The 57,671-nt window shown below is 35.9% G+C and carries 59 protein-coding genes, 2 pseudogenes, 1 riboswitch and 1 other annotated feature (1 of these 63 only partly in view); of the genes and pseudogenes, 17 read left to right on the top strand and 44 right to left on the bottom strand.

Translation table 11 applies throughout. From position 1 onward, the window contains the following. From MKX31_RS14340 to MKX31_RS14350, 3 genes are all read right to left on the bottom strand, one after another. Positions 1–223, bottom strand: the start of a protein-coding gene (locus tag MKX31_RS14340) for an MFS transporter (protein WP_088047132.1). 971 nt of this gene lie to the left of the window's left edge; 223 of the gene's 1,194 nt are visible here — the first part of the coding sequence; its start codon is at positions 221–223; the stop codon falls past the left edge of the window. Between the two features lie 69 nt (positions 224–292). Next, a complete protein-coding gene (locus MKX31_RS14345) occupies positions 293–856 on the bottom strand; it encodes a maltose O-acetyltransferase (RefSeq protein WP_048560029.1) in 564 nt (187 codons plus the stop codon). Between the two features lie 148 nt (positions 857–1,004). Further along, positions 1,005–2,003, bottom strand: a complete 999-nt coding sequence (locus MKX31_RS14350; RefSeq protein ID WP_340981027.1) for a tryptophan--tRNA ligase — start codon at positions 2,001–2,003, stop codon at positions 1,005–1,007. A gap of 43 nt (positions 2,004–2,046) precedes the next feature. Then, positions 2,047–2,255, bottom strand: a binding site (T-box leader). A gap of 138 nt (positions 2,256–2,393) precedes the next feature. Between MKX31_RS14350 and MKX31_RS14355 the strand changes: the two genes are divergently transcribed. Further along, positions 2,394–3,551 (top strand): 1-deoxy-D-xylulose-5-phosphate reductoisomerase, encoded by a 1,158-nt coding sequence (locus MKX31_RS14355; RefSeq protein WP_064475868.1) that lies wholly within the window; start codon positions 2,394–2,396, stop codon positions 3,549–3,551. Between the two features lie 27 nt (positions 3,552–3,578). Here the strand turns inward: MKX31_RS14355 and MKX31_RS14360 are convergent, their stop codons facing one another. Both MKX31_RS14360 and MKX31_RS14365 read right to left on the bottom strand, forming a co-directional pair. Further along, positions 3,579–4,700, bottom strand: a complete 1,122-nt coding sequence (locus MKX31_RS14360) for an AI-2E family transporter (RefSeq protein ID WP_000416918.1) — start codon at positions 4,698–4,700, stop codon at positions 3,579–3,581. 63 nt (positions 4,701–4,763) lie between these two features. Next, positions 4,764–5,012 (bottom strand): GlsB/YeaQ/YmgE family stress response membrane protein, encoded by a 249-nt coding sequence (locus MKX31_RS14365; protein ID WP_000539720.1) that lies wholly within the window; start codon positions 5,010–5,012, stop codon positions 4,764–4,766. A 136-nt stretch (positions 5,013–5,148) separates the two neighbouring features. Here MKX31_RS14365 and MKX31_RS14370 point away from each other — a divergent pair, with 136 nt between their 5' ends. Both MKX31_RS14370 and MKX31_RS14375 read left to right on the top strand, forming a co-directional pair. Beyond that, positions 5,149–5,610 (top strand): GNAT family N-acetyltransferase, encoded by a 462-nt coding sequence (locus MKX31_RS14370; protein ID WP_064475869.1) that lies wholly within the window; start codon positions 5,149–5,151, stop codon positions 5,608–5,610. Positions 5,611–5,648: 38 nt separating this feature from the next. Further along, positions 5,649–5,791: riboswitch (cyclic di-AMP (ydaO/yuaA leader) on the top strand. A 96-nt stretch (positions 5,792–5,887) separates the two neighbouring features. Further along, positions 5,888–6,031, top strand: a complete 144-nt coding sequence (locus MKX31_RS14375; protein ID WP_000945246.1) for a hypothetical protein — start codon at positions 5,888–5,890, stop codon at positions 6,029–6,031. Positions 6,032–6,085: 54 nt separating this feature from the next. Here the strand turns inward: MKX31_RS14375 and MKX31_RS14380 are convergent, their stop codons facing one another. From MKX31_RS14380 to MKX31_RS14395, 4 genes are all read right to left on the bottom strand, one after another. Then, a complete protein-coding gene (locus MKX31_RS14380) occupies positions 6,086–8,599 on the bottom strand; it encodes a BC_3345 family exosporium-associated protein (protein WP_340981028.1) in 2,514 nt (837 codons plus the stop codon). Positions 8,600–8,622: 23 nt separating this feature from the next. Next, on the bottom strand, positions 8,623–11,130 hold the full coding sequence (locus tag MKX31_RS14385; protein WP_340981029.1) for a collagen-like protein: 2,508 nt from the start codon (positions 11,128–11,130) through the stop codon (positions 8,623–8,625). Between the two features lie 147 nt (positions 11,131–11,277). Then, positions 11,278–12,033 carry a class I SAM-dependent methyltransferase gene (locus MKX31_RS14390; RefSeq protein ID WP_064475872.1) on the bottom strand — a complete coding sequence of 252 codons (756 nt, stop codon included), beginning with the start codon at positions 12,031–12,033 and terminating at the stop codon, positions 11,278–11,280. Between the two features lie 41 nt (positions 12,034–12,074). Continuing rightward, on the bottom strand, positions 12,075–12,617 hold the full coding sequence (locus MKX31_RS14395) for a CGNR zinc finger domain-containing protein (protein ID WP_064475873.1): 543 nt from the start codon (positions 12,615–12,617) through the stop codon (positions 12,075–12,077). A gap of 112 nt (positions 12,618–12,729) precedes the next feature. On the opposite strand from MKX31_RS14395, the gene MKX31_RS14400 reads away from it, so the two are divergent. Beyond that, entirely contained in the window at positions 12,730–13,926 is a 1,197-nt protein-coding gene (locus tag MKX31_RS14400; protein ID WP_340981030.1) for an MDR family MFS transporter, read from the top strand. Positions 13,927–14,008: 82 nt separating this feature from the next. Here MKX31_RS14400 and MKX31_RS14405 read toward each other — a convergent pair whose 3' ends face one another. Next, positions 14,009–14,923 carry a tetratricopeptide repeat protein gene (locus MKX31_RS14405; protein ID WP_064475875.1) on the bottom strand — a complete coding sequence of 305 codons (915 nt, stop codon included), beginning with the start codon at positions 14,921–14,923 and terminating at the stop codon, positions 14,009–14,011. Between the two features lie 350 nt (positions 14,924–15,273). On the opposite strand from MKX31_RS14405, the gene MKX31_RS14410 reads away from it, so the two are divergent. After that, positions 15,274–15,654 (top strand): hypothetical protein, encoded by a 381-nt coding sequence (locus tag MKX31_RS14410; RefSeq protein WP_340981031.1) that lies wholly within the window; start codon positions 15,274–15,276, stop codon positions 15,652–15,654. A 121-nt stretch (positions 15,655–15,775) separates the two neighbouring features. Beyond that, the gene (locus MKX31_RS14415; RefSeq protein WP_258126862.1) at positions 15,776–15,970 is read left to right on the top strand and encodes a DUF3923 family protein; all 195 of its coding nucleotides are present in this window, start codon (positions 15,776–15,778) and stop codon (positions 15,968–15,970) included. A 118-nt stretch (positions 15,971–16,088) separates the two neighbouring features. Here MKX31_RS14415 and MKX31_RS14420 read toward each other — a convergent pair whose 3' ends face one another. From MKX31_RS14420 to MKX31_RS14435, 4 genes are all read right to left on the bottom strand, one after another. Then, positions 16,089–16,637, bottom strand: coding sequence for a DUF2179 domain-containing protein (locus MKX31_RS14420; RefSeq protein WP_000938437.1), 549 nt, complete (start codon positions 16,635–16,637; stop codon positions 16,089–16,091). A gap of 200 nt (positions 16,638–16,837) precedes the next feature. Next, positions 16,838–17,251 carry an ATP synthase subunit I gene (locus MKX31_RS14425; protein ID WP_340981032.1) on the bottom strand — a complete coding sequence of 138 codons (414 nt, stop codon included), beginning with the start codon at positions 17,249–17,251 and terminating at the stop codon, positions 16,838–16,840. A gap of 52 nt (positions 17,252–17,303) precedes the next feature. Continuing rightward, positions 17,304–18,632 carry a hemolysin family protein gene (locus tag MKX31_RS14430; protein WP_046957914.1) on the bottom strand — a complete coding sequence of 443 codons (1,329 nt, stop codon included), beginning with the start codon at positions 18,630–18,632 and terminating at the stop codon, positions 17,304–17,306. Positions 18,633–18,753: 121 nt separating this feature from the next. Next, the gene (locus tag MKX31_RS14435; RefSeq protein ID WP_000285637.1) at positions 18,754–19,161 is read right to left on the bottom strand and encodes a MerR family transcriptional regulator; all 408 of its coding nucleotides are present in this window, start codon (positions 19,159–19,161) and stop codon (positions 18,754–18,756) included. A gap of 275 nt (positions 19,162–19,436) precedes the next feature. On the opposite strand from MKX31_RS14435, the gene rfbF reads away from it, so the two are divergent. The 4 genes from rfbF to MKX31_RS14455 are packed head-to-tail and all read left to right on the top strand — an operon-like array spanning position 19,437 to position 23,417. Further along, complete coding sequence (gene rfbF / locus MKX31_RS14440; RefSeq protein WP_340981033.1) at positions 19,437–20,204, top strand: glucose-1-phosphate cytidylyltransferase; 768 nt, start codon at positions 19,437–19,439, stop codon at positions 20,202–20,204. Between the two features lies 1 nt (position 20,205). Then, positions 20,206–21,261 carry a CDP-glucose 4,6-dehydratase gene (gene rfbG, locus MKX31_RS14445; protein ID WP_064475878.1) on the top strand — a complete coding sequence of 352 codons (1,056 nt, stop codon included), beginning with the start codon at positions 20,206–20,208 and terminating at the stop codon, positions 21,259–21,261. 12 nt (positions 21,262–21,273) lie between these two features. Then, entirely contained in the window at positions 21,274–22,497 is a 1,224-nt protein-coding gene (locus MKX31_RS14450) for a class I SAM-dependent methyltransferase (protein WP_340981034.1), read from the top strand. Next, positions 22,494–23,417: an NAD-dependent epimerase/dehydratase family protein gene (locus MKX31_RS14455; protein ID WP_064475880.1), complete on the top strand. Its 924-nt coding sequence runs from the start codon at positions 22,494–22,496 to the stop codon at positions 23,415–23,417. Before MKX31_RS14450 ends, MKX31_RS14455 begins: the two co-directional genes overlap by 4 nt. Here MKX31_RS14455 and MKX31_RS14460 read toward each other — a convergent pair. After that, positions 23,386–24,171, bottom strand: a complete 786-nt coding sequence (locus tag MKX31_RS14460) for a glycosyltransferase family 2 protein (protein ID WP_340981562.1) — start codon at positions 24,169–24,171, stop codon at positions 23,386–23,388. The two genes, MKX31_RS14455 and MKX31_RS14460, sit on opposite strands and share 32 nt — an antisense overlap. Before the next feature lie 333 nt (positions 24,172–24,504). Between MKX31_RS14460 and MKX31_RS14465 the strand changes: the two genes are divergently transcribed. Beyond that, positions 24,505–25,383, top strand: coding sequence for a DMT family transporter (locus MKX31_RS14465; protein ID WP_340981035.1), 879 nt, complete (start codon positions 24,505–24,507; stop codon positions 25,381–25,383). A gap of 43 nt (positions 25,384–25,426) precedes the next feature. On the opposite strand, the gene MKX31_RS14470 is transcribed toward MKX31_RS14465, so the two are convergent. Then, complete coding sequence (locus MKX31_RS14470) at positions 25,427–26,248, bottom strand: pentapeptide repeat-containing protein (protein ID WP_064475883.1); 822 nt, start codon at positions 26,246–26,248, stop codon at positions 25,427–25,429. 195 nt (positions 26,249–26,443) lie between these two features. Between MKX31_RS14470 and MKX31_RS14475 the strand changes: the two genes are divergently transcribed. Further along, positions 26,444–26,617, top strand: a complete 174-nt coding sequence (locus MKX31_RS14475; RefSeq protein WP_001162795.1) for a DUF1272 domain-containing protein — start codon at positions 26,444–26,446, stop codon at positions 26,615–26,617. A 71-nt stretch (positions 26,618–26,688) separates the two neighbouring features. On the opposite strand, the gene MKX31_RS14480 is transcribed toward MKX31_RS14475, so the two are convergent. The 17 genes and pseudogenes from MKX31_RS14480 to MKX31_RS14555 all read right to left on the bottom strand — a co-directional run bounded on the left by MKX31_RS14480 (position 26,689) and on the right by MKX31_RS14555 (position 42,016). Next, entirely contained in the window at positions 26,689–27,756 is a 1,068-nt protein-coding gene (locus tag MKX31_RS14480) for a lactonase family protein (RefSeq protein WP_445661304.1), read from the bottom strand. A 128-nt stretch (positions 27,757–27,884) separates the two neighbouring features. Next, positions 27,885–29,426 (bottom strand): gluconokinase, encoded by a 1,542-nt coding sequence (gntK, locus tag MKX31_RS14485; protein WP_064475885.1) that lies wholly within the window; start codon positions 29,424–29,426, stop codon positions 27,885–27,887. A gap of 268 nt (positions 29,427–29,694) precedes the next feature. Beyond that, positions 29,695–30,363: a fructose-6-phosphate aldolase gene (fsa, locus tag MKX31_RS14490; RefSeq protein ID WP_000667683.1), complete on the bottom strand. Its 669-nt coding sequence runs from the start codon at positions 30,361–30,363 to the stop codon at positions 29,695–29,697. 51 nt (positions 30,364–30,414) lie between these two features. Further along, positions 30,415–31,308, bottom strand: a complete 894-nt coding sequence (gnd, locus tag MKX31_RS14495; protein ID WP_064475886.1) for a phosphogluconate dehydrogenase (NAD(+)-dependent, decarboxylating) — start codon at positions 31,306–31,308, stop codon at positions 30,415–30,417. A gap of 95 nt (positions 31,309–31,403) precedes the next feature. Beyond that, a complete protein-coding gene (gene zwf / locus MKX31_RS14500) occupies positions 31,404–32,888 on the bottom strand; it encodes a glucose-6-phosphate dehydrogenase (RefSeq protein ID WP_340981037.1) in 1,485 nt (494 codons plus the stop codon). 396 nt (positions 32,889–33,284) lie between these two features. Then, entirely contained in the window at positions 33,285–33,794 is a 510-nt protein-coding gene (locus tag MKX31_RS14505; protein ID WP_179876818.1) for a heme-degrading domain-containing protein, read from the bottom strand. 217 nt (positions 33,795–34,011) lie between these two features. After that, on the bottom strand, positions 34,012–34,419 hold the full coding sequence (locus tag MKX31_RS14510) for an STAS/SEC14 domain-containing protein (protein ID WP_242290285.1): 408 nt from the start codon (positions 34,417–34,419) through the stop codon (positions 34,012–34,014). A gap of 122 nt (positions 34,420–34,541) precedes the next feature. After that, the gene (locus tag MKX31_RS14515; protein ID WP_064475890.1) at positions 34,542–35,861 is read right to left on the bottom strand and encodes an aromatic amino acid transport family protein; all 1,320 of its coding nucleotides are present in this window, start codon (positions 35,859–35,861) and stop codon (positions 34,542–34,544) included. Between the two features lie 1,001 nt (positions 35,862–36,862). Beyond that, positions 36,863–36,952: pseudogene (locus MKX31_RS29305) on the bottom strand (DUF3888 domain-containing protein); the annotation flags it as partial. A gap of 40 nt (positions 36,953–36,992) precedes the next feature. Next, entirely contained in the window at positions 36,993–37,328 is a 336-nt protein-coding gene (locus MKX31_RS14520) for an IDEAL domain-containing protein (RefSeq protein WP_064475891.1), read from the bottom strand. 125 nt (positions 37,329–37,453) lie between these two features. Then, entirely contained in the window at positions 37,454–37,867 is a 414-nt protein-coding gene (gene saiR, locus MKX31_RS14525) for an Rrf2-family transcriptional regulator SaiR (RefSeq protein ID WP_001083471.1), read from the bottom strand. A gap of 194 nt (positions 37,868–38,061) precedes the next feature. Beyond that, positions 38,062–38,196, bottom strand: coding sequence for a BA3454 family stress response protein (locus MKX31_RS14530; RefSeq protein ID WP_000573513.1), 135 nt, complete (start codon positions 38,194–38,196; stop codon positions 38,062–38,064). A 30-nt stretch (positions 38,197–38,226) separates the two neighbouring features. Continuing rightward, positions 38,227–38,622, bottom strand: a complete 396-nt coding sequence (gene spxA, locus MKX31_RS14535) for a transcriptional regulator SpxA (RefSeq protein ID WP_000236196.1) — start codon at positions 38,620–38,622, stop codon at positions 38,227–38,229. Between the two features lie 533 nt (positions 38,623–39,155). Then, positions 39,156–39,722: an SGNH/GDSL hydrolase family protein gene (locus tag MKX31_RS14540; RefSeq protein WP_064475893.1), complete on the bottom strand. Its 567-nt coding sequence runs from the start codon at positions 39,720–39,722 to the stop codon at positions 39,156–39,158. 16 nt (positions 39,723–39,738) lie between these two features. Then, entirely contained in the window at positions 39,739–40,563 is an 825-nt protein-coding gene (locus MKX31_RS14545; RefSeq protein ID WP_064475894.1) for an MBL fold metallo-hydrolase, read from the bottom strand. Between the two features lie 28 nt (positions 40,564–40,591). Beyond that, entirely contained in the window at positions 40,592–41,149 is a 558-nt protein-coding gene (locus MKX31_RS14550; protein WP_098111748.1) for a DUF7010 family protein, read from the bottom strand. 27 nt (positions 41,150–41,176) lie between these two features. Next, positions 41,177–42,016, bottom strand: coding sequence for a phosphotransferase family protein (locus MKX31_RS14555; RefSeq protein WP_098102714.1), 840 nt, complete (start codon positions 42,014–42,016; stop codon positions 41,177–41,179). 176 nt (positions 42,017–42,192) lie between these two features. Here MKX31_RS14555 and MKX31_RS14560 point away from each other — a divergent pair, with 176 nt between their 5' ends. Then, the gene (locus tag MKX31_RS14560; protein WP_000801653.1) at positions 42,193–42,402 is read left to right on the top strand and encodes a hypothetical protein; all 210 of its coding nucleotides are present in this window, start codon (positions 42,193–42,195) and stop codon (positions 42,400–42,402) included. A 35-nt stretch (positions 42,403–42,437) separates the two neighbouring features. On the opposite strand, the gene MKX31_RS14565 is transcribed toward MKX31_RS14560, so the two are convergent. The 6 genes from MKX31_RS14565 to MKX31_RS14590 form a co-directional block, all read right to left on the bottom strand. Next, positions 42,438–43,337 carry a PhzF family phenazine biosynthesis isomerase gene (locus MKX31_RS14565; RefSeq protein WP_340981038.1) on the bottom strand — a complete coding sequence of 300 codons (900 nt, stop codon included), beginning with the start codon at positions 43,335–43,337 and terminating at the stop codon, positions 42,438–42,440. Between the two features lie 11 nt (positions 43,338–43,348). Then, on the bottom strand, positions 43,349–44,122 hold the full coding sequence (locus MKX31_RS14570; protein WP_340981039.1) for a GNAT family N-acetyltransferase: 774 nt from the start codon (positions 44,120–44,122) through the stop codon (positions 43,349–43,351). Next, positions 44,119–44,823, bottom strand: coding sequence for an SDR family NAD(P)-dependent oxidoreductase (locus MKX31_RS14575; RefSeq protein WP_098111746.1), 705 nt, complete (start codon positions 44,821–44,823; stop codon positions 44,119–44,121). The genes MKX31_RS14570 and MKX31_RS14575 overlap by 4 nt, the downstream gene beginning before the upstream one ends. After that, positions 44,820–45,383 carry a GNAT family N-acetyltransferase gene (locus MKX31_RS14580; protein ID WP_340981040.1) on the bottom strand — a complete coding sequence of 188 codons (564 nt, stop codon included), beginning with the start codon at positions 45,381–45,383 and terminating at the stop codon, positions 44,820–44,822. Before MKX31_RS14580 ends, MKX31_RS14575 begins: the two co-directional genes overlap by 4 nt. A 144-nt stretch (positions 45,384–45,527) precedes the next feature. Then, positions 45,528–47,030, bottom strand: a complete 1,503-nt coding sequence (locus MKX31_RS14585; RefSeq protein ID WP_064475901.1) for a class I adenylate-forming enzyme family protein — start codon at positions 47,028–47,030, stop codon at positions 45,528–45,530. A 133-nt stretch (positions 47,031–47,163) separates the two neighbouring features. After that, complete coding sequence (locus tag MKX31_RS14590; RefSeq protein WP_064475984.1) at positions 47,164–47,697, bottom strand: NAD(P)H-dependent oxidoreductase; 534 nt, start codon at positions 47,695–47,697, stop codon at positions 47,164–47,166. A 124-nt stretch (positions 47,698–47,821) separates the two neighbouring features. On the opposite strand from MKX31_RS14590, the gene MKX31_RS14595 reads away from it, so the two are divergent. Both MKX31_RS14595 and MKX31_RS14600 read left to right on the top strand, forming a co-directional pair. Beyond that, positions 47,822–48,145 carry a winged helix-turn-helix transcriptional regulator gene (locus MKX31_RS14595; RefSeq protein WP_064475902.1) on the top strand — a complete coding sequence of 108 codons (324 nt, stop codon included), beginning with the start codon at positions 47,822–47,824 and terminating at the stop codon, positions 48,143–48,145. Between the two features lie 1,560 nt (positions 48,146–49,705). Next, a pseudogene (locus MKX31_RS14600) lies at positions 49,706–51,159 on the top strand (FAD-dependent oxidoreductase). Between the two features lie 230 nt (positions 51,160–51,389). Here the strand turns inward: MKX31_RS14600 and MKX31_RS14605 are convergent. The 4 genes from MKX31_RS14605 to sigI form a co-directional block, all read right to left on the bottom strand. Next, positions 51,390–51,770 (bottom strand): hypothetical protein, encoded by a 381-nt coding sequence (locus tag MKX31_RS14605; protein ID WP_088047110.1) that lies wholly within the window; start codon positions 51,768–51,770, stop codon positions 51,390–51,392. A 384-nt stretch (positions 51,771–52,154) separates the two neighbouring features. Next, on the bottom strand, positions 52,155–52,421 hold the full coding sequence (locus MKX31_RS14610; protein ID WP_048560064.1) for an ArsR/SmtB family transcription factor: 267 nt from the start codon (positions 52,419–52,421) through the stop codon (positions 52,155–52,157). Positions 52,422–52,604: 183 nt separating this feature from the next. Next, positions 52,605–53,999: an anti-sigma-I factor RsgI family protein gene (locus MKX31_RS14615; RefSeq protein WP_340981041.1), complete on the bottom strand. Its 1,395-nt coding sequence runs from the start codon at positions 53,997–53,999 to the stop codon at positions 52,605–52,607. After that, the gene (sigI, locus tag MKX31_RS14620) at positions 53,992–54,714 is read right to left on the bottom strand and encodes an RNA polymerase sigma factor SigI (protein WP_048543735.1); all 723 of its coding nucleotides are present in this window, start codon (positions 54,712–54,714) and stop codon (positions 53,992–53,994) included. Before sigI ends, MKX31_RS14615 begins: the two co-directional genes overlap by 8 nt. Before the next feature lie 509 nt (positions 54,715–55,223). Between sigI and MKX31_RS14625 the strand changes: the two genes are divergently transcribed. Next, the gene (locus MKX31_RS14625; RefSeq protein WP_081257307.1) at positions 55,224–55,466 is read left to right on the top strand and encodes a hypothetical protein; all 243 of its coding nucleotides are present in this window, start codon (positions 55,224–55,226) and stop codon (positions 55,464–55,466) included. Between the two features lie 32 nt (positions 55,467–55,498). Here the strand turns inward: MKX31_RS14625 and MKX31_RS14630 are convergent, their stop codons facing one another. Continuing rightward, a complete protein-coding gene (locus MKX31_RS14630) occupies positions 55,499–55,777 on the bottom strand; it encodes a hypothetical protein (protein WP_229135873.1) in 279 nt (92 codons plus the stop codon). A 558-nt stretch (positions 55,778–56,335) separates the two neighbouring features. On the opposite strand from MKX31_RS14630, the gene MKX31_RS14635 reads away from it, so the two are divergent. Then, positions 56,336–56,632 carry a hypothetical protein gene (locus tag MKX31_RS14635; RefSeq protein WP_002142559.1) on the top strand — a complete coding sequence of 99 codons (297 nt, stop codon included), beginning with the start codon at positions 56,336–56,338 and terminating at the stop codon, positions 56,630–56,632. Positions 56,633–57,671 lie beyond the last annotated feature (1,039 nt).

Genomic DNA, 57,671 nt, shown 5'->3' on the forward strand with positions numbered 1-57,671 from the left:
CAATGAAGCGGCTTGCACTCAGTAAACCAATTATTGAACCGACAGATAGTCCGAACAAAATCCAGCCCATTTCTGCATTTGACACTGCTAACATATCTCGAGTAGCTGCTGTTCTTGAAATCCATGTAGCAAACGCGACACCTGGCAAAGCAAATAAGAGAAAAAGAGCGTTTCGAGAGGCAAGTAATGTCTTTGTATGATTATCCGCACTATATTTCTCCATATGAAACACCTTTCACATTGTCTATACGATAAGACACCAGTTTATTCATATACCCGTAAAAAACGATTTCTATAAGTCTATCGTTTTAATAACTTTAGCTGGATTGCCACCAACTACTACATTATGAGGTACATCTTTTGTCACAACTGCCCCTGAGGCAATTACAGCGTTGTCTCCAATTGAAATACCAGGGTTAATTATAGCTCCCCCGCCAACCCAAACGTTGTTACCAATCTTTACAGGCTTTCCATATTCTTTACCAGAATTCCGTTCCACCGGATGTAAAGGATGAGTGGCCGTATAAATATGGACACCTGGTGCAAACATACAATTATCACCGATTCGTACTTCACAAACGTCCAAAATCACACAATTAAAATTTGCGAAAAAGCTCTTTCCAACATGGATATTGTAGCCGTAATCACAACGAAAATCAGGATTAATTTGGGCTTTCCCATCAGCTGAAGAACCTAAAAGCTGATTTAATAATGTAAAACGTTTTTCATCTCCTGTCTCCATCGCCTCGTTATAAAGGCGTGTTAAACGTTTTGCCTCCACCCTATCAGCCACTAATTCTTCATCCTCCGCAACATACATTTCTCCCGCTAACATCTTTTCTTTCTCTGTTTTCATACAATCCTCTCCCTCGTTATAGAATGAATCACACTTATTAAACTCGTTTAATAAGTAACCCTATATTAGCATACTTTTTAATATGTGCAACTAATAAGTTTTGAAAGGAAATGTGAATTCTTACTTCACCTAACGAAATAGGGAACGCTCAGCGTCCCCTCTCAAATCCAATCCGTTTTTTTATTTCGGCTAAATTTACCCTCGCGATTTTTCTTGCCCGCTCAGCACCTTTTTCTAACGCTTCATATAATAAATTTGGCTCATTCATATACATAGCGTATTTCTCCCGAGGTCCAGCTAATTCGCGGTCTACAACGCGAAACAACTCTTTTTTTACATCGCCCCATCCGATTCCAGTTTCATACTTTTCGCGCATCAACTGTATTTCATCTTCCGTCGCAAATTCTTTATATATCATAAATAACGTTTCTAGTTCTTTCGGTTCATTCGGAAGTGAGGAGTCTGTTTTGATTTTAAATATTAACTTTCGTAGTTTTTCTTGTTCTGCAAATAATGGGATCACATTTCCGTAACTTTTACTCATCTTCCTTCCATCAAGACCAGGTAAAATGGCACCTTCTTCTTGTATGACATAATCCGGAAGCGTAAATGTTATGCCGAATGTATGATTAAAATACGACGCAATATCACGGGCAATTTCAATATGTTGAATTTGGTCTTTCCCGACTGGTACATGAGTAGCTTGAAATAATAATATGTCAGCTGCCATTAAAATCGGGTACGTATATAATCCCATATTCACTCCAGCATCTACCTCTAACCCTGCTTCTTTATTTTGCTCTACTTTCGCTTTATACGCATGAGCACGGTTCATAAGACCTTTCGGAGTTAGACAAGCTAATATCCAAGCTAGTTCTAAAATCTCTGGCACTTCTGTTTGTCGGTAAAAAATAACATCTTCTCCAAGTCCGAGTGATAACCAAGTAGCTGCTACCTCTTTCGTATAACTACTGAACTTTTCTGAATCATGCACAGCATTTAACGCATGATAATCCGCTATAAAATACAATGCGTTTCCTTCATTATTCTTTGACATTTGCAGCGCAGGTTTAATCGCACCAATATAATTTCCTAAATGCGGATAACCAGTTGGCTTAATTCCTGTTAACATTATTTTTTCACTCACACTAACCCCTCCTTTCTCAAAATAAAAAAGCCCCCTCATCCTAAAAAAGGACGAGAGACTCCCGCGGTACCACCTTCATTAGCTATCATTAATAGCTCACTTCAACTTCTTAACGTGAAGTAACCGTCTTTACCTACTCATTTCAGTTAGAAGCTCCAGAGCCCATTCCATATTCATCCCTTACTGATTTCCACCACATATCAGCTCTCTGAAAAGTTTTGAATATGTACTCTTCTCTTTCATTGCTTTTTCGTTATTTTTTACAGTTTATCACATTCCCTTTCCAATTAAACCCTAATTTTCTGTTTTATATAGCAGGAATTTTCACCTTGATTGTCTAATAATATATAGGTTTGCAGAAATACTCGAAACAACTTTGGAGGTTTTTTCATGGTAAAATATATATCCATTTTAGGTTCAACGGGATCCATTGGCACATCTGCATTAGATGTCGTTTCCGCTCATCCTGAACATTTTAAAATCGTCGGTTTAACCGCAAATTATAATATCGATCTTCTCGAAAAGCAAATCGAATCGTTTCAGCCTCGTATTGTAAGCGTAGCGACAAGAGAATTAGCGGACACATTGCGTTCTCGTATTTCAACAAATACAAAAATTACATATGGAACTGATGGTTTAATTGAAGTATCTACCCATCCTGATACAAATCTTGTATTAAGTTCAGTTGTCGGTGTTTCAGGTTTACTCCCAACAATTGAAGCATTAAAGGCGAAGAAAGATATCGCCATCGCTAACAAAGAAACTTTAGTTGCAGCTGGACATATCGTAACCGAACTAGCGAAACAAAACGGATGCCGCCTAATTCCAGTCGATAGTGAACATTCAGCTATTTTCCAGTGTTTAAATGGGGAAAATAATAAGGAAATCGAAAAATTAATTGTTACAGCTTCTGGCGGCGCTTTTCGTGATAAAACACGTGAAGAAATGAAAACATTACAAGCGAAGGATGCTTTAAAACACCCAAACTGGTTAATGGGGGCAAAACTAACGATAGATTCTGCCACGTTAATGAATAAAGGGTTTGAAGTGATGGAAGCTAAGTGGCTATTCGATATTCCTTATGAAAAAATTAATGTTATGATTCATAAAGAAAGTATCATTCACTCTTTAGTAGAGTTTATTGATGGATCAGTCATGGCACAGCTCGGTGCCCCTGATATGAGAATGCCGATTCAATATGCATTTCACTACCCTACTCGACTACCTTCATCCTATGAAAAATTAAATTTATTAGAAATTGGTAGTTTGCATTTTGAAAAACCAAATTTAGAGAAGTTCCCCTGTCTACAATACGCATTTGAATGTGGCAAAATTGGCGGTACAACTCCAGCTGTATTAAATGCAGCGAACGAAATTGCAAATGCACTATTTCTTAAAAATGAAATTGCATTTTTCGATATCGAAAAAACAATTTACAATACAATTGAAGCTCATCATAATGTAAAAGATCCTTCACTCGATGCTATATTAGAAGCTGATCAATGGGCACGCCAATACGCAAATCAATTATTAATAAAAAAGAGCTAAAACAGTTTTATCTGTTTTAGCTTTTTTTTACGTATTCAACTTAACAAATCTATAACTATGCGTTACTAACACTTTTAATATCGCATATCCTGGAATTGCTAAAATAATCCCCATAATTCCAAATAAATTTCCGGCAGTTAAAATAATAAAAATGATAGTAATCGGGTGAATGTCTAGCTTTTTCCCCATAACTTGCGGAGAAATAAATTTACCTTCTGCTAATTGTACGACCATCATTACAATAATTACTTTTAACACCATTGATGGCGAGTCAATAAATGCGATAATTAATGCTGGTGTAATTGCAATGATTGGTCCTACGTACGGAACGATATTTACAATCATCGCTAAAATTGCAAGTAATACCGCATATTTGATACCAATAATAAGGTAACCGATTAATAGCATAATACCGATAAACAAGCTAACGATAATTTGCCCTCTAATATACGAGCTAATGGCATAATGCATATCATCTAGTATTCTCATCGCTGCTGGGTGTCTTTGTTCTGAAATAAACTTTAAAAAGTGATTCGGTAATTGTTCACCATCTTTTAAAAGATAGAACAATATAAATGGAACCATTACAAACGTTAAAACGACCTCTGTAACAGTACTTAAAAATCCAGTTACATTTCCAGTTACTGATGATAACGACTTCGTAAAATCAACTGTGTAGTCTTTTACCATACTCGCTACATCAATATTTAAATTCTCTTGAATTTTGCCTAGTAAATTACTTTCCCCGAATCTACGTGCCGCTCGCTCAATTTCATGACCGAAATACGGTAAGTTATCTATTAATGCATCAATTTGATCTTTAATAATCGGGATTACTGTTACAACTAAAAATACAAATAATCCTAGTACTATTATATATATAGAAGCTATTGATACGATTCTTGAAACACCTTTCTTTTCTAAAAGCGAAACGAATGGATGCAATATATAAAATAGCACACCCGCTAATAGTACGGGGAAGAAAATTGTTTTTAAAAAGACGATAAACGGAGTAAACACAAAAGAAATTTTCGTTAGCAATAATATGTTGATAAACAATAATGCAAATCCAAGTAGCACCGCTAAATAATTTTGTTCTCTAAAAAACTTTTTCAGCTTATCTCTTTTTCTTATATTTACTTTCTCCAACGAAACCACCTCTTCGAATGATGAAAAGCCCTTATTCAGGGCTTTTCGTCATGATCTATATCTTTATTTTTTTGCAGCTTTCACTACAAATGATACAATAAGAATTAATACGATTGCACCTAATAATGCTGGCACGACATGAATCCCACCAAAAGATGGCCCAAAAGATCCAAATAATCTACCACCTAACGAAGCACCTAATAAACCTGCGATAATATTTCCAAACATACCACCCGGAAAATTTTTACCCGTTATAGAACCTGCAATTGCACCTATAATAGCACCAACTATTAATGTGATAATCCATCCCATTTTTAGTCCTCCATTTCTATTATAGTGTATTTCTTTTTGATACTAAATTATTATGTAACTATTATAATTATTATATCCAATAAAGAAAAATCTTGTCAAATCTATGAAAATAAAGCTTACAAGGAGGTTTTACCGAGTGATTCAAAAATTAATAACAACTTCTCACAAAACCGCTACTTCTATTTTAAGCATTCAAATACCAGCTTATGAAATCGAGGCACAATATATAAATAGTACAGCTATCCCTCGCCTTTATGATACTGTAGCCGATATTCAATCATGTGATGAAATTTTCTACGGCTATTTTTATGAAGATACACTTGCCGGGTTTATTTCTTTTAAAATGGATGAAGAGGAAGTTGATATTCATCGTTTAGTAGTATCCCCCGATCATTTTCATAAAGGAATCGCTACAAAACTACTACTTTATGTATTTGACATGTTCTCCCCTTCACAAACATATATTGTACAAACAGGGAAAGAAAATACACCTGCTCTGTCTTTATATAAAAAATATGGATTTATTAAAATAAATGATATTATATTATCCGATGGAGTGGTTTTAACCTCACTAAAAAAATCAGAAAACAACAAATAGTTTGACTCATCAATTTATTTATGTTATCTTTTACTTTATAAAACCTTTTGCTGAGTCCAAAATTTGGAGCGGGGGAACCATTTTTGTAGCCATGCTACTTGGGGCGAATCTTTTTTAAGTAGGGAAACTCTCACTTCCCGAGTCCGACAGCTAACCTCGTAAGCGTAATGGGAGAGGAAGGTGCTTTTTGCCTATGTTACACAGTGTACCTCCTTAATTATAAATATGGGATCGATACCAATAGACACCTATATTTATAGAAAAGGAGACATGTATAATGTTACGTTTATCTGATCACGCAATAAAAATGATGGAGCAAAGACTTCGACTCGAACAACATCGCACATATCAAGCAAATAAAGTTGTAGATAACTTACATCACAAATACTTCTTTCAGCATATTTTTCAACCGAAAAGATAAAGAGAAAAACACAAGGAATGTCTATACAGACATTCCTTGTGTTTTTTATATTCCTTATAATATTCTCACTACATTTAAACTTGCCGTAATCGCACCTGCTATAGTGGTCACATGCCCTACACCTAATGGACCGTTTTGTAATATTAATGTTGAATTGGCACTCGTTACATTCACAAGAAGCGTATTTGAAATGGCAGGTTCGATTACTACAGTTACTGTCGTTACGTTTTGTATAAAACTCCCTGCTAGTTGCGTCCCATTTAATAGTAGTCTGACAGATACCGTCTCATTCCCACCAGTCGCGTCCCCTTGGAAATAATAGCTTACTAAATATATTCCTGGGGTGGATACTGTGACAGTTGTAGCACTAGTTAAAGATACTCCTGTTCCATATACTGTAGATCCTGAATTAATTGGAATGTTGGCATTGGCTGCAATTGTACTTGTTGAAGTAGAAAAGAAATAGCCGCCACCTGTTGATATTGCAGATGATCCAGTTGCTCCTGTTAAACCGGTTGGGCCCGTGACACCTGTTGGGCCTGTTACTCCCGTTCCCCCTGTTGCTCCTGTTATTCCTTGTATGCCTTGGATTCCTGTCGGTCCTGTTGCACCAGTCGCTCCAGTCGCTCCGGTTGCTCCGGTTGCTCCCGTCACACCTTGTGGACCTTGAATTCCTTGTATTCCTTGAGGACCTGTTATTCCCGTCACTCCAGTTGCTCCCGCCGGACCTACTATCCCTTGTGGACCTTGGATTCCTTGCACGCCTTGTGGACCGGTTGCTCCTGTCGGGCCAGTTGCTCCGGTTACTCCGGTTACCCCTTGTGGACCTTGGATTCCTTGAGGACCTTGAGGGCCCGTTACTCCCGTCGGTCCGGTTGCACCCGCCTGACCCGTTGGACCCGTCGAGCCAGTTATCCCTTGTATCCCTTGAGGTCCAGTTGGGCCCGTTGGACCAATCGGACCTTGGATTCCTTGGATTCCTTGAATGCCCTGTGGACCGGTTGGACCTTGTAAACCTTGTATCCCCTGAATTCCTTGTGGGCCTGTTGCCCCTGTTGGACCAGTCGGGCCCTGTGGACCTTGGATTCCTTGTATTCCAGTTGGACCTGTTGGACCTATAGCCCCTTGCGGCCCCTGTATGCCTTGTATTCCTTGAGGACCAGTTGGACCCGTTATACCACTTGGGCCTTGCACTCCTTGCAATCCTTGTGGACCTGTTGGACCGATTGGACCTTGAATTCCTTGAAGACCTTGTAAACCGGTTGGGCCGGTTGCTCCCATTACTCCTTGCTCACCTTGCATTCCTTGTATTCCTTGCGGGCCTGTTGGGCCGATTGGACCTTGTGCTCCTTGCACTCCTTGAAGACCGGTTGGACCTGTTGCTCCTACCGGTCCCTGTACGCCTTGTAAACCTTGTAAACCCGTTGGACCTGTTACTCCCATTACTCCTTGTGGACCTTGAATTCCTTGGTCACCTGTTGGACCTGTTACCCCCATTGGACCCTGTACGCCTTGCAAACCTGTTAAACCAGTTACCCCTGTCGGTCCCTGTATTCCTTGCACTCCTTGGATTCCAGTCGCTCCTGTTGCTCCGGTCGATCCAGTTGCCCCAGTTGCTCCAGTCGGACCTGTTGGACCTCCCGGTGATCCTGCCGGACCCGTTGGACCCGTTGGGCCTCCTGGCGGACCTGTTGGACCCGTTGCTCCTGTTGGACCTGTTGCAGATCCAGTTGGACCAGTTACTCCCGCCTGACCTGTCGAGCCGGTTGGACCGGGATCCCCTTGCAAGCCAGTTGCCCCTGTTGGGCCTATTACACCTTGCACCCCTTGTATCCCCTGAGAGCCGGTTGGACCGGTTAGCCCCATCTCACCTTGTGGACCTTGTAAACCTTGAACACCAGTTGCCCCTGTTGATCCTATTGGCCCTTGTTCTCCTTGTATTCCTTGAGAACCAGTTGGACCCGTCGGGCCCACCGGACCTTGAATTCCTTGTATACCTGTTACACCTTGTAAACCACTACTCCCTAAATTACCTTGAACACCTTGTATTCCCGTATTTCCTGTTGGGCCCGTCGGACCAATTTCACCTTGCACTCCTTGTATACCCTGTATTCCTGTTGGACCCGTCGGGCCGATTTCACCTTGTATTCCTTGTATACCTTGTATTCCTGTTGGACCTGTTTCTCCCATTGGCCCAGGTATACCTTGTATCCCTTGAATTCCAGTTGGGCCAATCGGACCCCTTTCGCCTTGAATTCCTTGAACACCTTGAATTCCTTGTGGACCTTGTTCCCCCATCGGCCCTTGACTACCTTGAGCACCCCGTGGTCCTGTTAAACCAGTTGGACCTGTTGGGCCAATCTCTCCCTGTACTCCTTGTACTCCTTGAATTCCTGTTGGACCAGTTGGGCCAATTGGTCCTTGTACGCCTTGTATTCCTTGCGGGCCAGTCGGTCCACCTAAAGACCCTGTCGGACCAGTTGGACCAGTTGGGCCCGTAATACCTGACGCCGGAAAAGGAATAGGTGATTGAAACTTACTACACTTATCTTGCTCCCTCACAAGCATCTCCCCCCGTTATAACTAACGTGTCAAACTATTTTTAATACATTTAAACTAGCAGTTATCACACCAGATAATGTCGTTACATGCCCAATAGATAATGGACCATTTTGCAAAGATAAAGTAGCATTTGAAGAAGCAACATTAATGACCATCGTATTAGAAATCGCTGGTTCTAATACAAAGGTACCTCCTGTAACATAAAAAATAAAACTCCCTGCGACTTGCGTTCCATTTAAAGTAAGCCTCACGGAAATCGTTTCATTCCCCCCATTTGGATCACCTTGAAAATAATAGCTGACTAAATATATTCCCGGTGTACTTAACGTTACAGTTGTTGCATTTGTTAAACTAACACCAGAACCAAAAGTTGTAGATCCTGAATTGATTGGTATTAACGCATTCGCTGCAATTACACTCGTTGAAGTAGAAAAGAAATAACCGCCTCCGCTAGGTAAGCCAGTCGCCCCTGTTGCACCTATTATTCCTATGGAACCTATAACCCCTATACTTCCAGTTGCGCCTGTTGGTCCCACAGCTCCAATCGATCCTTGACTACCTTGCGCTCCGGCTGGCCCGACACTACCGCTAACCCCTGTCATTCCACTTACTCCAGTTGGGCCTTGCAGACCTTGAATACCTTGAGAACCTTGTATCCCGGTTACTCCCGTTGCTCCTGTTGGTCCGGTCATTCCTGTACTTCCTTGTATCCCTATAATCCCTTGAACGCCTTGTATTCCTTGTGCACCTGTCGCCCCTGCTTCTCCTGTCGCTCCTGTTTCTCCAGTTACACCTGTTATTCCAACATTTCCTTGTGGTCCCTCAGCTCCTTGACTACCTTGTGCACCTTGCACTCCTTGGGGACCTGTTATCCCGTTTTCTCCTAAAACCCCTTGGGGACCTCTAATTCCTTGCGCTCCTGTCGGACCTGTTATTCCTTGTATTCCTTGCATACCTTGAGAGCCTTGCGCTCCTGTTGGGCCTACTATACCTTGTATTCCTGGAGACCCTTGCAAACCAATTGCTCCTGCCTGACCTGTTATTCCTTGAACTCCTTGCATACCTTGAGCACCTTGTGGACCAGTCAATCCATTTTCCCCTTGTATTCCTTGAGGTCCTTGTATCCCTTGAACGCCAGCTGCTCCTGTTTCTCCTCGTATTCCTTGAGGTCCTTGTATACCTTGTGCTCCAGCTGCTCCTGTTTCCCCTCGTATTCCTTGGGGACCTTGGGCTCCAGCCGCTCCTGTTGTGCCTGTGGGACCGATTATTCCTTGTAAGCCTTGTATACCTTGCGCTCCTGTTGGACCTGTTATCCCTTGTATTCCTTGCACACCTTTAGGGCCTTCTGCACCAGTTGGACCGATTTCTCCCTGTGGACCTTGAGTTCCTTGGGGACCTTCTGCGCCAGTTGCTCCTATTATTCCTTGATTACCTTGAGAACCTTGTGCACCTTGTACGCCAGCTACACCAATTACCCCTTGAGAACCTTGTGCTCCCCTTACACCTTGAGGGCCAGTGGGACCAGTTATACCTTGTAATCCTTGCACTCCTATTAGACCAGTTCCCCCTGTTACACCCCGCGTACCAGTTACACCAGTTGGACCTGTTGGCCCCCCAGGTGGACCGGGTGGACCAGATGGACCAGTCACTCCACTAGAGGGACCAATTGGACCGGTTGTTCCCGTCGGGGCACCCGGAGGTCCTTCTGGTCCTTGTATACCAATACTTCCAGTTGCTCCTGTTATCCCTCGTACTCCTTTTGCTCCTTGAAAACCTGTGGATCCGTTTATTCCTTGTATTCCTTGAACACCTTGTGGACCTTGGGGGCCTATTACACCTGTTACTCCCCTTATTCCGCTTATACCTTGAGGTCCTTGTATTCCAGTAGAACCAGTTGGACCTATTACACCTTGTATCCCTTGATCACCTTGGTGTCCTTGCTCTCCAGTAATTCCTTGTATTCCTTGGGGACCTTCTTCTCCTTGTATACCTGTAGTTCCATCCTCCCCTTGTATTCCTTGCGCTCCTTTGGGGCCTTGAGGACCTGTTACACCTGTAATACCAGCTTCACCTATAACTCCTTGCATTCCTTGGGCTCCCGTTTTTCCTCTTCCTCCAATTTCCCCTTGTATCCCCAGGGAACCTTGTAGACCTTGACTACCAGCAGGGCCTGTAATCCCTTGTATCCCTTCCAGTCCTTGTAATCCAATATCACCAACAGGACCTTGCTCTCCAATTAATCCTTGAGGACCTTGTAAACCAACCGGACCTGTAATTCCTTGCTCTCCAGTATCACCAATGGCACCTTGTATTCCTTGAGCTCCTGTTGTCCCTCGCGGACCTTGTATTCCCTCGATACCTTGGGGGCCTTGTGGACCCGTTGCTCCTCTAGGTCCAGTAATTCCCGGAGGGCCGACCGGACCTTCATGCCCTCCAGTTGGACCAGTTGAACCACTATTACCAGTAGGACCCGTTGCTCCTATAAGTGGAAGAGGCAGTGCCACTCCAAATTTTTTGCACTTTTTATGATGACGCACAACAATCCCCCTTCCCCAAAATAATTACACTTTTTATATGAAATGCATTTTCATATGAAAAGTACACCTCTAACTTCATTTTTTTAAAAATAAAGAAGCCCATCATTTCATGTATTTGAAATGACGGGCTTCTTTTTATAAAACACTTTACTTCCTCGCCTTAATAATAAAAGTAGTTGGCACCACTCTAGCTTTATATAATGAATAATATTTCGTAGACGGCTCAGCTAATTCTTCATCAAACGCGCTAGATGGTTCAGGTTCTTCTATTCTCTCAATTGTAAATCCCGCTCTATTTAACTCATTTATGTATGTACTTATTTTTCTCTTATATAATGTCGCTTGTACATTTTCTCCTTTAAATGTTTCAAACGTAATAGGAGTTTCCTCATGATAAGAAGACTTAAAAACAATTTCTTCTGTACCATACTGTAAATTTGAATATACTGGGTGCTCCCAACTAAAAATAAAACTTCCTCCTGGCTTTACATACGAATAAATTAGTTCCAACGTTTTTCGTAAATTTGAAGTCCAACCTAATGCATAAATGGAATATACAATATCGAAATACCCTTTCGGAATATCACCTTCCTCTTCCATTGCTCCGCATACTAACTTTGAATTCCAACTCTTCAACGTTTCATTCGCTGTTTTAATTTGTTCACTTGAAAGATCAAGACCCCATACTTCCTCTGCCCCATGTTCTGCCATATATTGCAGCGAATGCCCACTTCCACATCCAATATCAAGAACCTTTTTATTTCTAATTGAATCGAACAAATGAATCTCATCTTCAGACGCCGTATACGGACCATATTTCGGTAAACAATCCACTTGAAAGAAATATGGTGCAACTGTATCCCAACACTTTTTGTTTAAAGCTAACATTTGTGTACCTTTCATATTCTACATTCCCCCATCCTATTTTCTTTCCCTAATATAAATTACACATTATAACCTGATCTCCCTTTTCTCTTCTCCCGATAATTTTTCACTTTCGCAATCGTACCGCACGCTCTTCCTCCTTCTTCTCCAGCATACATACCGCACCATCTTTTACTTCCATTTCGCGAATGATCATAAAATACCCAGCGACAATCTGGGCATGCTTTTAACCTCCCCCACAAATTTTCTTGAATTGACATTAACACAATGCTTAATACTTTTGTATATACATTCTCTTCGTGCACAGGCTCATATGTAATACCTTTCATATCTTCCTTTACATGTACATGAAATGGGTATTTCTCTAACCACTTTTGCAATGATCCTTCGCCTTCAACCGTTAACCGAATATCTTCTCGAAAACTTTTTAATTCCTCTATCGTATGAAATGGAACCTCTTTATGAAAATATTTTTTCATAAAGAGGTTTATATCCTCTTCTGTTTGTAGCATATCAATTGGCTCTCTCGTATCGTTTGGTATTTTCCATGTATTTAAAAATTCCCGAATATATTCTAATTCATTTGGTGCATTTTGATTCAATTCCATCCACCTTCTTCTTAAAATTTACTTTTTTCTGACTTTATGTATAATTATAATATAAATTAGTTAACCATTAAATATTTTTACTGGTTACAATATCAGGAGGAGTTCTATGAAAAGTTTCTCAATACCGATACGTTTCATGCTTATTTCTTCATTTTTTATGTCTTTTGGGTATTTCGCAGTATACGCATTTTTAGCTATTTATCTATTAAGCTTTCTTCATTTTACTGCTGTTCAAGTAGGAACAGTGTTGACGGTTATGACAATCACATCACGAGTTATCCCATTATTCTCTGGATTAATTGCTGACAAAATAGGCTATATCATTATGATAATAGCCGGATTATTTTTAAGAGGAATCGGATTTATCGCTTTAGGAATATGCTCTGATTTTTATAAAATTTCTATTTCTTCTGCACTTATTGGCTTCGGAACTGCATTTTACGAACCTGCTGCGCGCGCCATATTCGGCTCACAACCAGCTCATATGAGAAAAAATTTATTTACATATTTAAACCTTAGTTTTAATTGCGGTGCAATAATCGGACCAATTGCAGGAGGGCTCTTACTCTTACTCGATCCAATCTATGCTTTTTCTCTAACAGGATCTCTTATGCTGTTATTCGCTTTTATCTTTTACTTACTTAAAAATCACTTCCAAGTCACTACTGAAAACACGTCTATTACATTAGGGATACAAGCTATCTCACAAAACAAATCTTTCCTTTTGTTTTCATTTATTATGATTTCCTTCTATATTATGTTTACTCAACTTACTGTCGCACTTCCACTTCATATGAAAAATATTAGTAATAGCAATCAGCTTGCTACACTAGTTATTACGATAAATGCAATAACAGGCGTCATATTTATGGTGTTATTCCGAAAACTATTTCATAAATACAACACACTTTCGATTATTAAATACGGTGTTTTATTAATGAGTATTTCCTTTTTACTTATCCCTTTATTTCAACACCCATATTGGCTATTTATTTGTGTAATTTTATTTACAATCGGTGAAACACTCGTATTACCTAACGCTGATATCGCTATTGCAAATTACAGTAACGAATCATATACAGCTACTTACTTCGGATTTTATCAACTATCACTCGCATTTGGTTTTATCATCGGTAATTATACCGGTACATCTTTTACATCCAATTTAAGCGGAATGTATACACCATGGCTTATTTTCGGCGGAATAGGAGTTATTGGTTTTATTTCACTCCATATTTTAAATATTAAAAAAGAGAGCTCTAAAGAGGATATATACCTATGTAATGAGACGAAACCTCTTTAACACATTACAATTGAGATGGTACCTTTAGACAAGCAACCTATAATAAAAAAATTCGACCATCACATGTGACAGTCGAATTTTTTTATTCTTCATATTCCAGATGATTATGTCTTTTACAACCAAATAAATAGCAACCCCCTAAATGATAAGTTTCAAATTCTAACTCTGGAACATATCCAGATTTGATACGTTCTATCATTTTTTTATAACAATTATTCTCTTCCGTATATTCCTCAATTAACTCTTTCTTATCTTTTTCTGTCCAGTTTTCTTCTACTTCTTCATTCTGAACATCTTCTATTTCTGCTGTTTTCGCTTCGATAGATTCCCGTATCACTTCATTTATACGCGTGAAATTATTAGCTTTATATAGAGCATAAACAAATCTACCAATCCAATTGGGACTTTTCCAGTATTCTTTGTATCCCTTTTCAAACCATTCAATTGCTTCGTTATAGCAATTCAACTCAACATATAAATCTGCTACATTAACTTCTCCTAAAAAATCATCAGATTTCCTGTTAAAAGCATCTAACTTCTCTTTCGCTTCTGTCGTTCTCCCTAAATCAATTAAACATTTTACATAGCTATACTTTATATAGTCCGAATCCCCTGCAACTCGCAAGAAAAATTCCGCAGCTTTTTCCAGCTCTCCAAGGTTATAATGCGCTACAGCTACATTGTGAAATGCTTCATTGGATGGCTGAATCGAAATAGAATTTTGTAATACTTCTTTCGCTTCTTCCCATCTTTCTTGTTTCGTGTAAATTTCCCCTAAGATGTTATAAGGAAAGTATGAGGAAGGATTCAACTTAATAACTTCTCTTATTAATTCAAGAGCTTTATCATCATCCTCTTCCTCATAAAAGTACATCCAAGCAAGATTATTGAGAGATTGTACACCTCTAGATTCATGTACCGCTCGTTGAAACAGTTCCATTGCTTCCTCATATTTATTTTGTTCAAACATTTCAATTGCCTTCTCGTTAATATTCAAGTAACTACCTCCGAAGTGAATGAATTCATCTATTCCATATCTTTATTTTAATATGTAAAAATTGTAATTTCCATAAAAAAATAAGTTATTTCTCCTATCTATATTTCATCATATATTTGGACATCCAATTCATAACGCTTTTAGCAACACCATTTTCTAAAGCAACTATATACCTACTGTAAAAGTACTAATTCTCAACAATAAGTAAACCTTTCAATTCTCCATAAATTGGATATATAACCTATTCCGCTTTACATATTATGGTACAATCAAAAAGAGTGCTAGCTAAACATTTACGTTCCACACTAGCAGTCTAGCAATACAAAAATCACTTGAAATTGGGGGATGTTATGAGAAAGAAATTAAGTGCTCTTCTATTCATCGGAATCATATTATCCGGATGTTCAACTATAGCGGAAAATTCTTTAGAAACCGGAAAAGGCAGTATTGAATTATTAACACCGACGATTACAACAAAAGATAACGAATTAGAAATTAAGACTGAAGGTATTGATGAAAATAAAGTGACGTTTATTTATGTTGCCAATAAAAAAGTATTGGAACAAAAAATTAATAATGGCGAATCCTACAAAGTTAACATTAAAGATATCGAGCACGCTCATAGGACAGATTACAAACCAAAAGTTCAACTTTTGCAAACGCAAGATGACCATAAAGATGGAGAGATGGTAACGTTTAAACAAGTTAGATATACAGTTAAAAAAAATTAATTTTATAGACATTTCATGATAAATGTAACGAACGAAAATTTACTTTTAACAGTGGGTAAATATAAGGGGTGCTAGCATGAAAAGTCGGTGGATTTCTTGGTGGATTGGTAACATATTTTAGATTATCATTTTTGGAATATGGGCCGCTATTATTCGGCTACGCGACGTTGATGATGCTGGGGTTACTCAAACACCCAAACTTAAACCCATTTCACTTATAGCTTTATTAATCGCGTTTATCATACCTGTATTTATTCAAGTTATATGGCTAATCATGAATTTGAGAATGAGTAGAAAAAATAATTATACGATTTAGTTTTTCAATTAACAGATAAATTTTTTTCAAAAAAAGAGAGGAATCTACATCAAATAGATTCCTCCCTTTTACATATGGACTTATACTGCACTTTTAATGCAGCACTACTCCCTTTTCTTTACGATACATGTTCATCTTTCTTCTTCATTAACGCTCTTTTCTTCATCGCCTTCGTTAAATATCCGCCTTTAAATGAACGGATTTCATAAGAAGACATAAACGCTTTCGGTGCAATTTCATTAATAATTTCTAACAGTTCTTTTTCTCTAGAACGCTTTGCAACGATATCTAAACGATAACGTATAGAATTAATACCTTCGCCTTCAAATACTGTAACGCCAAATCCTGAGTGACGTAATTCATCTACTAATTCATTACAACGGTCTAGTAAACTAACTTGATACGTAATATAACCAATTGCTAATTTGTTCTCTATATAACCGCCTAATAATAGTCCCGTACTAAAGCCAATGACATAGGCAATAATGTTCATCCAATTTGATAAATCTTGAAACACAATACCTAAACTGACAATGTAAATAGCTCCTTCTAACAATCCAACACCAGCAGCGGATCTTGTTTGATTCTTTACAAGCAAAATCGTACGGATTGTCAAAATTGGAACGTAAATAATTTGAAGCACAAAAATAAGTAACGCTTGTAACATTGGTATCCACCTCTTTCAAAAAGTCTTTTGTCATAATAACATACATAAGCTTTAGAAATCGATGGGTTTTTAAATTTTTTCACATTATTTTTCATACTATTGAAAAACGTAAAAAAGAAGCGTATTATATTTGTCGTAAATTTGATTCCTTTCATTAGCTCGCTTAAACACAAAAAAGGAACCCCATTAGGCCCCTTTCATCATAGCTTTATGTTTTTCGAAGCATGTTCCCTTTGCTTCTCTTCCTCTTTCACTAACTGCATATTCGCATAAACTAAATTTGCAATCATTAAAAAGTGACCACCTAAAATGCCTGTACCAAATGCCCACATTTCCATTTCATGCTCAATTTCATACATGATGATTGCTCCTAAAATGGCAGCTGCAAATCGGTTTAGAACTCCTAATCCAGGAGCCTTTTCCTTCATTACGATACTTTTCCCAAGTTTCTCCACTCTGCGAGCTAATAACCAAAGACAATAGGCACTTACAGCTAATCCGATACCAAACCCTGTTACTTGTTTTCCAAACGGAGTAATCGTCCACATAAGTAGTAAACCACTAAAGATCGCATACAATTGTAATCGATATACACGTAAGGCTGCTTGAATCAAAATATCCGCTCCTAATTTCGCATTTTTTATACGTTAGAAGAAAAGCAGCAACTTACACAGTTGCTGCTTTCTCTTCTTCTTGCTCTTGTTCCATTTTACGAATTTCAACACGTTTAATTTGGTAAGCGTCTTTTTCTAACACTTTAAATTCATAACCTTCCGCCTCAACATGTTGTCCTTCTTCAATTTCATGATTTTGCATCATAATCCAGCCACCGATTGTATCCACATCGTCTTCTTCAATGTGTAATCCAAACAAATCTTTTACTTCTGAAATAAGCACTTTTCCATCAACGATTTTATGGTGCTCATTCACATGCTGAATTGGTGGTGCTTCATCTTCATCATATTCGTCACGAATTTCGCCGACGATTTCCTCCAAGATATCTTCAAGCGTTACAATTCCTGCTGTTCCTCCGTACTCATCATATAAAACAGCCATCGGAATTCGCTTCTTCTGCATTTGAAGTAATAAATCGTGAATTGGAGTTGTTTCCATCACTTCAATAATCGGACGCATATACGTGCGAATCGATGATAAATCTTCTTTATCGTTGTTCATATATCGAATAAAGAAATCTTTTACATTGACCATGCCAATAATATCATCTTTATCTTCTCCAAAAATCGGATAACGTGTGTATCGTTCATTTTGGATTACTTTCATGTGTTCTTCTACTGAATCTTCCAGGTAGAAACCAATGATTTCTGTTCGCGGTACCATAATCTCTTTTGCAATACGATTATCAAATTCAAAAATGTTATTTACATACTTGTATTCAGCCTGATTAATTTCGCCACTTTCATAGCTATCTGAAAGGATAAGGCGTAATTCTTCCTCTGTATGAGCTACTTCATGTTCTGAAGCTGGTTTTAAACCGAATAAGCCAGTTACAACACGAGCTGAACCGTTTAATACCCAAATAAATGGATACATGACTTTATAGAACATCATTAACGGACCTGCCAATAACAATGTTACTTGTTCAGCCTTTTGAATTGCCATCGTTTTCGGAGCTAATTCCCCTACTACAACGTGTAAATACGTCATTAGCATAAAGGCAAGACCAAATGTTAATACTGATGAGATAGAAGGATTTATGTTCCATTTCTCAAATAACGGGTGTAATAACTTTTCAATTGTCGGTTCACCTAACCAACCTAATCCCATAGCTGTAACTGTAATACCTAATTGACAAGCAGATAAATATTCATCTAAATTTGTTGTTACCTTTTTCGCTGCTAAAGCACCGCGTTTCCCTTCCGCAACAAGCTGATCGATACGACTTGAACGTACTTTTACAATCGCAAACTCTGCTGCTACGAAAAATCCAGTAAATGCGATTAAAATCGCAACCATGACTAAATTAAATATTTCCAATGAATCCCCCTAGTTTAAAAAACTAAGGTGTCCACCTCCTGTATACTATAATGTTTTCTTATTTGTTCATTAGAAAACATAGCCCGATACAAAAATTAAAGAGGTCGGATTTCACTTTTTTCTATAATAATAGAGCAAGTGTCTGTATTAAAGCTGTCGTTTGACCAGATAAAGATTTCGATATTTTTTCACGTTGTGAATCAGTCAATCCATCTAAAAGCGGCTTTAACTCCGTTAACTCTGCTTCTAACCGATGAATATGGTCTGTCACTTCATTCACTTGTTTCGAAACGTGTTCATTGATACCGAGCAGCTTCTTCTTCTCCTCGATTTTCTCTTTAATCTCACAAAGCGGCATATGCATTTCTTTGCACTTCTCAATAAATTGTAATGTCTCAAATGCTGTTTCATCGTAATAGCGATAATTAGATTGAGATCGCTCCGCTTTTAAGATACCTAGATTCGTATAATAATCAATCGTGCGTTTCGACACGTGAGCCATGAGAGCCAACTGTCCGATTCGATACACCTTCCCAACGATCTTCCCCCCTTGTTTATATTACTAACATCATACAATACATGAACTGTACAGTCAAACGTGATGGTTTATTATTCATAATTTATACAATTTTTATCGTTTCATCTTATATAATCTAATCTATTAATTTAATTGTATAATAAAATACTTAAATATAAAAACCAAAACGAACGAAATATAACCATGAAATTGCCGGTTCCATTCTCATTTAAGTACATATCATAATAACATCGATATCAAATTCTTTTTATAAGTAGGAGGAAAAAATGAAAGCTGTTATTCTTGCAGGTGGATACGGAACAAGGATTGGGGAAGAAACTCATTTAAAACCAAAACCTATGATTGAAATTGGAACAAAGCCTATTTTATGGCACATTATGAGTTTATATAGCCATTACGGGATTACTGAATTTATTATTTGCTTAGGCTATAAAGGATATGCAATTAAAGAATTCTTTCTAAATTACCACTTACACATGTCCGATTTCACGATACATTTAAACGACAATACGATTACTAACCATTCTCATCGTATAGAACCATGGACAGTTACACTGATCGATACCGGTCTAAATACCGAAACAGGTGGACGAGTTAAAAAAATACAAAATTACATCGGGGACGAACCTTTCTGCCTCACTTATGGCGATGGATTAAGTAATGTAAATATAAAAGAACTCATTGCATTTCATAAAAAACACGGCAAAACGGCTACTGTTACAGCCGTACAACCTCCTGGTAGATTCGGTTCTCTCGTCTTAGATAAACAATCTGTCACATCCTTTCAAGAGAAGCCACTCGGGGATGGCGGATGGGTTAACGGTGGATTTTTCGTTTTAAATCCTGATGTTCTCAATTATATTAGAGGCGATAAGTCTGTTTTTGAAACAGACACATTAGTTCAGTTAGTAAACAAAAATGAACTAGCCGCATATCAACATACTGGCTTTTGGCATCCGATGGATACATTGCGCGATAAAAATAAATTAGTCGAGCTATGGGAAAGTAATAACGCTCCGTGGAAGGTTTGGTAATATGGCTTCATCATCTTTTTGGAATAAGAAAAAAGTATTTATCACGGGACATACTGGCTTTAAAGGCTCATGGCTCACCCTTTTTTTAACTTCTTTAGGCGCAGAAGTAGTTGGCTATTCTTCTCATCCCCCATCCATCCCTAACCTTTTTGAACAAGGTAACGTAGCAAATGAGTGCACATCAATGAATGGCGACATTACAGATTACGATTCTTTATTCCATGCCCTAAAACAACATAACCCTGACATACTATTTCATTTAGCAGCCCAGCCAATTGTCACCATTTCATACAAAAATCCTATCGAAACATTTAAAACGAATGTTTTAGGTACTGTTCACGTATTAGAAGCAGCAAAACATATAGAAAGTATACGTAGTATCATTAATGTTACAAGTGATAAATGTTATGAAAATGACGGGAGCGGTAACCGAGCATTCTTGGAAAGTGACCGATTAGGAGGTTTCGATCCTTATAGCGCTAGTAAAGCTTGCGCTGAACTAGTTGCAACGTCATATCAAAAATCATTCTTCCACACTAACACTCTGAGACTCGCCTCAGTCAGAGCAGGTAACGTCATCGGTGGTGGTGATTGGGCAAATGACCGACTATTCCCAGATGTCATTCGTGCATATTTACAAGATACTACGTTAAATATTAGAAACAAACACGCTATTCGCCCGTGGCAACACGTATTAGATCCTTTACACGGCTATATTCTTTTAGCTGAAAATCTTTGGCAAGACGCAGAATATGCAACAGCGTGGAATTTCGGCCCGATAAATGAACCTAACAGAACAGTTTATGATGTCATTCAATCTATAATGAAATTATGGAATCAACCATTAACAGTCCTTTCTCCTCATACAAATAACCCTTATGAATCGCCAATTTTAACACTTGATAGTACAAAAGCAGTAAATAAACTCGGTTGGACTCCTAAGTTATCAACAGATCATTCTATCACTTGGACTGTTGATTGGTACAAAAAATATGCATCTGGTGAAAATATGGAATCTTTCACGCGCCAACAAATCGATGCATTCAAAAATTTATAAGGGGGCTATAAAATGGAACAGAAAAAATGCCGTTTTTGCCACTCATTACTCACAAATACTTTTTTAGATTTAGGTGTTTCCCCTCTCGCTAACTCATTTGTAGCTCCTGAACACTCATATAAAATGGAACCATTTTATCCGCTCCACACATTTGTTTGTCACTCTTGTTTACTTGTACAATTAGATGAATTTGAATCTCCGCACAACATTTTTCATGACTATTTATACTTCAGCTCTTACTCCTCCAGTTGGCTACTACACGCTAAACAATATGTAGAAATGGCGGTTAAGCGTTTCAACTTAACAAATCATTCGAAAGTGATTGAAATCGCGAGTAACGACGGGTACTTATTACAATACTTTCAAAAAGAACATATCGAAACGTTAGGAATTGAACCAGCAAAAAATGTAGCAGAAATCGCTATTCAAAAAGGAATTCCTACTGAAGTGAATTTTTTCAGCAATGACTTAGCAAAAAAATTACCGCAAGCAGATTTAATCGTCGCAAATAACGTATTAGCACACGTACCGAACTTGCATGATTTTGTTGCCGGTTTAAAAACATTATTAAAACAAGACGGTACAATAACAATTGAATTCCCGCACTTATTAAACCTTATATCCTTTAAACAGTTTGATACTATATACCATGAGCACTTCTCCTACTTCTCACTTATAAGTCTTCAAAAAGTTTTAGCTCATCATCATTTACAAATTGTCGATGTAGAAGAACTTTCAACGCACGGTGGTTCCTTGCGTGTTTTTATAAACCATCACAGTGATTCATCCACTATCCACTCCAGTGTTACAAATATAATCCAAAAAGAAGTAGATCACGGGCTAGATACATTAGATTGCTATCTCCTTTTTTCTAAACACATTGAACAATTGAAAATAAATATTTTAAAGTTTTTTATCGAAGCAAAAGCTTCAAACAAACAAATTATCGGTTACGGTGCTCCAGCTAAAGGAAACACCCTTTTAAACTATTGCGGGATAGGAAAAGAATTTCTAGCTTATACCGTAGATAAAAACCCTCACAAACAAAATTTCCTTCTACCAGGAACCCGTATTCCAATAAAATCTCCAGAAGAAATACAACGTACAAAACCTGATTACATTCTCATACTTCCTTGGAATTTAAAAGACGAAATTATGAAAGAATGCTCTTTCATTCGTGAATGGGGCGGCAAATTTTTAGTAACGATACCAGAAATTGAGGTAATTGAGCCATGAAAAAAATTCTTGTAACAGGCGGTAGTGGATGGATTGGTAAATATGTTGTAAATTCTCTTATACAAAAGAGCTATGAAGTGCACGCCACTTATCATACAAATAAACCTTCTCACATCTCTTGCCACTGGCATAAAGTAAACTTACTTTGCGATGAAGAAGTAAAAAAACTCATTTACGACATGAAGCCTAGTCATCTCATTCATTTAGCTTGGGAAGCCGTACCGCCAGCGTGTTATGTATCTATTAATAATTACTATTGGCTTACATCCAGCATCTCATTGATTCAACACTTCACAACATGCGGCGGAAAGCGCGTCGTTGTTGCAGGTACTGGCGCAGAATATGAATGGTTTAATGGTGTACTATTTGAAGACTCACCACTTCTTTCCTATAAAACCCCGTATGCAGTATGTAAAAATACGCTACACTCCTGGCTACAAACGTACGCTGAACAAAACGACCTCAGCATGTGTTGGGGCCGCATTTTTCATATGTATGGCCCTCACGAACAAGGGAATCGGCTCGTTTCTAACATTATCACTTCCTTATTACAAAATGAGGAAGCACTATGTACACATGGAAAACAATCAAGAGATTTCCTCCATGTGAGCGACGTCGCTCATGCTCTCGTAACAGTATTAGAACACGACGTTACAGGCACAATCAATATCGCTTCTGGTCAATCTGTACAAATTAAAGAATTAGCTTCTATCATTGCTAAAAAGATTGGAAAAGAACATTTAATGAAACTAGGTGCGATCCCATTCTCTACAGATGAGCCTTTATTCGTCGGCGTTAATGTGGAACGTTTAAAAACTGAAGTAAACTGGAAACCAACATACGATCTAAATACTGGAATCGAAGAAACAATTTTATGGTGGGAATCATTTATAAAAAAGCATAACGATACGCATTACTAAAACGTAAATCCTTCGCCCCACTTGCTAAATCCTTATACCATTCTTCTAATTTTTCAGGTGTAATAATATGATGCGTGCCCATTCCACCTTGCTTACTAGCTTCAGAAAGAGTAGGACCAATTTGTAATTTCCTCTTTCTCATCGCATCGTTCCAAGGGCTGAAACCAAACCATGCAATACACGCAAGTGGCGGATAAACCATAGATTCATGTGCAGATAAATGTCTTCCAACCGTATAACTTCCGTGTTCATGATTATGAATAAATCTACCTCTTCTCCATAACCGCCAATCTTCTGGTAAATAACCGTGAAATCGCTGTTTCATTAAAGGTATTCCAAAGTTAAGGTCTGGATAATTATAGTTAAGATCATCGACCATAATAAGCCCTTCCAACCAATACATCCTCCCTCCCAATTCATTTAGTGATTTCCAAAATTGATTTTTATCTTGCACACAAAGGAACTCAGTCGTATTTAAAATCATTTTCCATCCCTTTACTTCTCGTTCTACCATCATCACTTCATCATCTGTCGCTAGTGCATCAAATTCTGGATTTAAAGAATCTCGCACTTCCCAATGCGGCGCGAATTTTTTACAAATTTTCACTGAACGATCTGTAGAACCTTTATTAATTAAAATGCCATGATCAAAAAGTTTCGTATGATGCATAAGCCACCACGGCAATAAATATTCTTCATTATAAAAATGAGAAATAACGGTTGTAGTTATAACAATCTCCTCCTCTTTCTCTATTAATCTACTTTTTCATCCTACTCTTACTATACTTATCAGTAATGTAATTGGTTTCTTTTATTTCAAAAATATGTTTTTCTACCATATACTATGCTTTCTTAGACAACCACCATTTCCATTTTCTAAAGAAACATCCCAATAAACTGAAAATTAAGTTATAATATCATTATAAAATTATGAAGGAGGAATGCATTCATGTACTACAACACTTCATTCGAAAACGATCAACCTGTAGGCCGTCTATAAACTAAGGCGGGCATTCATATAACACAAAACACTATGCCTCGTCTTAGGGAACTCATAATACCCTAAAAATAGACGGAGGTACTTTACATGAAACAAACAATTTTAGGAGCTATATGTTTATCACTAGCAGCTAGTATATGGGGCGGTATGTATGTTGTTAGCAAATACGTACTCGACTTTATCCCACCACTGACACTCGTTTGGCTACGCTTTATCATTGCTTTTGTTGTTTTATATGCAATTTTGAAAATAGCTGAGAAAAAGAAAAAAATAACCATACGCAAAAAAGATTGGCTATTATTCGCTTGGATTGGATTTATCGGATACTTCATTTCGATCACATGTCAATTTATCGGAACAAAATTATCTGACGCTCATACAGGCTCGTTAGTAACATCAGCCACCCCTGCATTTATGGTTATATTTGCAGCAATCATTTTAAAAGAAAAGCTAACCGCTCGTAGACTGCTGTCTACTATCATAGCGACAATCGGTGTCATTATCGTCATTGGATGGGATATTGAAATTGGTTCCTATTTTATCGGTACAATCATATTAGTCGGGGCCGCTATTACGTGGGCTTTACTATCCATTTACGTAAAAATCGCTTCAGCTCGATTTTCATCTTTAGTGATTACAACATATGCCATATTCTTTTCACTCTTTTTTATTACACCTTTTATGATATGGGAACTACAATCAAGTTCTATTGAACATACGAACATGTATGTATTATTAGGCGTACTTTATTTAGGAATCGTCTCAACAGCAGGTGCCTTTTTCCTTTGGAATAAAGGATTAGAATTAATGGACGCGAGCATCGGATCATTATTTTTCTTCTTCCAACCTATCGTTGGATCGTTGCTTGGTTGGTTACTATTAAATGAAACATTGAGTAGCAACTTTTTTATTGGTGGTATTCTTATTATATGTAGTGTTTTCATTACTACTTTTGAAAAGAAATGAAAAAACAGGCAGAGATTCTTAATCTCTGCCTGTTCCATACTCTTTACGCACTCCAATGCGATGGACGGGACAATATTTTCGGCAATTTCGTATGTTTGTCCCCTTTCGCTGCATTAATTTGAACTTGCGTCAGAAAAATACTATTTGTAAAATCAGCCCCACGAATATCTGCATCTCGTAAATCTGCTCCGATAAGATCTGCTCCTCTTAAGTTTGCTCCATTTAAGTTAGCCGCAATTAAATACGCTCCTCTTAAATTCGCTCCTTGCAAATCTTTCTTCTTCAAATTTGCTCCCATAAGATCTGCTCCGCGGTGACTCATTCGTTTCTTACGCGCGGCATTCATTTCCTTCCAAACTAGCTCACTCGTTTCTAAAAGTAATACATTTACTTCTGCACGATGTAATGGAATATTTACTTTCATTAACTCGTCCGCATTTAAATTTGAAAGGCGGTCCGTCTCTTCAATTGCTTTACTTAGTTCTTTATGAATCGGTTGTGTCGCCGTCAAAAGAATAGCCTCATTCAAATACCACAGTATTTCATGAAGCTGATGCATAATCGGAAAAGCATCATACATTTTTCTCGCATGCTTTGCATCTTTCCGCCAATCAATCCCGTTAAATGTAACTTGCGAAATCTTCTGCCCAGCACCGAAACACTCAAATACTGTACAACCTTTATAACCTTTTCCTCTAAGATTTTTATGTATGCTACATTTAAAATCTGATTGTAAGTTAGAACATGGCTTCCCGCCATCTTTATTCACCGCAAAATCTACCGATGCTGCGAACGGTAACGCTACACAACATAGACCGAAGCATTTTTCACAGTTTGCTTTTAAATGATCGTTATGATTAGTCAAAATATATACCCCCTGTTGTCTTTTGACTATTTCATAATATTCCAACTGCACTAAATAATCAATTTTAAAATAAAATAGACTCTTTCATTTCAAATCATAACTTTATCATTTGATTTCCTTTCAATTGAAAAAGACAGTTTCTATCTAATGAATTATAATTAAATTATAAATATTCAAACTAAAAGGAGACTTACTATGGCACTCGAAATGAAAACAAACTGTCAAATTTGCGACCAATCTCTCGAATCAAATTCCGAAGCATACATTTGCGTGTATGAATGTACATTTTGTGCACCATGTACAGAAGAAAGACAAAATGTTTGCCCAAACTGTGGCGGCGAATTAGTACGTAGACCGAAGAAGAAATAGAAAAAAGCAAAGCGATATCGCTTTGCTTTTTTATTGTTTTTGGGATATATAGAAATTCTACCAATCACAAATTAAACGTTTAAAAACTTCACACAAACAGGCTCTGGTACAACAACATCAGATTGTAGCAGTGTTAACTTCCCTGTCGTTTCATTTCTTGAAAATAGCACAAGGTTATGTGACTTTTCATTTGTCGCAATAAGAAACTTTTCAGTCGGATCTAATACAAAGTCCCTCGGCCAATTTCCTTCTGTAGATGTATGTGCAACAAATGTAAGCTGACCTGAATTTTGATCCACACTGAAAACAGCGATACTATTATGACCGCGATTACCTGCATATACAAAGTGGCCGTCAGAAGAAATATGAATCGCACTTCCTTGACTATTGTCATCAAATTTTTTTGGAACGGTAGAAATATACTGCAACTCTGTAAAGGACCCTTCTTCCGGATTATATGATAATGCAATAACTTCCGAACTCAGTTCAGTCATCACATAAGCGTATTTTCCGTTCGGGTGAAAAGCAATATGTCTAGGACCACTTCCTGGGTTCACAGACAAGCTATTCGCTTCTTTTAACTTACTATCTTTTATTTCATACGTAAGTATTTTATCAATTCCTAAATCAACACCTATCACATATTTTTCATCAGGAGTATATCCGGCGTAATGTGCATGTGGTTTTTCTTGTCTTTCTTTATTCGGACCTGAACCTTCATGTGTAATAATAGATGTGGCCGCATTTACAGTTCCAGCTTCTTCATTTACTACGAAAGACTCTATCGTTCCTTTATGGTAATTCGCTGTAACTACCGTACCATTTTCACTATCCACACTAATATGACAAGGAGAAGCCCCTTCTACTACTTGTCTGTTTTGTTCTGTTAGCTCTCCAGTATGACTATGAATCGAATAGGCAGCTACACCACCAGATTCGCCTTCCTTAACAACAGAATAGAGATATTGATTATTTTTGCTAATCGTTACATATGTAGGGTTATCCAGCTTGGCCGCAAGTGTTACATTACTAATTTTTTTTGCTTCCGTGTCTAAAGTAAACTTATATATTCCTTCACTATTTTCTTTCGTGTACGTTCCAACATATCCAATAAACTCTTTGTTATCCTTCATTTTCATAACCCTCTCCCTATAGTTTTTGTCCCTCATATTTTTTACAGAACAACCTTAAACTATTTTTTGAAAGAACATCTAAAAAAACTTGAGTACCTCTTTATAAGTTACCATATTTCCCTGCCAAATAGCCTCTAAACCCACTTTTTCTGAAAAGCCGCTATACTCTCATATTCTTCTTCCAGATGACGGGCCAGACGAATATAGATCGGTATTAATTCTTTATATTTCTCCACACTTTCCATGTTTGGCTCATGATAAAAATTGGCACCTACCATATGAGAAACTACATGTAATGTATCTATTTCACCTAAGCTATATAACCCGAGGATTGCCGCTCCTAAGCAAGAGCTTTCGAAACTTTCAGGAACATATACGTCTTGATGAAAAATATCCGCCATCATCTGTCTCCAAAGTTCCGATCTGGCAAAGCCACCTGTCGCTTGAATTTTTTTCGGTTCACCAATTAGCTCTTTTAAAGCAAGAAGAACTGTATACAAGTTATAAATGATTCCCTCTAAAACAGCACGGATAAGATGCTCTTTCTTATGATGTAGCCCAAGCCCAAAGAAAGATCCACGCGCATTCGCATTCCATAAAGGAGCTCTTTCTCCTGCTAAATACGGATGAAATAATAAACCATCCGATCCAGGATTCACTTTCGCTGCTATTTCAGTAAGCAATTCATAAGGATCTTTTCCTAAGCGCTTCCCATGTTCAACTTCTAACGCACATAATTGGTCACGAACCCACCTAAAAATCATACCACCGTTATTAACCGGTCCACCAATTACCCAAAGGTCCTCAGTTAACGCATAACAAAAAGTCCTACCTTTCGGATCCGTTACAGGCTGATTTGTTACAACTCGCACCGCACCGCTCGTACCAATTGTAATAGCAACTACTCCAGGTTCTATTGCATTTACACCTAAATTCGATAGTACCCCATCACTCGCACCGACTATAAAAGGAGTAGTAACAAGTATATTCATCTCTCTTGCAAATTCTTCATCTAATCCTATTAAGCTGTGCGTCGTTGGAACGAGTTTAGAAAGCTTTCCCTCCGAAATTCCTGCAACACGAAGAGCTTCTTCATCCCATTTTAAAGATTTCAAATTGAACATCCCTGTTGCTGATGCTATAGAATAATCAATTACATATTCATTAAATAACTTATAGAAAACATACTCTTTAATTGAGATGAATTTATAGCTTTTTGCAAATAACTCAGCATGTTCATTTTTAAACCAAACTAATTTTGAAAGTGGTGACATAGGATGGATTGGTGTTCCAGTACGAAGGTAAATTTCATGACCATTCATATCATTTTTTATTTTTTCTGCCCAGCTTGCACTTCTATTATCTGCCCAAGTAATACATCTCGTTAACGGCTTCCCTGCTTCGTCTACAGCAATGACACTATGCATTGCCGAACTAAAAGAAACACAAAGAATATCAACTGGCTGCACATTACTCGATTGTATAGTTTCTTTAATCGTATGTATGACCGCTTGAAAAATCTCTTCTGGATCTTGTTCTGCTGTTTCTGGTGCGGGAGAATATAAAGGGTATTCAATTCCATGACTTGTAATAACTGATCCCTCCACCGAAAACAAAACTGATTTTGTACTAGTTGTCCCAATATCTACACCAATCATATATTTCGAGCTCACTATGTAACCCCTTTCAAATTATTCCTATAACAAAAGAGCACCATGATGTATACAAAAAGACGCTCCCTTATGAGAGCTACGTTTTCATAAACTTCACTCTCCATAAGGGGATCCTTTTTATAACCATTGTGCTGTTTTGAAAATGCATGGTGTCTTTTTATATCGCTGCTTTCACGTAATAAGGTACCAAACTCAGGATTTATTTTACAGGATGAAGTTACATAAAGATTGGTCCTCTCGTGAAAAAGCAATTTGTGAAAACTTTACTCCCTTATAACTTAGGCGCTTTCGCCCAATCCGCAGCAAACTTTTCAATACCTTGATCTGTTAGCGGATGCATAGCAAGTTGTTCAATGACTTTATAAGGAATTGTTGCAATGTGAGCACCTGCCATCGCTACACGAGTTACATGGTCTGGGTGTCTAACAGAAGCCGCAATAATTTGTGTATCTAATAGATGAATATCGAATAATTCAGCGATTTTAGCAACTAATAGTACGCCATCTTCAGAAATATCATCTAAGCGACCTAAAAATGGAGAAACGTACGTTGCACCTGCTCGAGCAGCTAAAAGAGCTTGGTTCACAGTGAAAATAAGTGTAACGTTCGTTTTCACACCTTTTTCAGTAAGGTAACGACAAGCTTCTAATCCTGCTAGTGTCATCGGCAGTTTTATTGTAACTTTTTCATCGCCACCGTTAATTTTAATCAGTTCTTCTGCTTGAGCAATCATCTCTTCGGCTGTAACAGCATCTGGCGTTACTTCTGCCGAAACAGATTCAACGTTAGGCACTGCCTGACAAATTTCTGCAATACGGTCTTCAAACTTAATGCCCTCTTTCGCTACTAAAGAAGGATTCGTTGTAACGCCAGCTAAAACACCTAGTTTATATGCCTTTTTTATGTCCTCAAGATTTGCAGTATCAATAAAAAACTTCATAATTTATTCCCTCCATTTTTTAAACGTTAACGAGTTATACTTTTAAAATGTTTATTTCTTTTCTACTGCATGTCCGCCAAATTCATTGCGCAGTGCTGCTACAACTTTCCCTGTAAATGTATCATTATCTAATGAGCGGTAGCGCATTAATAGAGACATTGCGATAACAGGAGTTGCTGTTTGAAGGTCTAATGCTGTTTCTACTGTCCATTTCCCTTCACCAGAAGAATGCATAACGCCCTTAATTTCATCCAGTTTTGCATCTTTAGAAAATGCATTTTCAGTCAATTCCATTAACCATGAACGAATAACTGAACCGTTGTTCCATACTCTTGATACTTTTTCATAATCGTAATCAAATTCACTCTTCTCTAAAACCTCAAATCCTTCACCAATAGCAGCCATCATTCCGTATTCAATTCCGTTATGAATCATTTTTAAGAAGTGACCGCTACCAGCTTTCCCTGCATATAAGAATCCATTTTCTACAGCTGTATCTCGGAAAATAGGTTCAACGATGTCCCAAGCTTCTTGATCTCCTCCGATCATGTAACACGCACCATTACGAGCACCTTCCATTCCGCCAGAAGTTCCTGCATCCATAAAGTGAATACCATCTTTCTTTAATTGCTCATATCGGCGAATAGATTCTTTATAATGTGAATTCCCTGCTTCAATTAAAATATCTCCTTTTGATAACAGCGGTGTAACCTCATTAATAACAGAATCAACAACAGCGTGCGGAACCATTACCCAAAGAATTCTTGGTGATTCCAACGATTGAACTAGTTCGTTTAAACTAGATACACCTGTAGCACCATACTCTTTCATTTCTTCCACTGCACTCGTATTTAAATCAAATGCAGCTACTTCATGTTTATGATCCATTAAATTCTTCCCTAAATTTAATCCCATTTTACCTAAACCAATTAATCCTACTCTCATAATATAATTCCTCCTTGAATTACCTTTCATCATAAATACATGTTAATAAAATGATGAATATCTTTTTTCATATTGCTTTACTTATAAGAATGTACTTATTTTTTCAATCCCTCATCTAACCACCATTTAAATTCACTTTCTTGTAATAGAGCATGGGCAGCATCTGGACCGTACGAACCTGATTTATATTCATGAAGGGGTAACAAGTTTTCTTCGAACGCTTCAAGTATTGGCTGCACCCATTCCCATGACAATTCAACTTCTCTCCAGTGTGCAAAGAATGTAGAATCTCCACATATAGCATCATAAATGAGTCTTTCATAAGCTTCCGGTATTCCCACTCCTGTTTGCTCACAAGTAAAATGAATACGAATCGGTTCAAGCTCTCCATTGTTCAATGGATTTTTACTATTTAATTGGAGCGAAACATTTTCATTTGGGCTAATTTCAATGATTAACAAATTAGGCTCCGCATTTGGATTACTTTCTTGATATTGCTGTTTTAACGTATTTTTAAATTCAATTACAATACGAGTAGACTTTTCTTTCATTCTTTTTCCTGTTCGTATATAAAAAGGAACATCAGTCCAAAATGGGTTATCAATCCATAAGCGAGCCGCAACATATGTATCTGTTTGAGAAGAAGGATTTACTCCTGGCTCATCTCTATACGCTACAACTTCTTGGCCTTTTATCTCCCCTGAAGCATATTGTCCGCGAATGATATGGTTCTGAACGTCTTCTTTTTTCACTTTACGAAGAGTTTCCATTACCTTTCGTTTTTCCTCACGAATTTCACATGCATTTATCTTTTCCGGCAGATTCATAGCAGTCATCATTAATATTTGCAACATATGATTTTGAACCATATCGCGAATGGCTCCTGCATGATCATAATATGCTGCCCTTTCTTCCACCCCAACCGTTTCACTAGCTGTTATTTGTACATTCGCAATATGTTCTTTATTCCAAATCGATTGAAGAACAGGATTTGCAAATTCAAGTGCTTCAATATTTTGAACCATCGGCTTACCTAAATAATGATCAATACGGTATATTTCGTCTTCTTCAAACGTTCGACTAAGCCTATCATTCAGCTCTCGGGCAGATGTAAGATCATGACCAAATGGTTTCTCAATCATTAGGCGCTTCCATCCAGCCGTTTTATCAAGTCCACTTTCTTTAATATTTAAAGCAATGGTCTCAAAGAAGTCAGGAGTAACTGAAAGGTAGAACATTCTATTCCCTTGTATATTTTGTTCTTCTTCCCTTTCACGAACTACTTGCAATAACCTTTTATAATCTTCTGGCTTATTCACATCTAACGGACAATAACGAAAATACTCTAAAAAATCTTCTATTTTCGGAGTACCTTCATCTTTGCGACGAGAAAAAGTTTCTATTGATTCTTTTACTCTTTTTTGAAAATCTACATGAGATACTTCACGTCTTCCAAGCCCAATAACGGATATTTGCTTCGGAAGCTTTTGATCTCTATATAAGTTATATAGCGCAGGGTAAATTTTCCTTTTCGCTAAATCCCCTGTTGCTCCAAATAAAACAAAGGTCATTGATTCCAATTTCAGTCCCCCTCGTGATGTATAGTCATTGTCACCTTAGTAAAAATGCATTGTACAGAAGCTACTATTATTGTTGATCCAACCTTACTTCTTAACTTCTAATTTTTTATATTTGTCGCTTTCTAATTGTCCCCAATATTAATAGTGGCAATTCAAAGCATTTTCCCCACATCCTACTTACTCATTGTAACTTACATAAAATAACTTAATTATCAAAAGTAATTAAGTTATTTTATGTCTATCATATTAACTACATAGATTATTACCGTCAAGAAAAGTGTCTCGAATTAAAGATTTTTTATTCCGCAACATCTTATTAGAAACATGTTCATTACATAAAATGAATAATAAAAAGGAAAAAACCGAACATATTCTTGTTCGGTTTTTTCCTTTTTACTATTGCTTCAAATGGTTTTTAACTGCCCTTATAACTAATTCATGATCTTCTTCTGGTGGTAATCCTGAAACTGTTATCATTCCAATAACTCCTACGTCTTTTATTTGGACAGGAACGCAGCCACCAAACGCAGCATAATCCGACCTATCTAAAAGATATTTTTCATTATATGGAACGCCCGTTAGTTCACTTTGTATTTGCATATAATACGAACTATGATTATGCAAAGAAACAACCCGTTTTTTACGCTCAATCCATTGCATATTTTCCGCAGTTGTTCCTGTCATCTTGAAATGAAATAGTTGCACACCATTTTTCGCTATATCAACAGCAATCAATTTCCCTTCCTTTTTCGCTGTTTCAACGATAAATAAACCTATTTGCAGTGCATCTTCATTTGTAAAAGAGGAAAATTGAAGTGTTTCCTCTTCTATTAATATTTGCTTACTTATTTCATTCAAATTTGAAGTACTCATATCTTTATCCCCCTTACTCACTTTATGCCACATTGATATTTTTCAATTTCTGTGACTCTATCGTACGGCCTTTCCATATAACTAATACCGTAAAGCGCACTCTTTTCTTCTTAGTGCTATTATGAATTATATTTAACGCATTAAAAATGTATGTCCTCTAGCGCTAAACATTTCGTATAGAAGTTTTCTTTTGGATACTACTTACAAGCTAAAAAAACCAGTTGCTTAAGCAACTGGTTCACTAAAAGTTTTATATAGGATATTCATTCAACCAAAGGAATGCTTGTTCATAGTCATCGGAAAATTTTACAGATTCTTTTGTATTGGACTGTTGTAAATAATTCAGTATCTCCCCTTCTTCAAGGAGAAAAGCAATTGCCTTACTGTGATTCAAAATCGTTTCATTGAAAAACTTCTCTTTCCATGCTTTTTGAACAGAAAAATGATCTGGCGTATATCCTTTTCTATCTACCAGCAATTTGTATTTTCTTCCCTCGGAAATGAATTGCTGACAAACCTGCTCGAAGCCATTAAACCATTCATAAACATCATCTGTTTTAATCTTGCCGATAAGACGGGTAACAATTATATCTCCCGAAACTGTTGTGCTAATATTCAGCTTACTCAACCTAGAATCATCTCCCTTAGCTACAATTATGCGGAAATATCACATAAAATCAATCAGATAAAATTGTTTCGCATTAAAAAAGGACAGACCCTCCAAACGGAGAAGCCTGTCCCAAAATTGTTCTATTTTATATTAGAACTAACAATCGTGAATTAGAATAATGATTTAATACTTGCTAAAACAGTAAGTACACCTACAATAATAACAAATACGTTACTCATTTTCCCTTTGTATTTAGCTAGTACTGGTACTTTATTGATTGCATACATCGGTAATAGACATAAGATAGCAGCAACTAATGGACCACTTAGAGAATCAATAAGTCCAAGAATACTTGGATTTGTATAAGCAACAAACCAGCATGATAATACAACAAAAGTAAGGACGATTGTCTTAATCGTTTTTTCTTCAATTACTTTTCCACGTGATTTACCGAACTTAATAATCATGTCACGCATTACTTCAAATGCTCCAATATAATGGCCAAGGAAAGATTTTGTAATAGCCACAAAAGCAATAATTGGAGCTGCAATCGTGATTACAGGTGAATTAAGCTCATTCGCAAGATATGAAAGGATTGATAAGTTTTGCTCTTTTGCCATTTTTAAATCTTCTGGAGTCAAGCTTAATGTACTACTCCAAACGAAGAACATAACTACAGCGAATGTCATAATATAACAAACTTTTTGTATTTGCGCACATTTAGCATCAGTAGCTTCTATTCCATACGTAGCTCTCTGCTTCACAACAAATGATGAAATCATAGGTGAATGATTAAATGAGAATACGATAATTGGTAGAATCAACAATATCGTTCCAAAATATCCTGTTCCTGTTGAAGCAGTAGAAACAGCTGAAAAGCTAAGCATTGACGTATTCCACTGTGGAATTAAAGATATTGCGATAAACAGTAGAGAAGCTATGAAAGGATACACTAGCATACTCATGATTTTTACAGTAATATCTTGACCAAAATTCAGTATAGCGATAAGACCAAGAACTAATACAAGTGATAAAATAGCTCTTGGAGGTTCTGGCATGTGCAATTGATGCACGATAAAACTACTTGCAGTATTTGTAAGCGCAACCGAATACATTAGTACGATTGTATAAATTGAACCGAAATATACGATGTTAAAAATGATACTTGCTTTATTTCCGAAATACTCTCTAATTGTACCTGTGATCCCCTCATCAGCAGAATTAGAAGCGTATATCATTTTAGCAAGTGCCCTATGTGAGTAATACATAACTGGATATGCAAGCAATGTAATTAGTAGTAATGATAATAAACCACCTGAACCTGCATTAATCGGTAAAAAGAGCACCCCTGCTCCAATTGCAGTTCCAAATAGACTCAATGCCCATGTAGTATCCTGCTTATGCCACTTTTTCGGATCTGCATATTGCTCATTTTTTAGTGCGGTATTTTCAGCTTGAACTTCTATTTTCTTTGCAGTATTCCCGTTCATATAATAACTCCCCCTTGTATCTATTCCTGCGTCTCTCTTTATAGCTAACAAATATTTACCTTTTTGGATAATGAATTCCTTACAAGTTGCCCCACATTGTATGTCCTTCATCATAATGAATCCAAATTGAAACATTCGTTAGTTAGCGTCCTAACATAAATGTTAGCGTTCACAAAAAAGTTTACTCGTAATATCCGCTCTTTATATAAAGACCGCTTAAGAGAACAATATTGAATAGACTTCATAAATACGTTGCAACATTTCTAATAACAATGTATTACTTTAATGGTTTCTCTGAATTACTTGTAACAGTAATTTTAGTTAAACCGGCCTCTCTTCATTTATGAGGCATTTCTTTCTCAATTCTATACATCACTTTCATAACTTCGGCAGCATTTATGGTATTGATTACACAAGCCACTGAAGCACTTTACATACATTTCGCCTCTAACCACACACCTTTCTTACTAGTAATCGCATTTTTTATATTTTCTCCAGAGATAATAAAATTTCTCTCGACGCCCTCATTATAACGTGTATATTTATAAAATTAATATTTTTATATTTTCTGAAATATTAAATGGATATAATTTTACATGGATAATACTTTACAGTTAGCATGCAACCCTTGTTCCTATCACTTATAACGGAATTAATCAGCATAAAATACAGTAAAATATTGTTTATTTAAGCTACTCATTTTAAAAATATTTATATTCTTCTTTATCGAAAAATTTTATTTCAAACTAAAAAAGATATTCTAATAAATAATTAACGTGGTGAAAAAGAAATATCTTTTTAAATGTATAAACCAATTTTCAGGATATATATTATAGGCATTGCATTCATATACATTTTTAGGAAAATACATATTTTAACTTGATGGCAATGAGAGAACCGCTAATATTTCGCAAAACCTAAGCTAAACGAAAAAATAAGCTGCCCATATGGACAGCTTATTTACATCATTATTAGGATCGGGTAAACAAATCACTTCAATGTCATCTTAATTGTAGTTTTTTCAACTCTTCTTCAGGGATATTCCTATGTTTGTAATGAATTGGTTTTATTTCATTTCCTTTTAGATAATATTATTGATTATTGCACGATTCAACCGAATAATATAATACGTTAAAATCCCTCATTAACTAGCTCTTTTATCGAGTTTAATTTTGCAGAAAGCTCAATAAACCATTCTTCATCCCCTGTTAATAATGCAAGGTCTATAAGATAAAGGATTTGCTCCTTATTTATTATCTTTGATTCAGGGAGTTTGTTAACGTGTTTACTAAAGAGTAAAATCGCTTCGTTCATTGTGTACTTATCGTCACGTTTCACAATGCTAACTGTAACTACATCTTCCACTTCATCAAGTGATACAATGTAACCAACTATGAATTCACCCTCATTTGATATTCCACGAACCCAATCTCCCACTTTTAAAACATGATTATTATTTGACATCATACTTTTTCACCTTCTTATAAATATTTTTTGTAACGATAAACAATATATAAAAACTAACTTAAACTGTAAAATTTTTCATTACAGTTATTTTTTAAGAACTCACGGCTACATAATAATTAAGCCGCTTAACGTTCTTGATTAATAAGGTCAACAACTTCTTTCATTGTATAATTCTTTAAATATTCACCTAGATGTTCTTCCGCACCTAAGAAAATAGCAAAAAGAACTTTCCGCATGTTCGAACCTACAATACACTGATCATTTGATTCTGGACACTTCGGTTGCAATGCACCTTCAGAGGTTATTTGATACATATTCCAAAGATTAATTTCACTTAAATCACGGGCAAAAATAAATCCTCCACCCGTTCCCTCTTTTGATTGTATAAACTTATGTTTTTTTAACAAACTTAGCACTTTGCGAATGCGTACTGGATGAACACCTGCACTTTCTGAAATAGCATTACTTGTTGACATCCGATCTGGCTGTAAAGCTAAATAAGTTAAACTGTGAATGGCCAAAGTAAAGTCGCTGTTCATTGTTGTCCTCCTACGATAAAAAATATGATGTCTCGTTTAGTAACATACTGTAGCCATAAATATTACAGATAGGTTAGTCAAACGTTAAAATATATAAGAAGCATGCTTAGCATGAAAAATTAAATCCCTTTATATTCTATCAGAACTCCCCTATATCTCCTAACTTCATTTAGCTTTTTAAGTTGCAACTAAATTTAAACAGTCCACTGTTTCTTAACTTGTTCTTCTGCCAATTGTTTAATTTTTGTCCAAATCGTATCTTTACTCACAATAACATTTGTATGATAGTTTCTATCTTTATAATTAACTGTAACACATACTTCAATCACTTCTGTTTCCTCCTTTCAAAATATTACTTATTAATTAGCCATTTTTTGCAATTCAATATTCAAAAATGTTCGAACGCTACGCGGTAAAAATTTGCGAATTTCTTCCTCGTTAAAACCAACCTGTAATCTTTTTTCGTCCAGCATAATTGGACGACGTAACATTTGAGGATACTCAATTATTAATTTATAAAACTCATTAAGCGAAAGCGCCTCAATATTTATATTTAATTCCTGAAAAGTTTTAGATCTAGTTGAAATAATTTCAGTAGCACCATCTTCAGTTAAACGAAGAATGGATTTAAGTTCATCAACTGTAAGCGAATTTGATACGATATTTTTTTCGGTATAATCAATTTGATGTTCTTCAAGCCATGCTTTTGCTTTTCGGCATGAACTACAGCTTGCTGTCGTATATAAAATCACCATATTTTACACACTCCTTTACTTTTTAAAATTATTATATAGATTATTGAAATGTATTAAAAAAAATTACAGTTTAGAATGAAATACACGTTATATTATTTATTCGACAATATTTAATTTATCTGTTTTTTACAAACGATGGTAACTCACTTCTAAAAACTATACTGTAATTTTAAACTTTACAGTTTGATTAATCAACTGTTAAGTCTTGGATGCATTCCATTAGCGGACCAAATCATTTTCTTTTGTACGAATGTCTCATAGTTTTACGGCTAACCACCTCTTTAAAGTACATTTTATCCCACTATTTGAGTGCACCGCCTCAAAATTTGGCAAGAACAAAAAAGTTAGGTCGAAGTCAGGCTCCCCATAATAACTCGATTGGTGCGATCTACTTATATTTCACTTTATTCATTTCATTTTTACATGTGCTACTATGAAATATATTTAGCATATTAAACGCTACTGCATTGAACACAGCAGCATTGTAGGAGGAAATACGCGAGCAAAAAAGCAAAGCGCGCACACTTTGCTTCTTACAAAATCCCTTTTAACTTTTTACCAATTAACTCCGCTAAATATTCATAACCTTGTCGTCCAAAATGTAAACCGTCTTTTTCATCATCTTCTACAAATCTTTTATAATGAGGCTCTTGAATCATTTCAGCATATAAATTTAGAAAATAACTTCCTGTTTCCTTTGCCACTTCCTCTACTACGTCTGCATACTGACCAAGTACTTTATTGGTTCTATTATGCTGGCGTTCTTCATCAACTGGCGCAGGACTAATAAGTAATACTTTTTCTGGTGAAATCATACTTATAATCTTCTCTAGATTGTCTTTGTATACTTGTAATGGTACTGGATCAAATAATACCGAATCATTCGTACCAAGAAAAACTGTGACAAAATCTGGTTTATGTGATAGTACATCATCTTCAACCCTATGTAACGCATCGAACGTATTATCACCCGGAACCCCCGCATTTACCACCTTCCAATTTGGAAACATCTCTTGCAAACGCGGTGTTAATCTCGGCGTTCCATCAAAAAACGTTTCATCAGCTGTAATACTATCACCGAAGCATACTAACGTTTTCATAGAGCTAATTCTCCTTTTACGTACGAAATAACTTTCCTTCTACCGCCTTAATATATCTTTCAGCAGAACGTTCCACTGCCTCATTTGCATTTTCTTTCACTACTCCGTGAAAAGCATTATATAAACGATTAAATTGTAATGGCTTCACTCGATTCGCCATTTCTTCCACTTTTCTCGCCGGTAATGGAATTAAGTTCGGATAGCTGTACATGAAACTCACCCACTGCTGATCCGCTACAACTTGAATAATATCACCTGTTAATAAAATACCTTTCCCATCATTTCCTTCTTCCCAATGTAATACAGAACCGCCGCTAAAATGTCCTCCGAGACGATGAATAGTAATTCCGTCCGCTAATTGTAAAGACTCACCAGACCAGTAAATAATACGACTACTCGGGCGTACTACCCACTCTTTATCGTCTTCATGTATATAAATTGGTACATTAAACGTTTCTGCCCATTCTACTTGCGTTGAATAATAATGAGGATGAGATAGTGCGATCGCATCTAACCCGCCCCACTCTTTTATCTTCTCAATTGTCGTTTCATCTAAATAAGTAATGCAATCCCATAATAAACGATAGGAATCCGTTTTTACGACAAATGCTGTTTGACCGATCGCAAATTTCGGTTTTGTCGTAATGCTATAAAGTCTATGCTCTTCTTCTATCATTTCATTTTTATATGTATCAATCGTTCGCAAGTTTTCTAAAGTCGTCCAACACTGCCCTTTCAGATTCACATATTGTCGCTCCTCATCACAAATAACACAACTTACCGGTTCTTCCACACCCGCTGCATACTGTACGCCGCACGTTGTACAAACGAAATTTTTCATAATAATTCCCCCTATCCCTATATTTTTATTAAGCTGATTTTTGTTGATAATGATCTATTTTTTTATTTTCAATTACTAAACCTATTAGAGTTAGTAAGTAGACAACTGTAACTGACACTGGAATTACAGTAAATCCATTGTCAGCAAAAAGAATCCCGCAAACTGACGTTACGAATACGGTCCCTACTGACAGTAAACCATAACTTTTACTTTCATAAATCCATACGTACGGTACAAAATGAACACCTATTAACATCGCTACTACAAAAGGTAACCACTCTGGAAATTGAAAATAGGCAAGTAACACAAACGGAATATTTAATACATTTATCCCGCCAATTAATCCAGCTAAAGTCCCTAGCGGATTCCCCTTCGCAAACATGTCAATTTTTAATATGGCAGCTATCATTAAGCCACAAGGAAACACACAACCCATACCAATTAAATACACCCACACAACTTGCTTTTCTGAAAGAAAAACACCCGTTATACTCGCTATAACCCAAAATAAAATACCAGCTATTATAACTGGAAATCCTTTTTTCGTTCTTTGTGCTAAATCTCGTTTTGCTTCTGCTATGTTCATTTCACTATCTCCTCCAAACTATTTGTACTATAAAGCCGGCTCAATTTCGCCCATCCAATAACGCCAAGCTACTAAATAATCTTCTAAATCTTTCGGGTGGTGTCTTACACATGTATCTATACGCAAATATAATCCTATGACTATTTCTTCGTATAAATCTCGTTCTGTTTTATGAAATACACATTGTTTCATCACATAATCAATCGTTTCTTTTGTTATATCTTCTGGAGTTGAACAGAACGCGTAAATTAAATCATATAAAGGATCTCCTAAAACAGGTAACGGATCAATTACCCCATGTAACCTATTCTCTCGAAATATAAAATTATGAAATCCGAAATCACCATGTAATAAAAAGGGCTGATTTACTCCGGCACCCCTATTTGCTAGTTTTAGAACAATTCTATAATCTTCCTCACTTATGTAACGTCTTACATTTTCATAAGCTTCCATCACATTTGTCGTTAAAAATTCATTCCAAGTTTGAACCGGACTCTCTTTCCATCCCCAGCCTTCTGCCTCTGGAACCATTTTATACTTATTGATAACTTCTTTTACAAGTGTACGAAGCGTACTTCGTTTATATCCTTGTTCGCACGAAGTATTACCTTCAAGGAAAGAATACACGAAATATGTATGTAAAGGTTCCTTATACAAAAGCTTTGAAAATAAAGTATTCCCCTCATAAAAAGAAAGAAAATTAGCTTCTTCACGTATTACTTCCGCTTCATTCAGCTTTACTACATATTTTTCGTCCAACAAATATACAGTACTTGTCGTTCCTCCGTTCAACACTTTTACGCTATTTGGATCATGTGAAATAACTTTCTCCTTAACTAGTTGTGCAGCAATTATTGAAATGTCCATTCCCTCACCATTTAATTCCGAGGATTCCCTCAATTCAAAAGACAACTTTACTATTATTTGACAAACGGATAGGAAACCCCTTCCAAAATCTTAATATAACAAAAAATCATTTACTTTTATATTTCAAAAATAAGGAAATACTAACAACAACGTTACATACCTATTAGGAGGACAATATGAAACCTGAATTTTTAAAAGCAGTACATGATGCCATTGGAAATGTCGAACACATTCATATAGAAGAAAGCGGTGCTGACAGCTTACTTATCCATCATGATGATGCACAGCAGTTACAACAAGTCGCTAAAACATTAGAAAACAACAATTTCCGCTCTGCTTTAAGAACGACTGGAGATGCTTCGTATATTGAAGTGTTGAACAGATAACGTAAAGCCCTGGCTATATGCCGGGCTTTCTTCTTTTATATTGAAACTTCAAACTCATTCACATACACCGCTGTTCCAGCAATATCTATTTGTAATCTCTTATTTTCTCCATCTTTCGTTACATATACGGTTACACGACCATCTTTATTCATTTCCTGTCCTTGTTCAACGATTAACTCCATTTCATGGTCAAAATCTTTCTCCACATACATCGCATAGTACGCTCCCATCACACCTGAAGCCGTTCCTGTCACTGGATCTTCAATCGTTCCCGCATAAGCCAATGAGAAATGGCGCCCATGCATTTGTGCCTGCTCATCATAAGTTTCTAAACAAACTGGATGAATAGAAACGTTAGGTATTTCTTTTAATACCGATGGAAACACTTCATTGTTAGGCTTCATCTTCTCACATACATCTAGATTTTTCACCGGTACAATTACAGTCCAGTTCCCCGTACTTCCATATACAATCGGTAAACTTACATCTAAATCCTTTACGTCCAAACCAATGCTATGAGCTAATTCACCTTTTGAACCTGCAAAATCTTTAAACTGAGGTGCTGCCTGCCTCATTTTAATAAAGGCTTCTCCCTTATCATTTACATCTATTTGTATTGGTAAAATTCCTGCCTTCGTTTCAATCGTAAAATTTGTTTTCTCTTCTAATAAACCTCTTTCACGCAAGGCAAATATTGTCCCAACTGTCCCATGACCACATACATCCATTTCAAAACGAGGTGTAAAATAGCGCATTCTTATATCTGCTACTTTTGAAGAAAGAACGAAAGACGTTTCGTTAAATCCAACTTTTTCAGCAATATGCTGCATCTCCTCTTCCGTTAATCCATCTGCCTCTAATACAACACCTGCTGGATTACCCATATTTGGTCTATTCGTAAATGCGTCGTAATGAAATACGTTTATGTTCTTCATTTTCTTTTCTCCTAACCTTCTTTAAAAATTTTATAATAAAGCTCTATCTCCGTTTTCACCGAACAATTATTTCTCCAAAATATCTTCTGCATCTTTTCATTTGAAGTATGTGTGCTTCCGATGTAATAAGTAGCACCCATTTCCTTTAACATATGTAACGATTGAAGATGCAGTTGGGAAGAGATTCCTTTCCCACGATAATGAGGCATTACCCCAAAGTAAAATAATCGTCCTTCATTTTCCGTTCCAGACTCTATATGCGGTATGGACAAACCAATTGGATCATTTTCATTATAAAAAACAATGCATGACTTTTCCCAACCTTTACCTATCTCCGTTTGCACTGAATAAAAATGCTCATCAATATTTAAAATTGAAGTTTGATTTCCTGAATCCGCCATACATTGCTCCCAAATGTATTTAAATTCTTTTTCCGATAACGTCTCTTCTATTGAACCGTATGTAAATCGTTTGTTAAGCGCCTCTACATTGTCTAACCCTCTACACACTTCTATCTTTGCTGCATGTAAAGAAAAATCCGCATCAAGTAACACCCTCGCACTTGAGTTATAACTACTAAACCTTTTGTTTAATACAATACTCGCTCTTTTTAACTCCCAGTTAAAACAAATTTCTTCAAATCTACTTATCTTCTCTTTATAAGTTTGTACGTTATAAAAAATATCTTCTTCTATCTCTTCAATCGTTACTGCATTTGGTAAACCATTTAATACTTTTTTTGAAGGACCAAATAAACTTTGAACAACTGTAAGATCGTACTTCACCACTTCAATTCCCCTACACCCGGCTCAATAAACTTCCCTGAAACATCCTCATTTGAATCGATTACCCAATCAAATATATTTTGCGCTCCTTCAGCCGGAGTCATATTCGCATCAAAGGCACCAATGTCAGTCTTTAATTTCCCAGGATGAATTGCCGTTACACGAATTCCTTTATTCTCAAACTCTTGTTGTAAGCAGAGTGTTAACATATTTTGTGCAGCTTTAGCAATTCGATAGGAATATGAGAACTGACCTTGCGGAAATTCTTTGTTCGCCATTTTATGTAATGATCCTAATCGAGAGGACACATTTATTATTCTCGGATGATCCGATTTAGCTAAAGCCACATAGGTACCTTTTACAGCTCGAATTACACCTAAGCAATGAATATTAAATAAGTCTGTTAACTCTTCTGAATTCGTATGTAAAATCTCAGTCTCCTTTCCAGTAATTCCAGCGTTATTTATAACTAGATCAATATGCTCCGTATATTCCTTAAGCTGGTTCTTAATTCGCTCCGTACTCTCATCAATCGATAAGTCTGCCATTATAGGAAAACATCTACAACTAAACATTTGCTTCAATTGCGTAACCGCAACCTCAGTTCTAACTAACGGATAAACGATATGCCCATGTTCATGAAATACTTTTACTAACTGTAACTCTAATCCACGATTTCCACCTGTAATTAGAACTCTCATTTTTCCATCTCCTTATTTTTAAAATAAATAAGAAAATCCATCCACTTACCATTCTCTAAAGAAAACGCCTCTCTCTTGCATTCAAAAGAAAAACCTGCTCGTTCCGCAAGACGAATGGATGGCTCATTATCAACATGTATATGTAATTCAATTCTATGAAAATGAAGACTATTAAAAAATAACGATAACGCAGCTTTCACACTTTCCATGCCATATCCATTTTTCCAGTATTGATTATGTATGGAATAGCCCATCATCGCCCATTGATAGTCCATACGTAAAATTTTTATTAGCTCTAGCTTTCCAATATTAGCCCCATCTTCTTTACGAAAAATACCTAATACATACATCTCATCTCGATGCGCTGCTTCATCAAAACCTCTTATCCATTCCGTGAACCATTCTTTTGTTGAAGACGACATATCATGATAGCCATCATCGTATTTATACTGAGCTGGTAACCGCATTCGAAATCTATCTAACCAACTTTCATAATCATTTTTTTGGAACTGACGAATCATAAGTCTCTCTGTCTCTACTTGTAATAGCGGCAGCTTCATTTATATCTCTTCCTTTAATTAATGATTGAATATTCTTTATTATCTTACAAGAAATACAAAATCTAGTAAATTATTATGTTCTTTACAAGTAAAAATCCAGTCATGCTCACTGCATAACTGGATTTCTCATCATCTAATAACTTTTTATTTTACAAGTACATCTTCCCTTAATTCCCTCTTCAACACTTTCCCTAAAGCATTTTTCGGTAATTTTTCCATAAATACAACTTCGGGTATTTTATAACTTGCTAATTTTCCTTTACAATGCTGTATAATTTCTTCTTCCGTTAAAGACGTTTGCATGTCTTTTACAATGTACGCTGTCGGAATCTCTCCCCAAAAGTCATCTGAAACCCCAACTACTGCAACTTCTAAAACACCATGTATTTCATGAATAACATCTTCTACTTGATCTGGATATACGTTGTCACCACCGCGTATGATAACGTCTTTATATCTTCCCATAATATGCAGGAATCCGTCATCATCTATCATGCCAGCATCGCCCATGTTAAACCAACTATCTTTTACTACCTTCTTTGTCGCCTTTTCATTATTCCAATACCCTTTAAACATGTATGGACTTCTTACATGAATCTCTCCAATTTCATTTGTTGTTAGTTCATCACCTGTTTCTGGATGAACAATTTTCAGCTCTACATGTTTCAGTGTTTTCCCTACAGAAGACATCTTTTCTTTTCCCATCATTGGATGCCATGAAGTTACAACCCAACCTTCTGTACTCCCATATCCTTGCACCATATATATTCCTTTTTCCATATATTTTTGAATGAGGGTTTCTGGCACTTTTGTACCACCACTTTGCGCTACTTTAAAAGTTGAAATGTTTCGTTCCTTTTTATTTAGCTCATCCAGCATGTAGCTATAAACAGCTGGGAACGCAAGCATCGTCGTAATTTTCTCTTCTTCAATCTTATCCCAAATTAGAGTAGGATTCGAATCAGCTAAGAAAATCATCGTAACACCATGATAAATACAATTTAAAATAGAAAGCACGCCACTCATATGAAATAATGGATGCACGGATAAAAAGCGTTCACCTGCAGGAAATTCTCTTTGCCCCGCAATTTCAGTAAAATAATGATGTAAGTTTTTATGTCCAATTACACATGCTTTTGCCTGTCCAGTCGTTCCTGAAGTAAATAAGTAAATCGCATCATCATCTTCATGAACTTCTACGTTCGGCTCTGTACTTGGCTGTTCTTGTAATGTTAATTCAAACGAACCAAAACCTTCTTCTGTCGTTTTCATTACATAAGGAATTTCTTTAACAGCATCAATCTTTAATAAAACTTCACTAAATTCTTCATCAATAACTAACACTTTTAATTTCGCTTCTTTTACAATCGTTTCTAGTTCATAAACAGTAAGCTGATGATTTAGCGGAATACATACCGCTCCAATTTTTAAACTTGCCATCATAACGCTTGGAAACAGGTGATTATTTTTGCATAGTATTCCTATACGATCGCCTCTTTGCACACCATTATGTAACAAATAATGTGCAAGCTGATTTACTCGTTCATTATACTGCTGAAACGAATACCGTTTCTCTCCGCCTACAAGCGCTTCCAAATTTGGTGATTGCATTGCTCTTTTTTGTAATAATTTTTGCATCGTTCTCAAGTAAAACTCCCCTTTATATATGTTAGGTTTTTTATTTTACCAGATTAACTATTAATTTACTAAAGATTACACTTAGTGAATATAAATTCACTAAAAATAGCCATCTACTTAACAAGTAAATGGCTATTGCCTCTTATATATTAGAATACTCCTTATTCATCACATAGCGCACATACTCCGGTGCACTTTTATCAATCTCTTCATCACTTAATTTATATTCGGCACCATATAAATAAAATGAAGGTATAAATTTCATATCTGTATATAAGCAAGTAGCTTGAAATGGTTTCGTTAACTCATCCATTGTAATTCCGCTATTTTCATAGTCTTTTTCTAATCCACCTATAGAAATAGCTACACCAAACTCTTTTCCCTTCACTTTATCCCCTTTTGATCCGTACGCAAATCCATATGTTAATACATCGTCAAACCATTTTTTCAATAATGGTGGTGAGCTGTACCAGTAGAGTGGAAATTGAAATATATATCGGTCGTGTTCTACTAACAACTTTTGTTCCTCTTCCACATTAAACTCCCAATTCGGTGCCACTTTATACAATTCATGCACCGTAATTTCATCCGAATATTTCTCAATTTCTTCAATCCATCTTTTATTAATTTTTGATTTTTCAATATCAGGATGTGCTACAATTACAAGTGTTTTCATCATCTTCCATCCCCTTTATAAATTAATCAACCCTTTACGTATTAGTATGAATGAGTCACATATAATTGAAAAGTACGTACTTTAAAGTGCTATAGGAACCTTAAAGTACCTGTGGAGGTGTTATATGAATCAAAATGAAGACTGCCCAATTGCAACGACACTCGATGTAATCGGCGGAAAATGGAAAGTTCATATTTTATGTGTTTTGATGGATGGAAAAATGCGAACAAATGAAATCCGAAGAGAAATCTCAAACATTACGCAAAAAGTTCTGACTCAACAACTTCGGCAACTTGAAGCTGATGGGATTATCCATCGTACTGTATATCAAGAAGTACCACCAAAGGTTGAGTACACAATAAGCGAATACGGGAAATCTTTAATGCAAATTATGGATGAACTATGTGAATGGGGAAAAGATCATCAAATGAAAAGATTACATGACTAACAGAACATTACCATCTTTATTAAATCTGATACATTCATATTAGTAGTTCAATATTTCTATTGAAATTTTATATTAGAGGTACTCCAACAACTCGTAATTTAGAACCTCAAATCTTTCAAAAGTAAAAAACAATAACATTCATCTATAAATACTCTTTATAACAAAAGTATCCTATACTTTTTACCTTATATTTAACTCGGACACTTTTTATTAATTGAACCGCATCCTAGTTGTTAGACATACAGTCGACAATTTGAGATGTGGTTTTATTATGACTAGAAAAATACGGGTTATCTCATAGTCATAGTAAAACATCATCACTGCATTTAACACTATATATATATTGATCACCGCTAATCCTTTAAAATATCCCCTTATGAATGTATCCTTTTGCGAATTATAGCAATAACAAATATAAATTACCGGTATAATAATCTGAAGTGGAATATGCACAAATATCAGGACTTTCTACAATCCTAGTTCTACATGCTCCATATAATTAACAGCAATCATAAGTGATAGATGGACTACAATTGTGTCCTGTTTTCGGAATTCACTTCATATAAAGGAACATCTTGAATAATGATTATTTTAATACCACTCTTTTCTTAACTGTCGCTCTAGTAACTGGTCGATGGGGTTTCTTTTTTGGGAGCTTAATGGCTAGTTTTATTAGTCGGATAACAGCTCTCATCAACTTTAAAAATTATGACTGCAGACAAAATACTTTGCAAAGAGTGCCTGTACAAGACGTTTTTTTACATAGACTTACCAAATAGCGTTTTTATTAAAAAACTTCTCACATTTAAATTGGACAAGCATATTTTATTGTATGGGGACTCCCTACTCATAGAAAACTACCTTTCTATTCTAAGAGCACGCATATTTGTGTGCTCTTACATTATTTACAATAAAATAAAGAGTTTATTAATTTTCTTAATTCACTATCGGAAAAGTACCCATAATAATATCTTTATATTTATCTATTGTTTTTTGATTTTTATAAAACTATATTATTTTGGAGTTGGTTAATACGTTACAAAAAACTGGCCGTGTAATCATTATGGTCCCTCCATTTTCACAAGTGTTTGTTACATTTTACTCATCATCAGGAGAACTTCTTTCATCACAAGTCTTATCTAATACCTCTCCACATCCTGTATCAATGTATGCACTTAATGAAATTGAAAGCGAATTATTTGAAGTCGAGTTAAAACCACTACTACTTCATTAAAACTACGAATAGCGGAAAGACCTTTACAACTCCCACATGGAACTACAACAGTAGCATTTTTAGCAAAAATAGCACAAGCAGAAGAAGCTGCAGCTTTTAATGCAAACGCCATTACATATCAATGCTACCCAATGGCTACTGCTGTAGACACGCTATATAGCTTTAACTACACACTTACTATGTAGACTTCTCCTAGGAACTTCATTTTAGTTTCTAAGGAAACTAAAATGAAGTATACTTATATATGTACAATAGATAGCATTTATAAATCTATTTACAATTTTTCACATTAGCTCTTAAACAATTAAATAAATGGAGGGCATGATATGGACAATTATTATGATGTAGCGGTAGTTGGTGGTGGTCCAGTTGGACTTATGGCAGCATGTGAATTAGCTATCCAAGGCGTAAAAGTTGTTGTTTTAGAGAGAAGATTAGACAGGGTACGAAATTCTAGAGCACTCACACTACACCCCCGCTCCTTAGAATTGATGGCTATGAGAGGTATTGCAGATAGATTTTTAGCTAGAGGAAAGAAATTAAATACAAGTCATTTTGCTGCCTTAGATACAAGATTAAACTTTAAAAATTTAAATACTGATTTTCCATATACACTTTTTATTCCCCAATCTATTACAGAAGAAATATTAGAAGAACATGCATTAGAATTAGGTGTAATCATTAAACGCGGGCATACTCTGAAAGACTTAAAACAATATGAAACATTCGTACAACTAAAAATAGAACAAAGAGAAACAATATATAAAATAGAAGTTCCATATGTAATAGGAGCTGATGGAGCAAGAAGTATAGTTCGTGAATTATCAAATATACCGTTTAATGGAACAAACACAACAACTACTGCTATATTAGGTGATGTTATTTTAGAAGATATACCAGATACTCCATTTTTATCTACTTCTAATATAAATGGGATATTAATGATGGTACCTATTAAACCTGATGTATTTCGTTTTGCAATTGTTGATCCTAAAAATCAGACAATACCTGTTCATGTTGCTGTTACAGAAAAAGAGTTTATAGATAGTATTTATAGTATTACAGGTGAACATCTTCAAATTAAGAGCACAATATGGCTTTCTCGTTTTGGTAATGCAACCAAACTAGCAAATACTTATCAACATAAGCGTGTATTCTTAGCAGGGGATGCAGCACATATTCATTTCCCTGCTGGAGGACAAGGTTTAAATGTAGGTCTACAAGATGCTTTTAATATAGGCTGGAAATTAGGACTCGCAATAAAACAAAAAAAATATGAAAGCCTATTAGAAAGTTATCATATTGAAAGACATGTTGTGGGAAAACAATTTTTCAAGGAAGTACAAGCGCAAGAACAATTAATGATAAACTTTTCAAACGCAGGAATGGAATTAAGGGATTTATTTTCGCACCTACTTACATACCCCGAGATAAATCACGATTTATCTCGGGGTATGTAAGTGGCTTAGGGATAATGTATTCGTCGATGCACGATACAGAAAGGCATCCATTGATAGGAAAAAGATGTACAAATCTCACTATTTCTTCTCTAAATAAGAAAAGTTATAGACTCTTTGAATTAATGCAGGATGGTAAATTTATCTTATTAATACACCCTTCTTATATAGATAAGATAAATAAAATAAATATTGATTCACACATAAAGGTGATAGTAGGAGAAATACAAGATCCCAAGTTAAAAAATATAGATACCGTTTTGATTCGACCGGATGGTCACATAGCCGACATTGAGTATAACAAGGTAGATAATTGCGAATAGTCCAGAAAAATGATTATCAATTGTATTAGTGATATAAGATAAATTCACTTTTATAAAACGAAGAGAATCCTATTTATTTAGGACTCTCTTCGTTTTGCCCATCTCACTATTTATAAAAACATATCTACAGGGGAAGAAACACTACATTTACAGTTAACTATAAAATCCCGTTCCAAAGGACTACCCAAAACTCCCCACCTACATACTCTCATGATCATAAATATTTGTCTCTATTTCATATAAAGTATTATAAGCATCCATAAAGATAAAGCACCAAGGATAGCAAGCACTATACGAGTAGATAGTACCCTTACTTCGAAATCGGTTTTCTTGGATGGTTCAGGATATGCAATTACATAAATCCCTTTTAATAGTGCGAGCCATGCAATCAGTGTAATGAGTCCCTGCCAATTAAGTGTCCAAACATTATGCAGGATAACAGTACCTAATCCTAGGAAAATTGATAGAAAGCCATACATAATTCCAAATCCTCTGTCTTCTACCACTAATTTTTTCAGTTCACGTAGTACAGATGGTCGCACAAAAAGTATTCCTGTGATGATAACCGTTACCCATCCCCAAAAAAAACCTAAAAAAAGGCTTACCTCCATTGTTATTCCACTCCTTTCAATTACATTTATATTTCAGTTATTTTCCCTTTAGTATTAGATCTATAGATGAAAAAACTAAAAATGTAACTTTGGAGTAAAGTCGTACTCTTTATAAAATATTTCATGTGTACATAAATAATCCTTCACCTTACTAATTTTTAATAAAATAATATTAAATTTAACAAGGTGAAGATCATACAATATTATTAAATAAATAAAATAAGCTAATTAAGAAGTATAACAAATTAATAACCAGTCTACATACAACTTATGTTAGTAAGAAAATCACACACACTTATACATATTACTTTTGTATAAAATCTTAAAAATTGTAGTCATAAACTTACTTTAGCATCCTCTTCTTAATGTCTAGACAATCAGTATTTAAACTAAACATGCTAGTATTGATTTTGTGCGATTGTCAGTTACCTCATAATAAATTTCTAACCCTTTCCGAGTACCTGTAACGACTTTCGTAGCTTTTAGTTTAGATAAATGTTGACTAATTGTACTTTGAGGCATTTGTAACATTTCATACATTGTCGTTACGTTAATAGGACCTTTTGCAAGCATTATTTTTACTAATGATAAACGGACAGGATGTGCTAATACCTTCAATATTTCAGTGATTTCTTCATACATTTCTTTCATATTTTTTCTCCCCTTTTATATAAACATTAATGATATCCATATATATAATTCGAAAGGATATACGATTTTATGTCCGTCATTTTAAAAAAATGTTAAAAAATATCTTCAGATGGAAGGAATCTCTCCTCCGTTCAATATTCTATAGATTTTCTTTCACTAAATATTATGTGGTAGGAGCCTTCCTTACTGAGACCCTCTGCCATTCTTCTCTTGCTGATTTCCATTATTCCCTTGGGAACCTCTTCCGTTGTTCTCTTGCTGGTGTCCATTATTTCCTTGCGAACCTCTTCCGTTGTTCTCTTGCTGGTGTCCATTATTTCCTTGCGAACCTCTTCCGTTGTTCTCTTGCTGGTGTCCATTATTTCCTTGCGAACCTCTTCCGTTGTTCTCTTGCTGATTCACATTATTTCCTTGGGACCCTCTTCCGTTATTCTCTTGCTTATTTCCATTATTCCCTTGCGAGCCTCTCCCGTTATTCTCTTGCTGCTTCGCATTATTTCCTTGTGATCCTCTTCCGTTATTCCCTTGCTGCTTCGCATTATTTCCTTGTGATCCTCTTCCGTTATTCCCTTGCTGATTCACATTATTTCCTTGCGAACCTCTTCCGTTATTCTCTTGCTGATGCCCATTATTTCCTTGCGAACCTCTTCCGTTATTCTCTTGCTGGTGCCCATTATTTCCTTGCGAACCTCTTCCGTTATTCTCTTGCTGGTGCCCATTATTCCCTTGCGAGCCTCTTCCGTTATTCTCTTGCTGGTGCCTATTATTTCCTTTTATCTGCTTCGGTTGTTGTTCCTTAGATTGCTTTTGTTCTATATACTCTTTCTTCTCGTTACTTTCTTCTTTTACAGGAGATGCGTCCGATGATGCATCAGAAGACGACTTTTGTTGTTCTTGATTAGACGGCGTTTCAGATGGAGTAAGCGATTTTTTCTTCTCATTCTCTTGTTTTATATAAACGCCCGTTCCAACTCCTGCTTTCTCGGCATCCTCCCGCATTTGCATCGTACTGCTTTGATATTCGACTGTAACATGTTTTATCTCATACTCTTTCTTTAATTCCTGCATAACCTTTTGCAACTGTGGTTCTAGCAACTTGTCCTTTGCAACAGCTGTTAGCATAACTTGCTTATCATTCGTTAAATACTTATCCTCTTGACTTTGCTTTATAATCGTACGTATTACGTCTTGCAGATGTTTATTTTCCCATCTTTTCATTTCTTGTAAAATACGCCTTCCATCATCATTACGAGCCCGCAAATCTATAACACGAAGATCCTTCGTTACGCTCGCCTCTAAACTTGGATTTATATCAACTGAGACATAAGCAAACACTTTTTCTTCTGGTTGATTGTAAAAAAACAGCAATACGCATAGAAAACCAGCAACAATTACTGTTGTAGGCTTTAAGAAAGGTGGTATGGAAAAACGCGACGCTCTTTGTTCTTGTTTGTTAAACGAGATTTCCTCTCCTATCATGTATGGGTGCGCTTTTCTTTTAAATGTAATAAACTCTCCATTTGGAGTCAAAACAACTACGTTATGCTTTTTTATATCCATCACAATTCCTTTATTCATCATGCTTTTCCCCTCTTATATAATCAAGAATGTATGTATAGTTGTTTGCAAAAATAATACTCATCGCAATAATGTATTTTCTATGTCGTTCCAACGTTTTACGACTTACCCTAACAAGTGGTTCAATATGTTTTAGGGGTAATCTTTTCTTACGGAACAGCTCTTCCATCATTTCCTCTTCTTTTATAATAATCTTCACAATTTCTATTAGGTGCTCACGCGTATCACGATGCTTAGGAGATTCTTTAGCAAGCTCTGAAAATGTAATTTTAAACTCAGCTAACACACTTTGAAAATGAAGAATTTCCTCCTTACGGTTACTATTTTCGATTTCTTTCATATACTCCGTAAGCGATACTTGCATTTCTAACATTTCCTCTTGCTCATCTTCTTTTAAAAAGACAAAGTTATGCTTAGACTCCTTACGTATATAGTCAATTACATCTCTTTTTATAAGAAGATCAGCAAACGCTAGAAAAGATTTCCCTCTTTTATATGAATACTGTTCAATTGCTTCGTTAAACGCAAACAGTCCAATACTATATTCATCATCCTGTTCTGTAATATATCGGCGACAGACAGACGATATGGATTTTCTAATAAAAGGCTGATACTGTACGATAAATGCTTCCTTATCTCCTCCGTTGTTTTGTATGTTATATACGATATCTTCTATTTTCGGTTTTCTTAGGATCTTCATTACTAAACTCAACACTAGTAATCTTCCAGCCTCCTTCTGCTTCAAATAGCAAAATGACCACTAAACAAGTGACCATTTAACCACATTTTCTTAGTACTTTTCTTTGGGCTTGTCTACTTGCTATTACTCATATTTTTCGAGGCCGATTTTTTATATGACTATTTTTTCCACTTGTACTAAAGTGAAGTCTGTATTTTGTACTGCTTTCTTGTTTTCTTTTGCAATACCACTTGCTCTTTTCTATTTTAGCCGCAATCTTTGAATAACTCTTCGCTATATTTTTGGTAATTTTAGCTTTTTCTTTCATTTATTTTCTTCTACTTTACATATATTCGAAGGAACAAATAATTTTATGGGGGTCAAAAAATTTTTTTTTATAAAATAGTTATTTTTTCAAAAATAAAAACCATCAATTGGAAGAAAATCGTTATAACTCCTCCTTATGGTAATTCCTTTGTAAACCTTTTTATTTAAATGTATAACTGTATCTAAAGTCTAAATTTTCAGAATAACAGGACCGCGTCATGAAAAGTTTTGGTACGTTAGTAATCTCTACCGTCATTTCAGCAGGCTTAGTGTATTATAATATCGATTCCTTTTATAATACATTTACATCCGGGAATACATATTACTGGGTAAACGGTATCCTAGCTGCTGGATTCCTTATATCCTTAATTATCAACATAAAAGATATCATCAAGAAAAACTACACAACTTCTGAATCAAATTATGGAGCCTATTATGGTTCCTTTTTCTATGCAAAATAAAAAAGCAGCTGTTAAGCTACTTTGAATTCTTCTTATCCCCAAATGAAATGATATATATATTCTCCCGTTACACGTTCATTAATTCCAGCGATCCTAGCGAATCTCATTAAGTCCGCCCCTTGAAGAAAATACACCGAGATCGTAACTGGTACTTGTGACCACATGAATTGATAAAGCTCATTCATTCTCTGATTCGTCGAAACGATTAAATCATTTACAGGTCCATGATTCCATGCAGAGGTTTGAACTGAAGTGAACGGAAGGTCTTTCCCATTAACCACTATTCTTACCACACTTTGAGTTATGTCCATAACAATCCCCTCCACCATTACAGAATTTAGACCTGTTTCTATACTCATATTCTTGATTAATAATAAATGTTTAAGGCAACCCCCTATTTTCATTTCTACTCAAGAACAATTTATTTGATAAAATAAAAAAGCAGCGCATTCGCTACTTTAAAATGTCCATTTTGTTCAAATTCACGTTTAATGTGTACTAATTTATGTTTTTTCTTCTAAATAGACCAACGATATATTATAATCCTCTATATACCCAAGGAGGTTTACCATGCTTAATTTTCATAAAACATTCCCCATCTTAGGATTCTTTTGGTTTTTATACGGTTTCATTGGCCTCATCTTTTTATTACTATTCCTTAGCCTGTCGTAACAGCGCTTATAAATATATGTTTAATGTATAATTTCTATATAACAAAGAAAAAAGCATTCATGTCCCATTGTTATTCCTCGCTTTTTATTAAAAGGATTATTTTGTTAAAAAATTGATTCTAATTTATAACCTCTATCTTTTTCTTTTATTTCCCATTAATATTGAGTAAAACTATTTTGAAAACATAGGAGAAAGCTATGAAGCATAACCTCAATCTATGGTCCTTTATATGCTCTTTGATTTGCGTTGGACTATTCCGTTTATATTTTGAAATTCCACTTGAATTATTCAAATTTTTCACGGATTCATTACACATTCACCCTTTATTTATATTACTAGTTTTAACAATAGGAACTTTTTTTGCTGGCATTATAGGATTTTCTAAGATGAATAATTGGATTGCGATGCTTAGGAGTGTAGCAACAGTCTTACTAACATTGTTATTATCAGTGTTTTTAACACTAACTTTGATTGTGGGTTATGCATTAAGTTAAACGTAGTTTTTTATGAGTAAAACTCAATATTCCGTCAATAATATAGATGACATTAGATTTTTCTCTTTGTTCCCCCTTGGAGATGAGCAGTTAGTTTTTGCTAACTGCTCTTTTATTTATAACAAAGATAAGATTCTTTAGAATGATTCTTCTTTATTTCTCAATATAAGGAGCCTTGGATTTTCATTAAAACTCCTGTAGTATATGAACAAAGAGTAAGGTAAGAGTTACTCTTTGCCATTTTAGGAAAGGTTCTGTTGGAAACAACAGGACCTTTTTTTTGTAAAGAGATGGTTTTGTTAAATTTCTCACCACTAACCACAAAAAATATCTTATAATCATTATATAATAAATTAAAATAATTGATTAGGAGTAGATCAAATGCCAGTTACACTAGAACTTATTCTTTTCATTCTTCTAGCAATTAGCGCTATTGGCTATTTAGTAAAAGAATTTCAAAAAACTAGGAAAAGAACACTTGGAATTTCACTAGAATTCTTGGTTCTTTTCTGGTCAATATGGAGAATATCGACTATCATAATCTGATTTGTAAAACATGAATTCCTTCGAATAAAAATCAATATTATGTCCATAATGTTGATAGGCTGTATGCCAAAATCCATTTAGTTTTCTCTGTATCTCCTTGTATTGAGCAGTTAGTTTTTGCTAGCTGCTCTTTTATTTATGAAAAAAGATAAAATTTTTTATAATGATTCTTCTTTATTTTTCAATATAAGGAGCCTTGGATTTTCATTAGCACTCCTGTAGTATATGAACAAAGAGTAAGGTAAGAGTTACTCTTTGCCACTTTAGGAAAGGTTCTGTTGGAAACAGCGGAACCTTTTTTCGTGATTTTAAGGTACTAAGGCAAAATGAAATATTTACCACGAAGGTAATTGTTAAATATTTTACGCTTATACAGTATAATGGGATAGTTATTGTGTATTGGCATTAAGAGGAGCGTCCTGATTAAGCGCTTCTCTTTTTTTATAAAATAGCTCCAAATTACTTGGACACATTTACCAGTTTATTCAACACA

The organism is Bacillus sp. FSL M8-0063 (genome assembly GCF_038005545.1).
Lineage (GTDB): Bacteria > Bacillota > Bacilli > Bacillales > Bacillaceae_G > Bacillus_A > Bacillus_A wiedmannii.

Coding starts and splice junctions, on each gene's coding strand:
- MKX31_RS14345 (WP_048560029.1), bottom strand. CDS start 856: ATGAAAACAGAGAAAGAAAAGATGTTAGCGGGAGAAATGTATGTTGCG.
- MKX31_RS14355 (WP_064475868.1), top strand. CDS start 2,394: ATGGTAAAATATATATCCATTTTAGGTTCAACGGGATCCATTGGCACA.
- MKX31_RS14365 (WP_000539720.1), bottom strand. CDS start 5,012: ATGGGATGGATTATCACATTAATAGTTGGTGCTATTATAGGTGCAATT.
- MKX31_RS14375 (WP_000945246.1), top strand. CDS start 5,888: ATGTTACGTTTATCTGATCACGCAATAAAAATGATGGAGCAAAGACTT.
- MKX31_RS14380 (WP_340981028.1), bottom strand. CDS start 8,599: ATGCTTGTGAGGGAGCAAGATAAGTGTAGTAAGTTTCAATCACCTATT.
- MKX31_RS14390 (WP_064475872.1), bottom strand. CDS start 12,033: ATGAAAGGTACACAAATGTTAGCTTTAAACAAAAAGTGTTGGGATACA.
- MKX31_RS14400 (WP_340981030.1), top strand. CDS start 12,730: ATGAAAAGTTTCTCAATACCGATACGTTTCATGCTTATTTCTTCATTT.
- MKX31_RS14410 (WP_340981031.1), top strand. CDS start 15,274: ATGAGAAAGAAATTAAGTGCTCTTCTATTCATCGGAATCATATTATCC.
- MKX31_RS14420 (WP_000938437.1), bottom strand. CDS start 16,637: ATGTTACAAGCGTTACTTATTTTTGTGCTTCAAATTATTTACGTTCCA.
- rfbF (WP_340981033.1), top strand. CDS start 19,437: ATGAAAGCTGTTATTCTTGCAGGTGGATACGGAACAAGGATTGGGGAA.
- rfbG (WP_064475878.1), top strand. CDS start 20,206: ATGGCTTCATCATCTTTTTGGAATAAGAAAAAAGTATTTATCACGGGA.
- MKX31_RS14450 (WP_340981034.1), top strand. CDS start 21,274: ATGGAACAGAAAAAATGCCGTTTTTGCCACTCATTACTCACAAATACT.
- MKX31_RS14455 (WP_064475880.1), top strand. CDS start 22,494: ATGAAAAAAATTCTTGTAACAGGCGGTAGTGGATGGATTGGTAAATAT.
- MKX31_RS14465 (WP_340981035.1), top strand. CDS start 24,505: ATGAAACAAACAATTTTAGGAGCTATATGTTTATCACTAGCAGCTAGT.
- MKX31_RS14475 (WP_001162795.1), top strand. CDS start 26,444: ATGGCACTCGAAATGAAAACAAACTGTCAAATTTGCGACCAATCTCTC.
- MKX31_RS14480 (WP_445661304.1), bottom strand. CDS start 27,756: ATGAAAATGAAGGATAACAAAGAGTTTATTGGATATGTTGGAACGTAC.
- fsa (WP_000667683.1), bottom strand. CDS start 30,363: ATGAAGTTTTTTATTGATACTGCAAATCTTGAGGACATAAAAAAGGCA.
- gnd (WP_064475886.1), bottom strand. CDS start 31,308: ATGAGAGTAGGATTAATTGGTTTAGGTAAAATGGGATTAAATTTAGGG.
- MKX31_RS14505 (WP_179876818.1), bottom strand. CDS start 33,794: ATGTGGCATAAAGTGAGTAAGGGGGATAAAGATATGAGTACTTCAAAT.
- MKX31_RS14515 (WP_064475890.1), bottom strand. CDS start 35,861: ATGAACGGGAATACTGCAAAGAAAATAGAAGTTCAAGCTGAAAATACC.
- MKX31_RS14520 (WP_064475891.1), bottom strand. CDS start 37,328: ATGATGTCAAATAATAATCATGTTTTAAAAGTGGGAGATTGGGTTCGT.
- saiR (WP_001083471.1), bottom strand. CDS start 37,867: ATGAACAGCGACTTTACTTTGGCCATTCACAGTTTAACTTATTTAGCT.
- spxA (WP_000236196.1), bottom strand. CDS start 38,622: ATGGTGATTTTATATACGACAGCAAGCTGTAGTTCATGCCGAAAAGCA.
- MKX31_RS14540 (WP_064475893.1), bottom strand. CDS start 39,722: ATGAAAACGTTAGTATGCTTCGGTGATAGTATTACAGCTGATGAAACG.
- MKX31_RS14545 (WP_064475894.1), bottom strand. CDS start 40,563: ATGAAAAATTTCGTTTGTACAACGTGCGGCGTACAGTATGCAGCGGGT.
- MKX31_RS14550 (WP_098111748.1), bottom strand. CDS start 41,149: ATGAACATAGCAGAAGCAAAACGAGATTTAGCACAAAGAACGAAAAAA.
- MKX31_RS14555 (WP_098102714.1), bottom strand. CDS start 42,016: ATGGACATTTCAATAATTGCTGCACAACTAGTTAAGGAGAAAGTTATT.
- MKX31_RS14560 (WP_000801653.1), top strand. CDS start 42,193: ATGAAACCTGAATTTTTAAAAGCAGTACATGATGCCATTGGAAATGTC.
- MKX31_RS14565 (WP_340981038.1), bottom strand. CDS start 43,337: ATGAAGAACATAAACGTATTTCATTACGACGCATTTACGAATAGACCA.
- MKX31_RS14575 (WP_098111746.1), bottom strand. CDS start 44,823: ATGAGAGTTCTAATTACAGGTGGAAATCGTGGATTAGAGTTACAGTTA.
- MKX31_RS14580 (WP_340981040.1), bottom strand. CDS start 45,383: ATGAAGCTGCCGCTATTACAAGTAGAGACAGAGAGACTTATGATTCGT.
- MKX31_RS14590 (WP_064475984.1), bottom strand. CDS start 47,697: ATGAAAACACTTGTAATTGTAGCACATCCTGATATTGAAAAATCAAAA.
- MKX31_RS14595 (WP_064475902.1), top strand. CDS start 47,822: ATGAATCAAAATGAAGACTGCCCAATTGCAACGACACTCGATGTAATC.
- MKX31_RS14605 (WP_088047110.1), bottom strand. CDS start 51,770: ATGGAGGTAAGCCTTTTTTTAGGTTTTTTTTGGGGATGGGTAACGGTT.
- MKX31_RS14610 (WP_048560064.1), bottom strand. CDS start 52,421: ATGAAAGAAATGTATGAAGAAATCACTGAAATATTGAAGGTATTAGCA.
- MKX31_RS14615 (WP_340981041.1), bottom strand. CDS start 53,999: ATGAATAAAGGAATTGTGATGGATATAAAAAAGCATAACGTAGTTGTT.
- MKX31_RS14625 (WP_081257307.1), top strand. CDS start 55,224: ATGAAAAGTTTTGGTACGTTAGTAATCTCTACCGTCATTTCAGCAGGC.
- MKX31_RS14630 (WP_229135873.1), bottom strand. CDS start 55,777: ATGGACATAACTCAAAGTGTGGTAAGAATAGTGGTTAATGGGAAAGAC.
- MKX31_RS14635 (WP_002142559.1), top strand. CDS start 56,336: ATGAAGCATAACCTCAATCTATGGTCCTTTATATGCTCTTTGATTTGC.